Source organism: Aromatoleum aromaticum EbN1, from assembly GCF_000025965.1.
GTDB classification, from domain to species: domain Bacteria; phylum Pseudomonadota; class Gammaproteobacteria; order Burkholderiales; family Rhodocyclaceae; genus Aromatoleum; species Aromatoleum aromaticum.
Map to the genome: position 1 here is coordinate 1985357 of NC_006513.1, position 55381 is coordinate 2040737.

Here is a 55381-nt window from a genome sequence, read left to right on the forward strand (position 1 = left end):
GGCGAGTTGTCGGAATGGGCGGTCACGATGTCGGAATCAATGGTCACGATCAAATCGGAACGGGTTTGTGAGGCCAAGCGTGGCAACGTCGTTTGTCAGGCCGGCTACCCTCGCGCGCTTTGCGCGGAGACCGAGGATGCCGGCGGAGCGGATTGCCATGCACAAGATCAGGGAGTTGTTACGGCTCAAATACGACTGCGCGCTGTCGCATGAGCGCATTGCCCGCGCGCTGTCGATTTCCAAAGGCGTGGTCGCCAAGTATGTGAAGGCGGCCGAGGAGTGCGGCCGGCCGTGGGCCGAGTTGTCGGCGGCCGACGAGGCAGAGTTGCGCCGGGTGCTGGGGGTCGCCCGGCGTGGACGTGGCGCGAGCGTCGCGAATGTGCCGCCGGATCTGGCGGCGGTGCATCAGGGGCTCAAGCGAAAGAACGTTACGCTGGCGCTGCTGTGGGAAGAGTACGTGCAGACGGCCGACGGGCCGAGCTATCAGTACTCGCGCTTTTGCGACCTGTACCGCGCGTTCGCCCGCACGCTCAAGCGCTCGATGCGCCAGGTTCACCGCGCCGGCGAGAAGCTCTTCATCGACTACGCCGGCGACACGGTGCCGATTGTTGACGCCGACACGGGCGAGATTTCCCGCGCGCAGATCTTCGTCGCGGTCCTCGGGGCCTCGAGCTACACCTTCGCCTGTGCCACGGCGACGCAGTCGCAGGCGGATTGGCTGGGGTCGTTGGCGAAGGCGCTGACCTTCATCGGTGGCGTGCCCGAGCTCGTCGTGCCCGACAATACGCGCTCGCTCGTTGGCCAAGCCGACCGCTACGAGCCGCAACTGCAGCGCACCACCGCCGAGTTCGCCGCGCACTACGGCGTGGCGATCCTGCCCGCGCGCCCTTACAAGCCGCAGGACAAGGCCAAGGTCGAAGTCGGCGTGCAGATCGTGCAGCGCTGGATTCTGGCGCGGCTGCGTCACCGGCGCTTTTTCTCGCTGGGGGAGTTGAACGAGGCGATCGCCGCGTTACTCGAGCCGCTGAACACGCGTGCCTTCCGGCGCCTGCCAGGCTCGCGCCACGAAGCGTTCGAGACGCTCGATCGGCCGGCGCTGCGCCCGTTGCCCGCCACCGCGTTCCAGTTCGCCCAATGGAAACGGGCCAAGCCCAACATCGACTACCACGTCGAGTTCGACGGGCATTACTACAGCGTGCCGTATGCGCTCGCCGGCCAACCGGTGGAGTTACGCATCACCGCGAGCAGCATCGAATGCTTTGCCGCAGGCCGTCGCGTTGCGGTGCATGCGAGAAGCCACCGGCACGGGGCTTTCACCACGCTCACCGAGCACATGCCCGCATCGCATCAGGCGCACCGTCAGTGGTCCCCGGGCAAACTCATCGCCTGGGGCGCCACGGTCGGGCCTCACACCGAGCAGGTGGTCAGCCACCAACTCGAACGCATGCCGCACCCCGAGCAGGGCTACCGGGCGTGCCTCGGGCTGATGCGCCTCGGTCGTCAATACGGCAACGAACGCCTCGAAGCCGCGGCGACCCGCGCCGTCACCCTCGGGGCGATGCGTTACCGCAACGTCGCCTCGATCCTCAAGAGCGGGCTCGACCGCGCGCCGCTCCCCGCATCCACTGCGCAGCAAAGCGAGCTCGCGCTACCGGCCGCTCACGAGAACCTGCGCGGTGCGCGCTACTACCACTGATTCCACCCACCGGAGAACATCGATGCTGATGCAACACAGCCTGCAACAACTGCGCACCCTGCGCCTGGAAGGCATGGCCCGCGCCTTCGAGGAGCAGCTCACCCAGCCCGCCATCACCGCGCTCAGCTTCGAGGAGCGTTTCGCCCAGCTCATCGATCGCGAGATCCTGCTGCGCGACGGCAAACGCATCGATCGGCTGCTCAAGGCCGCCCGCATCAAAGCCGCTGCCGCCTGCCTGGAGGACGTCGACTACCGCGCCGGGCGCGGCCTCGAGCGCAGTCAGATCGCCGCGCTCGGAACCGGCCAGTGGATTCGCCACCACCAGAACTGCCTCATCACGGGCCCCACCGGCAGCGGCAAGACGTGGCTCGCCTGCGCGCTCGCCAACGCGGCGTGCCGGCAGGGCCTCGCGGCCTACTACGTGCGTCTGCCGCGGCTCTTCGAAGAGCTGCGCATCGCGCATGCCGATGGCAGCTTCAGCCGACGCCTGATGCAGCTCGCGCGCATGGATCTCATCGTCATCGACGATTGGGGCCTGGCCGCGCCGTCGGCGCAGGAGCGAAGCGACCTGCTGGAGCTGCTCGACGACCGCGTCGGCACGCGTTCGACCGTGATCACCAGCCAGCTGCCGATCGAGCACTGGCACACCTACCTGGGCGACCCGACCTTCGCCGATGCGATCCTCGATCGCGTCGTGCACGCCGCGCACAAGCTCGCCCTCAAGGGCGAGTCGATGAGAAGAAAGGAAAAGGCATGAGGCCGTGCGCGCGAGACGCCTTACCCACAGGCGCCCGCCCGCCAGCGTATGAGGCGCGCTGGCGGCCGCCTGTGGATAAGCCTGCGCCGTGCCCCGAATTGACCGTGATCGTGACCGACACGGTTAGAATCTGAACACCACGCTTCGCGCGCAGACCCCCCGGTCACGTTCGTCGGTGCAGGCGGTCACGTTCGTCGGAATGCGCATTCGGGGATCGCCGTGATCTTGTTGGACTTCTCCGCCGTCGCCGTCTGGCCCAGCACCACGCCCACCTTGGCCGCAAACGCACTGACCAGATGCAGTGGCGCAGCGGCCGCCTTGCTCGTGGTGCGTCGGCTCGACTTGCCATCGATGGCGATGACCTGGTCTTTGCCCACTGCCGGGATAATGCCTCCCACCCAAATGCGAAAGGCCTGCTCGAACTGCTTCGGATCGAGCAGCGCGAACACGCGCTCGAAGGTGTCGGGCGAGGCCACGCCGTAGTCGAGCTGCAGAAAGCCCCGCAGCCACGGCAGTTTGGCGCACCCCCACTGCGAGATCTCCTCGAAGTCGTCGGCGCCGCTGAGCACCGCACACACCGCCACCGTGAGCAGTTCGCTCAAGCGGTGCCGCGTCTGTTGCGCGTTGCGCCAGTCCTCGAGCCCCTCGAAAACCTCCACCATGTCGGCCAGCTTCCCTATGTCCATCGGTCACCCAAAAAGACAGGAAGCTACACAAAACAACGGCTTGTGAACAGGGGCGCGGCAAGTGCTTGATCGTGAACGTCATTCTTTGGTGGTCAACGACAAATGCGTAGCTGCGGCAGCCCTGCGGGTGCGTCGAAGCTGTTTTTCACGACTTTTGGATGGAGTAGAAAGACCCATGGGATTCCTTGAGTCGCTTTTCAGTGGTGTTCGCGCTTTTGTCCGAGAAATCGTTATCGCCGCCGCGGAGGCCCTCTGGGTCAAGATAGTTGTCGCCTCGATAGAATCCGAAACCCGAGGGCGATAACGGAAGAACGAAGTGGCCAGATACGGACAAGCATTCAAGGACAAGGCGGTAGCACGGTTGTTGCCACCGGAGAGCGCATCGGTGGAGACGGTTTCCCGCGAACTGAGCATTTCAACGGCCACGCTGGAGCGGTGGCGCGCGGATGCGCTGTCCAGGCCCGCTCGCGAGCGGGCCTGGACAGCGCCGGCCCGATTCGAGGCAGTGCTGGTCACCGCAGCGATGGACGAGGCGAGCAAGAGCGCCTGGTGCCGGGAGAACGGCGTGTATCCGCAGAGCTCGAGCAATGGCGCACGGCGGCCACACAGGCGCTGGCCGACCCCGAAGACGCGGCGCGCACCAGCCACCGGGAACAGAAGGCCGACCGGCGTCGCATCAAGGACCTCGAGCGCGACCTGCGCCGCAAGGAGAAGGCCTTGGCCGAAGCCGCCGCGCTGCTGGTGCTGTCAAAAAAGCTCGAGGTGATCTTTCCAACGGACAAGGACGAGGACGCATGATCGGCCTGGAAGATCGCCAAACGATGGTCCGCCACATCGAGACTGCTCACGCAGCCGGTGCGCGCTTGCGCCCGGCGTGTGAGCTCGCTGGCATCACCGTGCGTACCCTGCAACGCTGGAAGGCCGAGGACGGCCTGCAGGTCGGAGACCGCCGGCCTCTGGCCGAGCGCCCGACGCCCGCGCATGCGCTCACCGACGAGGAGCGCGCCCGCGTCCTGGCGGTGGCCAACGAGCCGCGTTTCGCCGATCAGCCGCCGGCGCGCATCGTGCCGGCGCTGGCCGACGAAGGCGTCTATATCGCCAGCGAATCGAGCTTCCAGCGCGTGCTGCGCGCCCACGGGCAAACTCGTCACCGGGGTCGCGCCCGGGCGCCCCAGCGCTCGCGCACGCCGACCACGCATGTGGCCACCGCGCCCGGCCAGGTCTGGTGCTGGGACATGACCTATCTGCCCACGCAGGTGCAGGGGCGCTGGTTCTATCTCTACCTGATCCAGGACCTCTACAGCCGCAAGATCGTCGGCTGGGAGATCCACGACGCCGATGACGCTGACCATGCGGTGAGCCTGCTCAAGCGCACCGCGCTCTCCGAAGGCGTCCACGCGATGATCGACAAACCCGTGCTTCACGGCGACAACGGCAGCACGCTCAAAGCCACCACGGTGCTCGCGATGCTGCACTGGCTGGGCGTCAAACCGTCGTACTCGCGCCCGCGCGTCTCCGACGACAACGCCTACGTGGAGTCGCTCTTCAAGACGGCGAAGTACCGCCCCGAATTCCCGGCGCGCGGCTTCGCCACCCTGGAAGACGCCCGCCTCTGGGGACACGACTTCGTGCGCTGGTACAACTTCGAGCACCGCCACAGCGGCATCCGCTACGTCACGCCGGCGCAGCGACACGCGCTGGAGGATCGGGCGATCCTGGCTGCACGCCATCAGACGTATCTCCAGGCCCGCGAGCGCCACCCCGCACGCTGGTCCCGTGGGACACGCGACTGGACCCCGATCGGCGCGGTCACGCTCAATCCGGAGCGCGACGCGGTCGTACGCGACCACTTGCATGCTGAAGACATAGGGCGGTTGGTTGCATGAATCAGGCGACAACTATCTTGACTTGTTCCGGAGGTGGTCAGGGTTGTACTCGGCGAGATTGACCGATCACAGTTTGGCCGTGCAACGACGCGTTTGATTGAGGGTGCTTCAAATAAATATTTTGGGGCTGCCGCTGATCTAGCAGGAGAAGAGCGGGAACTCGCGGAAAAATATGTTCGCGATGGAAAACGATCATCGAGGGATGCGGATCGGCTTCAAGAAATTCAGGCCGAACGCGACAAGTTGAAAGCGGAGTTGAATGCACTCAAAGTGCAACAGGCTGCAAAGGAGTTTCGTGAGAGCGCGGACTCAGTAATCTCTGCAACGCTCACTGACGATGAAACAAGCGCCTCCGTTGGCGTTATTTCATCTAAGGAATGCCCAGAATGCAAAGGGGTCATGCGTGTCCGTCAAGGAGGTTTGCGAGATAACGGGAGACGAACTTTTTACTGGCAATGTACTGATCGTCCGGGAGTTTGCCCGACTGTGAAGTTGGATCCTGAACGAGACAAGGCAACAGTCATCAGGCGCGAGGATCCGAATCTTGACCTTCCCACACAGGAACGAAGAGCCATTTGGGAACAAAAAGAAGTTTTGGTCGAAACTGCAACGCGACTGAGGAAGGGGCTGGGTGAGGATGACAAAGAAGTTATCTGCCCGCATCACCTAATGCCGTTAAAGTTGCTGCCTCGCCAAAATGCAGATGGTCGATTACTTTTGACCTACGAGTACGTTTGCCTTGGAGTGGATCCGGAAGGAAGAGCATGCAATTACAAGGTGCCGCTGGAAACCTTCCCCCAAGTATCCGAGGCGCTTCGTCGACGTGAAGGGCAAGGAATCATTCGAGAATGAATGAATCACGAGCAACAGGTCTTGCATGCAAGTTTCTGGCCATCGAGCTATCCGACAGGGTTTTCCGCGTAGATTTTTGCTCTGCAAGGCGACCGCTTCACTTGGCGATCCCCAGAAACACGGCCAGGCAACGCTCGACCTCCACCATCGCATCTGCATCAATGCGGCCGAAGGCTTGCCCTATCTTGGCGCGTTTCACGGTCATGGCCTTGTCCGCCATCACCTGCGAAGGCTTCTGCAGGCCGTTCTCCGGGCTGGGTTGGACAGTGATGCGAAACAGCGGCGCAGCGACCAGCGTGCTTGTTACCGGCAGCACCGTGACGGTGGCGTGCTCGCTGAACGAGTCGGCTTGAATCACCAGGGCGGGTCTTGGCTTGCCAAAGTCGCCTTGCATGACGATGGTCACGAAGTCGCCCCGCATCACTCCGTCCAGCCGTCAACGTCTGCCAGGGCTTCATCCATGAAGTGCTGCATGTCCGTGTCGGCCATGTCCGCTTCGGCAGCAAGGCGGCTCTGGCGGCGACATTCCTCTGCAAAGTCTGGCCGTCGCGTATCCGGCACCCAGATTTGCACCGGGCGAAGCCCGGCCCTGCGCCGCGCGTCACGGTGCTTTTGAACCCGTGCATTTACAGGCGTGTTTGCCATGTGAAGCATCCTTTGTCTGTTACATACGACAATATAGTCGCTGCCATCGTTACATGCAACATGCCTCGGGTAAATGGCGCCGAGACAGGCATGTGGCGGAAGGCGCCTGAAGCCTTTCCGCTCTACGCTCGCTCAAGGGAAGTCAGTCATGGGCTTGGTAATGCCACTTGCCAAATGCATTCAAATTGATACTGTGCATGCGTTGAATGCAAAGCGAGGTAGTGAAGATGGCCATGTTGACCGTCCGCAATCTTCCGGAGGAGGTGCACCGGGCCCTGCGCGTTCGTGCCGCCCAGCATGGCCGCAGCATGGAGGCCGAGGTGCGTGAGATTCTGGAGTCCGTCGTCAGCCCGCAAGGCCGCGTGAAGCTGGGCTCGCTGCTGGCCGACTTGGGCCGCCAGGCCAGGCTGAGCGATGAGGAGTTTGCCGTTTTCGAGCAGGTGCGTGACAAGACTCCTTCTCGCCCGGTGAGCTTCGAATGATCCTGCTGGACACCAATGTGGTGTCGGAGCCGCTTCGCCACGCGCCCGAAGTCCGCGTGATCGAGTGGATCGATGTCCAGCCGCTGGAAACGCTTTTTTTGTCCACCATCACCGTCGCGGAATTGCGCGCCGGGGTGGCGCTGCTGCCTGCTGGCAAGCGGCGCTCGGGCTTGCAGGAAAACCTGGAAAAGCGCGTGCTGCCGCTGTTCGCCGGCCGCGTGCTGCCCTTTGACCTGGCGTGTACGCGAGCCTATGCGGAGCTGATGGCCAAGGCACGAGCAGCCGGGCTCGCCATTGCCACCGCTGACGGCTATATCGCCGCAATCGCTGCCGCCAACGGTTTCACGGTCGCCACGCGGTACACCAGTCCCTTCGAGGCCGCCGGCGCAGCGGTCATCAACCCTTGGCAGGCATGAGAGTTTATGTCCCTCGGGGGCCGGCGTGGCTGCTACATTGGAAAGCGGGGGCTTTCGATACTCACAAGGAGGAAGACATGAAGACCCTGATCCGCCACGCCCTTTCCGCCAGTCTTTTCACCAGCCTCGGCCTGGCTGCCGCCGCCTTCGCGCAGGACGCGACGGTGACGATCAGTTCGCCGGCCGACGGCGCCAAGCTCGCCGCGACGGCGCCGATCGAGATCGTCTTTGACGTGGCGCCGGGGCCGCGCGGCGACCACACCCACCTCTATGTGGACGGCAACGAGGCGGCGGTGCTGCGTCAGCTGAAGGGCAGCCACAAGCTGGAGCCGCTCGCCAGCGGCACGCACGAGCTGTGCATCAAGGTGGTGAACAAGAACCACACGCCGATCGGTGTCGACAAGTGCGTCAAGGTCGACGTGCAGTGAGCCGCCGGGGTGGCGGTCGATCTGCAGAACCTCGCCTATGCGTTGGTGCAGCTGGTGCATAACTTCGGGGCGGTCGCCGTCACCGGCAGCGCGGCGGCAGCATGGTGGGCAGACGGGCCGCCGCCTGCGTTGCGCGGCCTTGCCTGGCTCGCGCTCGCCGGCTGGGCGCTGCAGGCGGCGAGCGGCGCCGGCTTCGGCGTCGTGAGTTATGCCTGGTACGGTCGCTTTCCGGAGCTGCACGGCATCGCGGTCGCGGCACTCGTCGTGAAGATGGTCTGCGCGGTGAGCGGCTTCCTGCTTGCCGCCGCCTATCTGCGCTTCGCCCACGGCTGGCAGGAGCGCCGTCGCCGGGGCGCATGGCGGGCGCTGTTCGCCCTCGCCGCCACCGCGCTGTCGGCGGCGGCCTTTCTGCGCTGGTTCGCCTGAGTGCGGCGCCCGCAGCTGGAGCGATCAGCGCTCGCGCCGCCTGCCGTCGCGCTCGCTATCGTGCTCGTTGTGGACCTAGCGGAAACACGGGGTCAGGTCGACGAGGGGGGCCGGCGGAGCAGGCATGCCGTGGAAGGCGCTGCGCTTTTCCGTCTACGATCCTACGGCACAAGCTCCGGCAGATAGACTTTTGCGACGAGGGCGGCAGCGGCCACCAGAATCGCGGCGGTGCAGGCGAGCGTGATGCCGACCATCGCCTTGAGCCGCTGCAGGTCGGACTTCGCGTCGGGGGCGTCGGCCTTCAGTCGCCGCAGGTCGGCCGTGACGTCCACCATGTCCGACTTTATCTCGCCCAAGTCAGACCTTACGCTCCTCGCAACGGCTGCGAGGTCGGCCTTGACGGCGCTCCCGTCAGCCTTGGAGGCAGTCACGCCAGCGTTCAGCTGGGCGAGGTCTTCCGCAATTCCCGAGACACGCATCCTCATCGCCTCGATGTCCGCCTTCACTTGCGACAGATCACCGGTAAGCACGGCGAAAGCGCCCTTGAAGCTTCCGAGGTCCGCCGCGAGGCGGGCGCCGCTGTCGGCGATGCCCGTTGCCTGCCGGGCCAGTTCGTCGAGCGACACCTCCCCGGTCCGCAGCTTCCCCGCCACCGCAGCGAGGTCGTCCCGCAGCGAGCCGAGGCCGCTTTTGACCTCGTCTGCGTCCTCCTTGAGCGCCTCGACGAGCGCCCGGAGACGCGGAAGGTCGGCGCGGAAATCGCCTGCTTGCGCCCGGAAATCATCGGCGCCGAGCCGCAGCCGCTCGGTGCCGGTTCTTACCTCGGACAGGGTCTGCGAGAGTGACTCGAGGCGCGTGCGCAGATCGCCGACGCCGGTTTCGCTGAGCGCGTCAGCGAGCGCCTCGGCCTGGGCGCGCGCCTGCGTCTCGGTGAGCCCGGCAGCCGTGAGGCTGCGAACGAATTTCAGGGTGTCGAAGTAGACGCCGCTCACGCTTGTCTCCTTTCTTGCGCGGACAATACACCATTTCCCCTTTCCGAGGGCTCGTCAGGGACGCGGCGTCGGCGACGCCTCATGGGTCGGCGAGAGCGGGTGCGGGCATGGCCCTCGACGGTGGGCAGCGCAGCAGCGAACAGCACCTGGCGAGGATGCAAACATTCTAGAGCGCGATGGGGAGCGACGATCCGGCGCAATGACAGCCTCCGGCCGCTTCCCGGGAAGTCGAAGGGGCGCCGAGGGGAGCTGAAGAACGGCATCCTGCGCCGCTGGCCGCGTCGCGGGCTATGGCGCGAACACGGTGCGGCGCAGGTTCTGGGCGCGTTACTTGCCGTATTGTGCCTTGGCCCTTTCCTGGCAAGCATCCTTGGCGTCGCCCGCCAAGGCATCGCATTTTTCCCTGGCGACCTTGTACTCGGCGTCCCGCTTGTCTTCGGCAGCGTCCTTGCGGGCTTCCGACGACTGCTCCCCGGCTTCGCCCCTCGCCTCGCCCGACTCCATTTGGGCTTTCGCGTCGGCCTTTGCCGCAGTCTCAGCGGCCTTTGCCTCTTTCATGCATACATCCTTGGCGTTGCCCGACATGTCGTCGCACCGTTCCTTCGCGACTTCGTAGTCTGCCTCCGCCCGCGCGACCCGCGCGTCGTGGCGATTTTCCCGGGTCGGCTTGTAGGCGGCCTCGAGTTCGGCCTTGTCGACCTTTTCCTTGCCCTTGGCATCGGCGCGGCAGATGTCCTTCTTGTTGCCCGATAGTGCGTCGCAGGCTTCCTTGGCGGCCTCGTAGTCGTTCTCGATCCTGTCCTTGGCGGCGTCGTAGTCGGTTTTCGACATGTTCTGGGCCATTCCGGCGGTACTGAACGCCAAGCCGAGTGCGATCGCAATCGCGTCAATCGTGCGTGTTCTCATTTCGTTTCTCCATATGCTGACGGGAAGAGGCGCGGGGGAATGTGCCGACGGCATTCTTCCCCGGACCCCGGTGGCGTTTCCCAGCAACATATGTTCCCGCCTCCGCGAGACGTCGTCGGCCCGCGACGCCCGCAAGCGGTGGCTACAGCAGCACCCGCTCGATGCCGCCGTTGTTTGCGCGCTGCACGTAGTCCGGCATCCAGTCCTCGCCGAGCAGGTGCTTGGCCATCTCGACGACGATGTAGTCGGCTTCGACGCCGCCGCCGTCGTTGGCGTAGCGGGACAGGCCCTGCAGGCACGACGGGCACGATGTCAGGATCTTCACCGGATCGGCCTCGCCGTCGCGCAGCGCCGCCGCGCCTTTCTCGATCTCTTCCTGCTTGCGGAAGCGCACCTGCGTCGAGATGTCCGGTCGCGCGACCGCGAGCGTGCCCGACTCGCCGCAGCAGCGGTCGTTGAGGTCGACGCGCGTGCCCATCAGCTGATTCGCGACCTTGATCCCCGAATGCACTTTCATCGGCGTGTGGCACGGCTCGTGGTACATGTATTTCGTGCCGGCCACGCCTTCGAGCGCGACGCCTTTTTCCATCAGGTACTCGTGGATGTCGAGCAGCCGGCAGCCGGGGAAGATCTGCTCGAACTGGTATTTCTGCAGCTGGTCCATGCACGTGCCGCAGGACACGATCACGGTCTTGATGTCGAGGTAGTTCAGCGTGTTGGCGACGCGGTGGAACAGCACGCGGTTGTCGGTCGTGATCTGCTGGCCCTTGTCCTCCTCGCCGGCGGCGGTCTGCGGGTAGCCGCAGCACAGATAGCCGGGCGGCAGCACGGTGGTCGCGCCGACCTGGTACAGCATCGCCTGCGTCGCGAGGCCGACCTGGCTGAACAGGCGCTCGGAGCCGCAGCCGGGGAAATAGAACACCGCTTCCGAGTCGTCGCGCTTCAGGTGCGGATCGCGGATCACCGGGATGACATTGGCGTCCTCGATGTCGAGCAGCGCGCGGCTGGTGCGCTTGGGCAGCTTGCCGGGCATCGGCTTGTTGATGAAGTGGATCACCTGCGCGCGCAGCGGCGCCTTGCCGAGGGTCGCCGGAGGGTGCTTCACCTGTTGCTGCACGAGGCCGAGCGACTTGCCGACCCGGTGCGCGAGCCGCTGCGCCTTGTAGCCCCATTCGATCATGCCGGTGCGGATCAGCTTGATCGTCGCCGGGTCCTTCGCGGTCAGGAAGGCCATCGCGGCGGCCTTGCCCGGGTTGAAGGACTTCTTGCCCTGCTTCCTCAGGAGGTTGCGCATCTTGATCGACACATCGCCGAAGTCGATGTCGACGGGGCAGGGTTTCTCGCATTTGTGGCAAACGGTGCAATGGTCGGCGACGTCCTCGAACTCGGCCCAGTGCGCGAGCGACACGCCGCGCCGCGTCTGCTCCTCGTACAGCATCGCCTCGATGAGCAGCGACGTGCTGAGGATCTTGTTCCTCGGGCTGTACAGGAGGTTCGCGCGCGGCACGTGGGTCGAGCACACGGGCTTGCACTTGCCGCAGCGCAGGCAGTCCTTGATGTCGTGCGCGATGTCGCCGATCTCGGTCTGCTCCATGATCAGCGACTCGTGGCCCATCAGGTTGAAGCTCGGCGTGTAGGCGTTGTCGAGGTTGCCGGTCATCGTGCCCAGCCCGCGCATCAGCTTGCCGCGGTTGAAGTGCCCTTGCGGGTCGACGCGGCGCTTGTACTCCCAGAAGTTCGCCATCTCGGCGTCGGTGAGGTAGTCGAGCTTCGTGATGCCGATGCCGTGCTCGCCGGAGATCACGCCGTCGAGCGAGCGGGCGAGCGCCATGATGCGATCGACGGCGCGGTTCGCGGTGGCGAGCATCTCGTAGTGGTCGGAGTTGACGGGGATGTTCGTATGCACGTTGCCGTCGCCGGCGTGCATGTGCAGCGCGACGAACACGCGTCCGCGCAGCACTTCCTTGTGCACTTCCTCGATGCGTGCGACGACCGGGCGGAACACTGCGCCGTCGAAGATCTTGTCGAGGCGCGGCTTCAACTCGGTCTTCCACGACGTGCGAACCGAATAGTCCTGCAGGCGGTGGAAGAGCTTCGGGTTGGCGGCGCGGTTGGTGAGCTCGCCGGGGTGGATGCCGAATTCGTCGAACTGCGCTTCGGCCTGCGCCAGCGGCAAGTCGAGGTTGTCGAGCAGCCACTGCCAACGGCGCCGCACGCTCGCGATGTAGTCGACTGCGGCCTGGCGACGGTCGCCGATCAGCTCGTCGCTCGGCAGGTTCGCGTCGCCCTGGTCGAGCGGCAGCTCGCCCTGCAGGAACTCGCTCAGCGCGTCGCACAGCGCGAGCTTGTTGCGCGTGGACAGCTCGATGTTGATGCGCTCGATGCCGTCGCAGTAGTCGCCCATGCGCGGCAGCGGGATGACGACGTCTTCGTTGACCTTGAACGCGTTGGTGTGGCGCGAGATCGCCGCGGTGCGCGAGCGGTCGAGCCAGAAGCGCTTCCTCTGCTCCGGGCTCACCGCGATGAAGCCTTCGGCGCCGCGCACGTTGCACAGGCGCACGACTTCCGACGCGGCCGTCATGACCGCCGCTTCGTCGTGGCCGACGATGTCGCCGATCAGCACCATTTTCGGCCGGCCGTGGCGCTTCGCCTTCGTCGTGTAGCCGACTGCGTTCACGTAGCGCTCGTCGAGGTGCTCGAGGCCGGCCAGCTGCACGCCGAGGCGCTCGCCTTCAAAGCCGGGCTTGAACCAGTCGGTGATCTCGACGATCGCCGGCACCGCTTCGCGCACCTGGCCGAAGAATTCCAGGCACACCGTGCGCGTCACCGGCGGCATCTTGTGCAGCACCCAGCGCGCGGCGACGATCAGCCCGTCGGTGCCTTCCTTCTGCACCCCCGGCACGCCGCCGAGGAACTTGTCGGTGACGTCCTTGCCGAGGCCGGTCTTGCGGCAGGACGCCCCCGGCAGGCTCAGCGTCTCCTCGGCGAGCAGCCGGTAGTGCTTCGGCTCGAAGCGCCGCAGCCGGAAATGCACGACTTCCTGCTCGTGGATCTTGCCGAAGTTGTGGTCGAGGCGCTCGACTTCGAGCCAGTCGCCGTCCGGCGTGACCATTCTCCACCACGCCAGGTTGTCGAGCGCAGTGCCCCACAGCACGGCTTTCTTGCCGCCGGCGTTCATCGCGATGTTGCCGCCGATGCACGACGCGCTCGCCGAAGTCGGGTCGACGGCGAAGACCCGGCCGGCGGCCGCCGCCGCTTCGGCGACGCGCTCGGTGACGACGCCGGCGCCGGTGCGGATCGTCGCGTAGCGCGTGCCTTCGCTGCCATCGGCGCCCGGCAGGGCGAGCTCCTCGACCGGGCCGATCGCGATCAGCTTTTCGGTGTTGATGACCGCCGAGCGCGCATCGAGCGGCACTGCGCCGCCGGTGTAGCCGGTGCCGCCGCCGCGCGGGATGATCGTCAGGCCGAGCTCGATGCAGCACTTCACGAGCGGCGCCATCTCTTCTTCGGTGTCGGGGTAGAGGACGACAAACGGGTATTCGACGCGCCAGTCGGTGGCGTCGGTGACGTGCGACACGCGGGCGTGGCCGTCGAAGCAGATGTTGTCGCGCGCGGTGTGGCGCGTCAGCGTCTTCAGCGTCTTCTTGCGCAGCCCTTCGGTATCGCTGAAGAACTGCGCGAAGCGATCGACGGCGTCGTGCGCCGACCCGATGAGGCGCGCGACCTTGTCGCTGCGTTCCGGGTCCTGCGCCGCGCTTTCCTCGCGGCGCTTCTCGACTTCGCGCAGCCGGTGGCGCAGCGCCTCGATCAGCGCGCGGCGCCGCTCCGGGTTCCCCAGCAGGTCGTCCTGGAGGTAGGGATTGCGCTGCACGACCCAGATGTCGCCGAGCACTTCGTAGAGCATCCGTGCCGAGCGTCCGGTGACGCGCTCCTCGCGCAGCGCATTGAGCGCGTGCCAGGCGTCGGCGCCGAGCAGGCGGATGACGATCTCGCGGTCGGAGAACGACGTGTAGTTATAGGGAATCTCGCGCAGGCGTTGAGTCATCAGATGTTCCGATACCAGGACGGCGGGGAAGCCGTAAATTGTAACTTACCGCGGTGCAATACGAACGCCGGTCAAGTCCATGCGTTGCGTAGGGGATTGATTTTCAAGCGGCTTGTATCGTGGCGTCATCGGTCCGGGGTGTCTGGCACAGTTCGGGCGACAGCCCCTCGGGAGACCGGCGTCGCGCACGAGGCGGGTTCACAGGACGGCGAATGCGACCAGCGCGTAGCGTAGCAGCTTGCCCGCTGCCATCCACAGCAGGCACGGCAGCCACGCGAGGCGCAGCCAGCCGGCCGCAGCGCACAAGGCATCGCCGATCACCGGCACCCACGACAGCAGCAGGATCGGCGCGCCGTGATGGCGCACCCAGGCGAGCCGGCCCGTGTCCGCTTTTCCGGGCAGCAGCCGGGCGAGCGCCCACGTGCTCATGCCGCCGAGCGTGTTGCCGAGCGTCGCGAGCGTCAGCGCAGCGACGAGCTGCTCGGGCCGCAGCGCGAGCACGCCGGCGAGCACGAGCTCGGAGCCGCCCGGCAGCAGTGTCGCGGAAAGAAAGCTCGACGCGAGCAGCGCCGCGAGGCCGGCTTCGGGGCCGGGGTCGAGCAGCGAAAGGAAGCTCATCGGCGGTTGCGGGCGCGGGCCGCCTAGACGATCTCGAAAAAAGCCAGGTCGCGCTCGATGTCGTTCGCCGAGAAACCGCAGCCGATGCGGCCCGGGCCGACCAGCGCCAGTTCACCGGCCTTGATGCACCGCTCGGCGCCGCCATTTTCGGCGACGTACGTGCCGTTGGTGCTGCGATCGATCAGGACGAAACCTTCGCGCCGGCGCTCGATGCGCGCGTGCTGGCGCGAGGTGCGTCGGTCAATAATGACGATGTCGTTGCCGATCTCGCGCCCCAGCAGCACCACCGGGCGGTTCTCCTCGACGAACAGCACGTCCTGCTGGTGGTGGATCCTCAGCCGTTGCGAGATTCGCTCCGCAGCCGGGATCGAGGTGATCGTGCCGGAATACCGCACGATCTCGAACACCGGCCAGCCCAGGCCGTCGAGCGCCGGGTCCTGCAGCGGCGTGTTGCAGGCGAGGTGGCGCACGCCGGGCGACAGCTGCATCACGACCGCATTGCTGGCGAGGATGTGGCCGGGTTTGGCGGTATCGGCGAGGCGCATCGCGAGCGCCTCGTCCGCGCCGACTGGCTGGCCGGGAGCGGCCGCGCCGTAGTGCACCCCGACCCGGGTCGTCATGCGCAGGCCGCGCAGCGGCGGCAGGCTCTCGACGCGCTCGAGCATTTCACAGGCGGCGAGGATCGCGGCGTCGCAGCGTTCGAACGCCGCGCACGCGCGGGCCGCGTCGCGGCGCAGCCGGGTCCCGCCGTTCGCCTCGGTCGCCCGCTCGATGCGGTGCATGCAGCGCTCGACCGCATGGTCGACTTCGTGCGCGCCGAGCGCCTCGGCAAAGCGCTGTCTCCCGGGTACTTCGGCAACGAGGACGCAGACGTTCTTCGGCTGGATCATGTGCGGGGGCAGTGACAGCGGCAGCCGGGCCCCGGTGCCGGGGCAGCGCGTGTCGCGGGGATGGGAGTCGGAGTGTCCGCGGGCGGGTCGGCGGCTACTTCCCGTCCGTGCGGTGATCGGTGAGTTGCATTACGGTGGGCATGACTGCGGCGGACGCGGGCGGCAGCTCGGCGCGGTCGAACGCGATGTCGCCCTCGGCGACGAGCGTGTCGCGCGTCAGGTTGCGGAAGTCGAACAGCGATGCGTCGGCGAGATGCGATGGCACGACCTGGCCGAGCGCGGTCGCGATCGACTCGATGCGTCCCGGATGCTCGCGCGCCCAGCCCTGCAGCATCGTCTTGATCTGCTTCCTCTGCGCGTTTTCCTGCGAACCGCACAGGTTGCACGGAATGATCGGGAACTCCATCGTGCGCGCGAACTTCGCGATGTCGGCTTCGGTGCAGTATGCGAGCGGGCGGATCACGACGTGCTCGCCATTGTCGCTGACGAGCTTCGGCGGCATCGCCTTGATCTTGCCGCCGAAGAAGAGGTTCAGGAACAGCGTCTCGAGCATGTCGTCGCGGTGATGGCCCAGCGCGATGCGCGTCGCGCCGAGCTCGCGTGCGACGCGGTAGATGATGCCGCGCCGCAGCCGCGAGCACAGCGAACAGGTCGTCTTGCCTTCAGGGATCTTGTCCTTGACGATCGAGTAGGTGTCCTCGGTGACGATGCGGTATTCGACGCCGATCGACTCGAAATACGCCGGCAGCACTTCGGCGGGGAAACCCGGCTGCTTCTGGTCGAGGTTCATCGCGATAATGCGGAAGTCCACCGGGGCGCGCTCGCGCAGCGCGAGCAGGCAGGACAGGAGCGTGTACGAGTCCTTGCCGCCGGACACGCAGACCATCACGGTGTCGCCGTCGCCGATCATGTTGAAGTCGGCGATCGCCTTGCCGACGCCGCGTTCGAGCTTTTTCTTCAGCCGCAGGAAAGTGTTCGAAAAACGGCTGTCGGCCGCTTCGGCGGGAGCTGGAGTCGGCGTGGCGACAGCGGAAAGGGGAGTCACGGTTGAGCGTCCTGCGGGGAAACGAACGGAATTATACCTTTGTGCAGTGCGCAAACAGTGCCGCCGCGCTCAGAGGTGCGCACTTCGCCCGCCGTCGACGGCGATGATCTGCCCGGTGACATAAGGGGCGTCGAACAGCAGGAAGCGGACCGTGCGGGCGATGTCGGCAGGGGTTCCGATCCGCCCGAGCAGCGTGTGGCGGACGATCTGGTCGCGCTGTTCGGGCGGAAACTGGCCGTCTTCCGGCCACTCGATGGCGCCGGGCGACACGCCGTTCACTCTCACGTCGGGCGCGAGCTCCAGCGCCAGCGCCCGGGTCAGGCCGAGCAGTCCCGCTTTCGCAGCGCAATACAGCGGGTAGTTGCGCAACGGGCGCTCGGCGTGGATATCGACGATGTTGACGATTGCGCCGCGCTGGCGCCGCAACGTCGGTGCCGCGGCCTGCGCGAGGAACAGCGGGCCTTTCAGATTCGAGCCGATCAGCTCGGTCCATGCCGCTGTGTCGATGCTGCCGATCGGGGTCGGGAAGAAGCTCGACGCGTTGTTCACGACGGCGTCGAGCCGGTCGTGCGTCGCGAGCAGCGCGTCGATCAAGGCCGCGGGAGCGCCGTCGTCCTTGAGGTCGCCGCAGACCAGCGATGTGGAGCCGGGACGCAGGTGGTCGAGCTCGTCGGCCAGCGCACGTGCCTCGGCTGCCGAGTTGCGGTAATGCAGCACGACATGCGCGCCGGTGGCGTGCAACGTGCGCGCGATTTCCGCGCCCACCCGCCGGGCGGCGCCGGTAACCAGGATGACTGGCGAGGCTGCGGTGCTCATCGTGCCGGATTCCTCGGTTCTGGCCACCCGCGCGTGGCCGCTGGAGACAGACGCTAGAATACGCGTTTTCCCGAGTGTCGCCGCCCATGTCCCTGCCTCGACCTTCCGCCGACGCGATCGAACAAAGCGCCCGCCTGGTGCGCTCGATCACCGCATCCATCGCCGCGGCCGGCGGCTGGATTCCCTTCTCGCGCTACATGGAGCTGGCGCTGTATTCGCCGGGGCTCGGCTATTACAGCGGCGGGGCGAGGAAATTCGGCCCGGGCGGAGACTTCATCACGGCCCCGGAGCTGACGCCGCTGTTCGGCCAGGCGCTCGCGGCGCAGGTGGAGCAGGTGATGCGCGCCTCCGCCGCGCACGTGATCGAAGCGGGAGCCGGCACGGGACTGCTCGCCGCCGATCTGCTGCTCGAACTCGAGCGGCGGGAATGTCTGCCCGAGACCTACGGCATCCTCGAACTGTCGGGCGAACTGCGCGAGCGCCAGTTCGACTTGCTGGCCGAGAAAGCGCCGCGTCTGGCGAGTCGCGTGCGCTGGCTCGACGCGCTGCCGGAGCGTTTCTCCGGCGCGCTGGTCGCGAACGAAGTCCTCGACGTGATGCCGGTGCACCTCGTCGTGTCGCGGCCCGAAGGGCTGTTCGAGCGCGGCGTCGCCGTCGATCCGGCCGGCACGCTGCGCTGGGCGGACTCGCCGGCGAGCGGAGCGGTGGCCGACGCGGCCCGCGCGCTAGACCTGCCGTTGCCCGAAAGCGGCGAATACGTTACCGAGCTGAACCTCGCCGCACGGGCGTGGGTCGGGGAATGGGCACAGCGGCTCGACTGCGGCGTGCTGCTGCTCGTCGATTACGGTTATCCGCGCGCCGAGTATTACCTGCCGTCGCGCTCGAACGGCACGCTGCTGTGCTATTACCGGCACCATGCGCACGCCGACCCTTTCCTGTGGCCGGGGCTGAACGACATCACCGCGTTCGTCGATTTCACGTCGGTGGCCGAGGCTGCGTTCGACGCCGGGCTCGATGTGCTCGGCTACACCAACCAGGCCGCGTTCCTGTTCAACTGCGGGCTGCTCGAATGCCTCGCACGGCGCGGGCCGGAAACGTCGGCGGACTACATCCGCGCGGCGCGCGCCGCCCAGCGGCTGACGACGCCGCAGGAGATGGGGGAGCTTTTCAAGGTGCTTGCGCTGGGCAAAGGCATTCCCGAACCCCTGCTCGGGTTCCAGCGCGGCGACAGGGTCCACGCGCTGTAGCCCGCAGCGCGCCGTCCGAGCGTGCGGCGAAGGCATCGGCCTGACGAACTGAACGAGTCAGCAGGCTCGGGAGCGCTGTTCCGGCTACGTCGCGCTTCCCGGGTCCGCCTCACGCGCGGCCTCCGCGGCCTCTATTCCTGGTAGCGGTAAACCGCCCGCAGGAAGTCGTCGACGTCGATCGGCGGCAGAGGCGCAGTTGCGGCCACCTCGACGCGTTCGGCGCGCTGCAACGGTAGCGCGGGTTCGGGTTGCGGCAACCAGCTGGCATTGAGCACTTCGTCGCCGTATTCATCGGGATTCCCGATCACATTGCCTGTGTGCATTTCCATGATGATCACCATGATGGCCTCCGCGACGTACCCCGTTGTCCCGCTTCCCGGTTTTGGTCCAACGGACCGGGAAATGCCGGAGGCACCGGGGTACCGCGATTGTCTGCAGCCGCCTGCTCCGGGTTCGAGCTCCAGAGGTGGCACGGCTGGCGGGGTTCCGGAATGGCCCCGCGTTCTCATCTTGGCGCCGAATGATTACAGTTTCCAGCACTAAACTTCGACAAGTTGTACCGTGAGCCAGTCAAGGAGCATTTCCGCAACACTTTGCCAGTCGCGCTCGAGCATGACTCCATGCCCCATGCCGGGGATGATCGTCGCCTCCAGTCCGTAGAGCGCCGCGGTCATCGCGACCTGCGCCGGCGGGATGAGGTGATCGTGTTCCGTGCCGACGATCAGCATCGGCGGACGATGCATGCGTGCAGGTTGCGGCAGGTTGAAGAGCGTCATGTCCCACACCGCGCGGTGGGATTCAGGCTGGCACAGATGGTAGTAGCGCATCAGCGCGTCGTCATCGACCGGCTGGTGGAACAGGGCTTCGCGCAGGCTTTCCGGGTCGGGCTGGCTGCCGGCGAGCATCTGGTTCAGGTTCCCCAGGAGATGCGGCTTGTTGAGCATCAGGCCCAGCGCCGAGCCCATCAGCCCTTGCGGCGGGACCGAGCACAGTAGCGCGACGGCGGGGACGTCGGCGTGCTCGAGGTACTTCTGTATCACCATTCCGCCCATCGAGTGGCCGATCAGCGCCGGCGTCCGCGGCAACGCGGCGACGACTTCGCTGACGTCGCGTACGTAGTCGTCGATCGAGAACGAATCGAGCCCTCCGCGCCTGCGGCTTGCGCCGTGGCCGGACAGCGACAGCGCATAACAGTCGAAGCCGGCAGCGGCGAAATACGGCAAAAAATATTCGTCCCAGCACCACGCGCCGGTGTAGGCGCCGTGGATGAACAGCAGCGGGACCGGCGAAACCGCCTTGCCCGCCGGGGCGCGCGCGATCACCTCGAGTTCGCCGAAATGCCGTGCGCTCATTGCGGCACCGCCATGCCGCGCTGCACTGCCGGCCGCGCCGCGATCGCATCGAACCATCGCCGCACCTCGGGGAAGCGGTCGAGGTCGATTCCCTGCCAGTCGTGGCTCGCGATCCACGGAAACGTCGCGATGTCGGCGACCGAATAGTCCGCGCCTGCGAGCCAGTCGCGGCCGGCGAGACGGGTATTTAGGACGCCGTAGAGGCGCTCGGCTTCCTTCGAGTAGCGTTCGACCGCGTACGGGATCACTTCCGGCGCGTAACGCAGGAAGTGGTGCGCCTGCCCGAGCATCGGGCCGACGCTGCCCATCTGGAACATCAGCCACTGGATCGCCTCGCAGCGGCCCCGCGCTCCGGGCGGCAACAGGCGTCCGGTCTTTTCCGCGAGGTACAGCAGGATCGCGCCGGATTCGATGACGGTGATCGGCTGGCCGTCCGGCCCTTCGTCATCGACGATCACCGGGATGCGATTGTTCGGGTTCAGCGCGAGGAACTCGGGCGTGAATTGATCGCCGCGTGAAATGTCGATCGGGCGCGTTTCGTAGCGCAGCCCGAGTTCCTCGAGGGCGATGGAGATCTTGCGGCCGTTGGGCGTGGTCCAGGTGTAAAGCGTGATCATCGGACAGGCTCCGTCGATGGCGGCGCGAAGGCCGCGTTGCGAGACGCACCCCTCGCGGGGTCTAATGCGAATTTGGGGCGGAGATGGGAATGCTCAAGTGGCTGGTCGTGGTGGCGGTGATCGTCCTCCTGACCGGCCTGCTCAGGCCGGACGTCATGCGCCGCCTGCGCTTCGGCCATCTGCCGGGCGATTTTCATTTCCGCCTGTGGGGCCGTGCCATTCATCTGCCATTCACCAGCACGATACTGCTGTGTGTTCTCGGGTGGGCGCTGCTGCGGGCATTGTGAATCGCTCCCTGCGAACGGGCGGCGAGCGGAGTCAGTCTTTCTCTTCCGCATGCCGAGCCTTGACGGCCGCAACCCGGGCCTCGTGCACGCGTTGCGGAATGCTTGCCTTGTCGGTGCAGCTGCGCGCAATCGCTCCCGCGTCGACCGAACGGACCGCGGCGAGCGCGGCCTGCCAGATCGCGGCCTGTACATAAGGGCGCTCGGCCATGCCGGGCCGCCCATGGAAATCACACGCCGCGGCTTCGAGCAACAGGCCGAAACGCTCCGGGCGGCGCAGCGCGTCAGTGCGCTCGAGCAGCTTCACGATCGTCACCGGACGCAATGCCCGTGCCTGATGCAGGATGCCGTGCTCGCGCGCCAGCAGCACGGCGAGGTCGCGGCACTCGAGCGGCGCCTTCAGGCGCTCCGACACGGCCCGCGCGCGATCGGCGCTCTTCGCCTCGTGGCCGTAGTGATGCGGCAATACGTGCACGGGCGTGTCGGCTTTGCCCAGGTCGTGCAGCAGGCAGGCCCAGCGGACGGCGAGCGGCTGCGCGGTGGCCGCGGCGTGGTCGACGACCGCCATCACGTGGATGCCGGTGTCGACTTCCGGGTGGTGCTGCGGCGGTTGCGGCACCCCGAACAGGCGATCGACTTCGGGCAGGATGCGCGCGAGCGCGCAGCATTCGCGCAGCACGGCAAACATCCGCGACGGGCGGGTTTCCATCAGGCCGCGGGCGAGCTCCTGCCACACGCGCTCCGCGACCAGATGGTCGACCTCGCCGTCATCGACCATCGTGCGCATCAGCGCAAGCGTTTCGCCTGCGACGGAAAACCCCTCGAAGCGCGCGGCAAAGCGTGCGACGCGCAGCACGCGCACCGGATCTTCGGCGAACGCTTCGCTGACATGGCGGAACACGCGGTTTTCGAGGTCCCGGCGACCGCCGTACGGGTCGATCAGCGTGCCGTCCTCGTCCTGCGCCATTGCGTTGATCGTCAGGTCGCGGCGGCGCAGGTCCTCTTCGAGCGTGACGTCCGGGGAGGCGTGCACGGTGAAACCGGTATAGCCGCGGCCGCTCTTGCGCTCGGTACGCGCGAGGGCGTATTCCTCGCCGGTGCGAGGATGGAGGAACACCGGGAAATCCTTGCCGACGGCGCGAAAGCCGCGCGCCAGCATCTCGTCGGGGGTCGCGCCGACGACCACCCAGTCATGATCCTGCACCGGCAGGCCGAGCAGGCGGTCGCGCACTGCGCCGCCGACGACATAAACGCGCATCAGCCGTAAAGATCTTCGGACGGGATCGATTCGCTTTCGGCATTCGCTGCCGCTGCCCACTCCTGCATCAGCGGGTGCGCGAGCATCGCGTCGAGGTACTCGCCCGCGGCTGCGGCGGGTCGCACGCCGTAGGTCTTGAAGCGGAAGCAGATTGGCGCGTACATCGCATCGGCTGCCGAGAACGCGCCGAACAGATATGGCCCGGCAGGATTCGCCTGCGTGCCGAAACGCTCGCGGCAATCGTTCCAGATCGCCTCGATGCGTGCGATGTTCGCATCGACCGCCGCGTTGTGTCCCTGGCCGGCGTAGTCCTTGCGGATGTTCATCGTCATGTGCTGGCGCAGGTCGGTGAAGCCGGAATGCATCTCGGCGCTGACCGAGCGGGCGATCGCGCGCGCCGCGGTGTTAGCCGGCCACAGCCCTGGTGCCTTCTCGGCGAGGTATTCGCAGATCGCGAGCGAGTCCCAGATCGCCAGGCCGTGATCGATCAGGCACGGCACTTTCCCGGACGGCGAATGCGACAGGATGCGTTCGCGGCTGCCGGGGATGAACAGCGCGATGCGGATCTCCTCGAACTGCTGGCCGCTGGCCTTCGCCGCGAGCCACGCACGCAACGACCAGGACGAGTAGTTCTTGTTGCCGATGATCAGTTTCATGCGCGAAGTCTCCGTCAGGTGGAAAATCGTCCGGCCGTTCAGCCGTGGAGTCGGCCGGAGTGGCTACGCATCGAATAGTAGCGGGCGCGTTGCGACCTGTCGCCGATATATGACGGCGCGACGGCCTCCAGCGGCGTCGGTGTCATGCCGAACGGCAGCGGCGCGCCGCTCGCGACGTTGTCGACGCGCATCGAGCGCAGGTTGTCGCGGCTCATTATCGGGTTCGGCAGCCATTCCATCAGCGCCGCCTGCATCATCGCGAGCCCGTTCGGCAGGGGGAGGATCGGGCGTGGTGCACTGGCCAGCTCGCTGATGTATTCGACCAGCTCGCGCAGCGTATAGACGCGCGGCCCGGCGAGTTCGAACGTCTCGCCGATGGCGGCCGGATCGCGCAGGCAGCGGCAGATGACCGCAGCCACGTCTTCGACGTGCACGGGCTGGAATCGCGCGCGCGCGCCGGCCAGCGGCAGGAGCGGAAAACGTGTTGCCAGCCTGGCGAAGAGGTTCGTGAAGTGGTCGCCGCGGCCGAACATCACCGCGGGACGCAGCACCGTCCAGGCCGGGGCGTCGCCGCTGGCGCGTATCGCCGCTTCGCCGGCGGCTTTCGAGCGCAGGTATTCGGACGGACCGTCGGGCGAGGCGCCGAGCGCGCTCACATGCACGAGATGGGGAACGCGCGCGGCGTGGCACGCAGCGACGATCTTTTGCGGCAATTCGACATGCGCGCGCGCGAAATCCCGGCCATACGGGGAGCCCGACCGGGAGTGCAGGATCCCGACGAGGTTGATGACCGCATCGACGCCGCTGACGAGGTGCGCGAGCGTCGCCGGATCATGCACGTCCGCCTCGACGACATCGACGGTCGGCAGCAGCAGCAGATGCCGCGCACGGCTCGCACGGCGAGTCGGAACGACGACCTCGACAGCGGCTCCGGCAAGTTGGTTGGCCACTGCGCTGCCGAGGAAGCCGGAGCCGCCGATGAGCGCGACGCGTTCGATTTTCATGTTGAGGCTCCCGTGCAGGCAACGTTGCGATGGTCACTGGTCCTCGGCGGGTCGGGGAGCGATCGTGCCGAGCCGCTGCTTCAGCGACTGGGGCCGGCCTTCGAGCATCGCCGCATAGATGACCGCGTTGGACATCACCTTCTTGACATAGTCGCGCGTCTCGTCGAAAGGAATCGTTTCGGCATAGATCGCGCCTTCGAGCGAGCGCTGGTCGCGCCAGCGTCGCGCCCGGCTCGGCCCTGCATTGTAGCCGGCCGATGCGAGCACCGGATGATTGTCGAGTCCGTCGAGGATCAGCCGCATGTAGCTCGTGCCCAGCAGCACGTTGGTGTTGGGGTCGGTGAGCATGCCTACGTGGTAGTCCGGCAGACCGATCTTGCCGGCGACCCATTTGCCGGTCGCAGGCATCACCTGCATCAGCCCCTGCGCGCCGGAACTCGAACGCGCCGGTGCGATGAAGCGGCTTTCCTGGCGCATCAGCCCGTATACCCAGCTGATGTCGAGCCCGCGCTCGCGTACCTGCGGCTCGATCAGTGGACGATACGGCGTGATGTAGCGCAGGTCGAAGTTGGCGTGCGCATCGGTGCGCTCGGCGGTGTTGATGGCGCGGTCGAAGATCTCGTGCCTGAGCGCGAGGCGTGCGGCCGCGATGAGGAAACCTTCATCCTGGCCGCGCAGGGCCCAGTTCCACTCGCGCGCCGCGTCGGTGCGCAGGTCGAGCCGGTACAGCGCGAGTGCCCGCTGCAGGCCGGGATTGGCTGCGGCTCGCGCGGTGTCGCCCGCCGTCACCGCGCCGTTGCCGGTCGGTGCGGAAAAAAGCTCGCCGTCTTCTTCGGCCGCTAGCAGGCCGTAAAAATGCGGTTCGCCAGCAATGCGCCGGTAAAGCGCCGCAGCTTCGTCCGCGCGGCCGAGGGCAGCGCGTGCGCGGCCCAGCCAGTAGATCCACTCCGCGTTGGCCTGCTCGGCCGCCGGCAGCGCCTCGATCGAGGACTCCACCATGCGCCAGTCCTCTACCCGCAGCGCCGCGCGCACTCGCCACGCGCGCTGCTCGCTGCTCATCGCCACGTCGCCGGCCGCGCGGTACCACTCGGAGGCCTGCGGCAGGCGCGCGAGCGCGCCGTAATGGCCGAGAACCGCGTGGGCGTAGGCCCGTTCGTCGTGATCGAGCCGATCGCTGATGCGCTGAAAACGGACCTGCGCGGCGCGCGGGTCGTCCTTGCGCGCGAGGCTGACCAGCGCCGTCAAGGCGAGCTCGCGGCCGGGCCGGGTCGCGGCGAAGTTCGCGGGCAGGCGGTCGAGGTACGCTTCGGGGGACTTCACTGCGTGGTCGAAACTGGCGAGCTTCGGCATTTCGCCGGCCGCGAGCCAGGCGAGCGTGCTGCGCGCCGCGGTGAAGCTGCGGCTCTCGATCTGCCGGCGGAATCGCCACCACAGCTCGTCCGCGCCGACAGCGCCGCCGGTCGCGAGTGCGCGCAGGACCGGCTCGCAGGCGACGTGGCTGTCGCTCAGTTCCATCCACTGGGCGCGCGTCTCGGCCAGCACTTTGGTGTCGCCGAGGTTGAGCCGGGCGGTGCGGTAATGGCAGCGCAGCTCGGCGTCCGGTTCGCGCAGGTCGACGTACAGGCGCAGGAATCCCGGCCAGTCCTCGTCGCGCACCGTGCGGCGCAGCCAGTCGGCGCGCAGGCGTTCCGCCAGCAGGCTGTCGGGATCCTGCAGCAGGAACTCGGTCAACTCGATGATCGGCGCCGGATCGGGGCGCGCAAGCTTGTTCGACAGCAGCCAGTACCTGACGTACGGATCGAGCGGATGTGAAGTGCGTTGCGTATCGAGCTGCTCGAGCGCGTCCCGGTCGCCGGTGCGCAGCGCCTCCCGCGCCGCCAGGATCCGTTCATCCCCGGGATCGCCGAGCACTCCCGCGCTCAGAACCATCAACCCCAGGGCCACGCCCGCCCACAATCCCTTGATCATCCCTTACCATCCTGTTTTTGATTCGACTCACCTTAGCACAGTGACGACCCCCGTTTCCCCTGCCGATGACGACGTGGACCGCATCCGGCGGGCACTGCGCGAGCGCGCGTGCGCCGAGCGCCTGGCGCTGCCGGACGAGCGCCGCGCGATGCTCACGGAGCAGCTCGAAGCGCATCTTGAGGGGGTGGTCACGCGACTTGCCCCGCGCGTGCTGGCGTTCTGCTGGCCGTATCGGGCCGAGCCCGACCTGCGTGCATGGATGTGCCGCTGGCTCGCCGGCGGACCCTCGCGCATCGCGGCGCTGCCGGTGGTACAGGCAAAGGCAACGCCGATGGTGTTCCGCAGGTGGATGCCGGGCATGGAAATGATCTTCGATCGTCACGGCATCCCGCATCCGCCCGCCGGCGCGGCGATCGTGCCCGACGCGGTGCTGGTGCCGTGCAACGCGTTCGACGCCGCCGGCTACCGGCTCGGCTACGGTGGCGGCTATTTCGATCGCACGCTGGCGCTGATCGACACGGTCGCGGTCGGTGTCGGCTTCGAGCTGGGGCGGGCCGAAACGGTGTATCCGCAGCGCCACGACCGCCCGATGCAGTGGATCGTGACCGAAACAGGGGCTTTCCCGGTCCGGCCGCACGCTGCCTGAAGCGGGGGTTCAGCCGAGGAACATGCGGTATGCCGGGTTCCCGGACTCATCGGCGGATTCATAGCCGAGCCGGTCGAGAAACGCGCTGAATGCCGTCTTGTCGCCGGGAGGCACCTGCATGCCGACCAGCACGCGACCCGAATCCGAGCCGTGGTTGCGGTAGTGGAACAGGCTGATGTTCCAGTCCGAGTGCAGATTCGTGAGGAAATTCATCAGGGCACCGGGGCGCTCGGGGAATTCGAAGCGGTACACCAGCTCGTTGTCGATGTGCGGCGCGTGTCCGCCGACCATGTAGCGGACGTGGCTCTTCGCCATTTCGTCGTCGGTGAGGTCGACTGCCGGCAGTTCGTGGCGCCCGAGCATCTCGATGAGGCGGGACGCCTCGGCGCGGTTGTGCACCGACACGCCGACGAAGATGTGCGCCTGTTCGGCGTCGGCGTAGCGATAGTTGAACTCGGTGATGTGGCGATCGCCGACGAGGCTGCAGAATTTGCGGAACGAGCCGGGGCGTTCCGGGATCGTCACGGCGAACACCGCCTCGCGTTGCTCGCCCACTTCGGCGCGTTCGGCAACGAAACGCAGGCGATCGAAATTCATGTTCGCGCCGGACGCCACCGCTACCAGGCACTTGCCATGCAGATTGTGGCGCTTCGCGTATTCCTTCGCCCCGGCGATCGCCAGCGCGCCGGAAGGCTCGAGGATCGAGCGCGTGTCCTCGAAGACGTCTTTCAGGGCGGCGCAGATCGCGTCGTTGTCGACGAGGACCATCTCGTCGACATACTCCCGGCACAGCCGGAAAGTCTCTTCGCCGATCTGCTTGACCGCGGTGCCGTCGGCGAACAGGCCGACCTGGTCGAGAACGACCCGTTCGCCCGCTGCGAGCGAGCGCGTCATCGCGTCGGCGTCCACCGTCTCGACGCCGACGATCCTGATTTCGGGCCGCAGCCGCTTCACGTAGGCGGCAACGCCGGCGATCAGTCCGCCGCCGCCAACGGCGCAGAAAATCGCGTGGATCGGATCGGGGTGCGCGCGCAGGATCTCCATGCCGATCGTGCCCTGTCCGGCGATGACGTCCGGGTCGTCATAAGGATGGACGAAAGTGAGCTTGTCCACCTTTTCCAGTTCCAGCGAGTGGGCGTAGGCGTCCGAGTAGGAGTCACCGGCGAGCACCACCTCGCCGCCCCGCGCCCTGACCGCGTCGACCTTGATCTGCGGCGTCGAAGTCGGCATCACGATCACCGCGCGCACCCCGAGCTTCTGCGCCGACAGCGCGACGCCTTGTGCATGATTGCCGGCCGAGGCGCAGATCACCCCCCGCTTGAGCGCCTGCGGCGGCAGGTGCGCCATCTTGTTGTAGGCCCCGCGCAGCTTGAAGCTGAATACCGGCTGCATGTCCTCGCGCTTGAGGTAGATGCGGTTGTGGATGCGTGCGGACAGGTTCGGGGCGAGGTCGAGCGGAGTTTCTTCCGCGACGTCATAGACGCGGGCGTTGAGGGTTTTTTCCAGATAATCCGGGATTGCGGCAGTCATCGGCGGTCCCTGAGCGGGAGAACAAAGGGAACGAGCGTAGCAGCCGGCGTGGCACGGCGGCAAGCGTGGGGTCAGTCCGGGCCCGGCTCGCCTTCGAGCATGCGTTGCTGCCGGTCGATGAATTCCTGCGTCGAGTCGATGCCGCGCAGCTGCAGGATCGTCGAGCGCACGGCCGCCTCGAGCAGCACCGCGATGTTGCGGCCGGCCGCGACCGGCAGGATCGCGCGGAGGACCGGCACGCCCAGCACCTCCTGGGTTTCGCGGTGCATCGGCAGCCGCGAAGGATCGGTCTGGCCGGGCAGACGCCGCTCGAGATGGACCACGAGACGCAGGCGCATCTTCCGGCGGCATGCGGTCTCGCCGAAGATGGTGCGGATATTGAGGATGCCCAGACCGCGCACTTCGATGAAATCCTTGAGCATTGCGGGGCAGCGGCCTTCGAGCACGGTCGGCGCGATGCGCGAGAATTCGACGATGTCGTCAGCCACCAGGCCATGGCCGCGCGAGATCAGCTCCAGCGCGAGTTCGGACTTTCCCGCGCCCGAATTGCCGGTGATGAACACGCCCAGTCCAAGCACGTCCATGAACACACCGTGCAGCGAGATTTTCTCGGAGAGCTCGCGCGACAGGTACAGACGGAGCTGATCGATGACGCTGGCGGCAGGATGAGGCGTGGTAAAGAGCGCTATATCGGCGTTCTCGCAGATCGTGCACAGGATCGGAGGGGGCTGACACCTGTCGGCGACGATGATCGCCGGGGGCCGGGCGTTGATGATCTCGGTGAGGTGATGGCCGATTTTCTCGCGGGACTGACGCTGTGCCCAGGACAGCTCGGCGGCCCCGAGGATCTGCAACCGGGCGGGGTGGATCAGGTTCAGGTGGCCGATCAGGTCTGCCGGCCAGATGCGGTCTTCAGTGACCGAAATCGTGCGGTCGAGCTGTCCGCTGACGTGCGTCAGCGCCAGCCTTTCGCGCTGGGCTTCATACAGCAGCGCGACGTTCGTCTGTCGCATGGGGTCCCCAGGAGGCGAACAGGGAGTGGATCGTGGCGGCATCGGGCGCATCGAGCAGGCGCTCGCGGAAGTCGCGGTCGCTGAACATCTGCGCGAGTTCGGAGAGCAACTGCAGGTGGCGCTCGTTCGCCTGCTCCGGCACCAGCAGCACGAACAGCATATTGACCGGTCGCCCGTCCGGCGCGTCGAACTGCACGGGCGTCGCGAGACGCAGAAATGCGCCCGCCGCGTCCTTCAGGCCCTTGATGCGGCCGTGGGGAATCGCGATCCCCTGACCGAGCCCGGTCGAACCGAGGCGTTCGCGTGAAAACAGGCTGTCGAACACCACGCTGTGGGCGATGCCGTGGTTGTTCTCGAACAGCAGGCCAGCCTGTTCAAAGACGCGCTTCTTGCTGCTCGCGTCGAGGTCGATGACCACGTTTGAAGGTGGCAGGAGTTCGGCAATGAGGCTCATGCTGCTCATGACGCGCGCGACGCCGGAAGAGGTGCCGCGCGCGAGAAAAGTCGTAGGGCGTGTCGCAGGCGTGGGACGGATGCCCACGCATTATAGACACCCCCCGGAGCGGGAAGAGAGAGGGACTCGATCAGAGTTCCGTGCTTTGGTGCTTCAGCGCGTCGTGGTTGTGGTCGAACGCTTTCTGCTTGTATTTCATGACTTGGCGGTCGAGCTTGTCGACCATCGCGTCGATCGCCGCATACAGGTCGACGTCGTCGCTCTCGACATAGATGTCCTTGCCGCGCACGTGCAGGGTCACTTCGGCTTTCTGCCGGAGCTTTTCCACCGAAAGAATCACGCCGACGCTCGTCACGTTGTCGAAGTGGCGGATCACGCGGTCGAGCTTGTTCGTGACATATTCGCGAATCGCGGGGCTGACTTCGACATGATGTCCGGTGATGTTGAGATTCATGATCATTCCTCTTTTCAAATCGTCTTGCGCAGGCTGACCGGCGGGATATTGAGTGATTCGCGGTATTTTGCAATGGTGCGCCGCGCCACCACGATACCCTGCTGGCCCAACAATTCGGCAATCTTTGCGTCGGACAGAGGTTTTTTTCCGTCTTCGGCTTCGACCAACTGGCGGATCAGCGCGCGAATCGCCGTTGAGGATGCCGCTCCACCCGTATCGGTGGCGACGTGACTGCCGAAAAAATACTTCAGTTCGAACACGCCTCGCGGGGTGGCCATGAATTTCTGTGTCGTGACCCGCGAAACGGTGGATTCGTGCAGTTCCAGTTGGTCCGCGATTTCCCTCAGCGTCAGCGGGCGCATCGCCACCTCGCCATAATCGAAGAACTGCCGCTGCTGGTCAACGATCGCCTGGGAGACGCGCAGGATCGTGTCGAAACGCTGCTGCACGTTCTTGATCAGCCAGCGCGCTTCCTGCAACTGACTCGTCAAGGCGCCGCCGGAGCCGCGATTCTGCTGCAGGATGCTGGCGTACAGCGAGTTGATGCGCAGTTTCGGCATCGCTTCGGGATTCAGCGTGACGACCCAGCGCCCGCGCTGCTTGCGCACGACGACGTCGGGCATGATGTAGCGCGTTTCCTGCACTGAATGCTGGGAGCCCGGGTGCGGGTCGAGGCTGCAGATCAGCAGGTGCGCGCAGCGCAGCGCATCGTCGTCGCAACCGAGCAGGCGCTTGAGGCGGACGAAGTTGCGTTCGGCAAGAAGCTCGAGGTGATGGTCGACGATCTTCAGCGCGAGCTCGCGCGCTGGAGTCGGGCGCATCGCGCGCAGCTGCAGGCTGAGGCATTCCTGCGGCGTGCGCGCCGCGACGCCTGCGGGGTCGAGGTTCTGCACATGGTGTAGTGCGATCGACAGGTCGTCGAGGTCGTATTCGAGTTCCGGCGGCAACAGCGGCAGCAGCTCTTCGAGCGACTGGTTCAGATAGCCGTCGTCGTCGAGCGCCTCGATGATGAAGCGCACCAGCGCGCGGTCGCGATCGGACAGCGGCGACAGGCTGACCTGCTGGTCGAGGTGATCGCGCAGGCTGGTTTCCGCCGCCTGGAACTCCTGGTAGTCGCTGTCGTCCTCGTCGTCGCGGTTCGACGAGCCGCTTCCCGCGCTCGACCACTCACCGGCTTCGTCGAGGTTCGCCGGTCCCGCGTCGGGGTGCTGTTCGCTCGCCGCGGGAGGATTTTCGTTTTCGCCGCCTGTAGCTGCGGCCGTGGCGGGCGGGGGGACAAAATCGCTGCCGTCGCCGTCCTCGCGTTCGAGCATCGGGTTCTCGAGCAGGAAGCGTTCGAGCTCCTGGTTCAGTTCGAGCGTCGATAACTGCAACAGCTTGATCGACTGCTGCAGTTGCGGTGTCAGCGTGAGGTGCTGGGAGAGTTTGAGCTGGAGGGTCGGCTTCATCGGGAGGTGCTCGATCTGGCTCAGAGGCGGAAATGCTCGCCGAGATAGACCTGACGGACTCTCTCGTTGGCGACGATTTCGCCCGGCCGTCCGCTGGCGAGCACGCGGCCTTCGCTGATGATGTAGGCGCGGTCGCAGATACCGAGCGTCTCGCGCACGTTGTGGTCGGTGATCAGCACCCCGATGCCGCGGTCCTTGAGGAAACGGATGATCTTCTGGATGTCGAGCACCGCGATCGGGTCGACGCCGGCGAACGGCTCGTCGAGCAGGATCAGGCGCGGGTCGGTCGCGAGGGCGCGGGCGATTTCGCAGCGCCGCCGCTCGCCGCCCGACAGCGAGATCGCGGTGTTGTCGCGCAGATGCGCGATGCCGAGCTCCTCGAGCAGTTGTTCGAGTCGCGTGGTGATCTCTTCTTCAGTGAGCGTCTGCAGTTCGAGCACTGCGCGGATGTTCTCGGCGACCGTGAGCTTGCGAAAGACGCTCATCTCCTGCGGCAGATAAGACAGCCCGAGGCGTGCGCGAGCGTGGATCGGCAGGTGCGTGAGAAGCGCCTCGTCGAGCGTGATGTCGCCGCCGTCGGCCCGCACGAGCCCGACGATCATGTAGAAACAGGTCGTTTTGCCGGCGCCGTTCGGCCCGAGCAGTCCGACGACTTCGCCGCTGCCGACTTCGAAGCCGACGTCGTGGACGACCGTGCGCGCCTTGTAGCGCTTCTGCAGCCCGGCAACCTTAAGCAGACTCATCGGGCGTCTCGTTCAGTACCTTGCGGATCACGTCGCCGCCGAAGCCGCGGCTTTGCAGGAAGCGCGCCTGCTTCGCCCATTCCCGGGCATCGGCCGGGGCAGCGCCGAACTTGCCCGTCCATACCTGGCGGGCGCGACCGAGTTCGTCACCGCCGCCTTCGCTCACCAGCGCCGCATCGACGGTCTCGCGCGCCACTCCGCGCTGCGCCAGGTCGTGGCGCAGGCGGGCAGTGCCGAAGCGGGCGGCCTTGCCGCGCACCCAGGCTTCGGCGAAGCGCCGGTCGGAGAGCAGTTCCAGTTCGTGCATGCGGTTCAGGACGTCGTCGATTTCCTCGGCCGTGCCGTAGGGCGCCAGCTTGCGGGCGAGTTCGGCGCGGGAATGGTCGCGTCGCGCGAGATGGCGTATCGCCCGTTCCCGCAAGCTGATTTCAGCCATCGTGCGCCGCTCAGGGCTCGACCGGAGCCACCCCGGCGGGTGCAGCCTCGACAGCCATCGCGTTCAGGCCGACCTGCGCGCGGACCTTGTTTTCGATCTCGCGCGCGAGAGCCGGGTTCGCGCGCAGGAATTCGCGTGAATTGTCCTTGCCCTGGCCGATCTTCTCGCCCTTGTACGCATACCATGCGCCGGACTTGTCGACGATCTTGTGCTGCACGCCGAGGTCGATGATCTCGCCTTCGCGCGAGATGCCTTCGCCGTAGAGGATGTCGAAATGCGCTTCCTTGAACGGCGGCGCGACCTTGTTCTTGACGACCTTGCAGCGCGTCTCGGAGCCGACCACTTCGTCGCCTTTCTTGATCGCGCCAGTGCGGCGGATGTCGAGCCGTACCGAGGCGTAGAACTTCAGCGCGTTGCCGCCGGTCGTGGTCTCCGGGCTACCGAACATCACGCCGATCTTCATGCGGATCTGGTTGATGAAGATCACCAGGGTGTTGGTGCGCTTGATGTTCGCGGTGAGCTTCCTGAGCGCCTGGCTCATCAGGCGGGCCTGCAGGCCGGGCAGCTGGTCGCCCATCTCGCCTTCGATCTCGGCTTTCGGAGTCAGCGCCGCGACCGAGTCGATGACGACGATCTCGACGCCTCCCGAACGCACCAGCATGTCGGCGATCTCGAGCGCCTGCTCACCGGTGTCCGGCTGCGAGATCAGGAGGTCCTGGATGTTCACGCCGAGCTTCTCGGCGTAGCCGACGTCGAGCGCATGCTCGGCATCGATGAATGCGGCGGTGCCGCCGAGCTTCTGCATTTCGGCGATGACCTGCAGCGTCAACGTCGTCTTGCCGGAGGATTCCGGGCCGTAGATTTCGACGACCCGGCCGCGCGGCAAACCGCCCAGACCGAGCGCGATGTCGAGACCGAGCGAGCCGGTCGACACCGTCTGGATGTCACGTTCGATGGTGCCGTCGCCCATCCGCATGATCGAGCCTTTGCCGAACTGCTTCTCGATCTGCGAGAGCGCGGCGGCGAGGGCCTTGGCCTTGTTGTCGTCCATGTCGTGTCCTTTCAAACTTTGCGAATTATGGCACAGAGATTGCTGGGACGCAGGGTGCTGCCTCAGCGGCCTGCCGGGAAATCATATGTCATTATCCCGCGCAACGCCCGGATCACCGCCTGGCGCCGCACCGCTTCCCGGTCCCCGGGAAAATGCCGCGTTTCGCTGCCGATTGCTGCGCCGCGTCGACCCCACGCGAAACACACCATGCCGACCGGCTTGGCCGAGGTGCCGCCGCCCGGGCCGGCGACGCCGGACACCGCCAGCGCAATGTCGGCCCGGCTGCGGGCGAGCGTGCCGGCGACCATCTCGCGCACCGTTTCCTCGCTGACCGCGCCGAAGTCCGCCAGCGTTGCCGCTGTCACCCCGAGAAGTTCCTGCTTGGCTTCGTTGGAGTAGGTCACGAACCCGCAGTCGAACCACCCCGAGCTGCCAGCTGTCGCCGTGACCACTTCGGCGATCCAGCCGCCGGTGCACGATTCGGCGCTCGCAAGCCGCATGCCCCGTGCACCGAGCCACGCCCCGGCTTCCGCCGACAGAGCAGCCAGTTCCCTGTCCATCATCTCATCCAGAAAAACGCACCAGCAAAGCCAGCGCGAGAATGGCGTAGCCGGCCGCGATCACGTCGTCGAGCATCACGCCCAGGCCACCCTTGATGCGACTGTCCGCCCACCGGATTGGTTGCGGCTTGACGATATCGAAAAAGCGGAACAGCACGAAAGCGACGCTCTGCCACAGCAGGCCCGCCGGAGTGAAGAATAGTACCAGCCAGAAAGCGACGATCTCGTCCCAGACGATCGCCCCGTGGTCGGGCACGCCGAGGGCCCGGCCGGTGCGCTCGGCGGCGATCACGCCGGCGACGAAGAAACTCGCCAGCAGCGCGAGGAACACGAAATCCGAGATCGGTGTCCGCAGCAGCGGGTACAGCAGCCAGGCGGCGAGCGTGCCGGCCGTGCCGGGAGCGTGCGGCGCGAGCCCCGTGCCGAAGCCGAGCGAGATGAAATGGGCCGGATGGCTCAGGAGCAGGCGGCACGTCGGGGGCAGCATCGTCGGCCCTTGTCGCACAGGGGTAGGTGGCAGCATCGGGAGCGCCAATGGAAATCAGATGAAATGATCGTAGCTGCGGCACTCGGGCGGGCGTTCGCTACCGTCCGGGTGGCGCAGCAGCAGGGAGCCGGCGTGGTCGGTGATCGTGCCGATGCGCGTGAACGGCAGATCCAGCCGCCGGGCGAGCGCGCCGAAGTGCTCGCGTTGCGCAGCGGCGGCGGTGAATAGCAGCTCGTAGTCGTCGCCGCCGCCGAGCACGCAGCGCAGGGCGAATTCGACGTCGGCGCCGGCCGCGAGCAACGCGCCGAGCGGCAGCGCGGCGAGGTCGAGGACCGCGCCGGTGCCGGAAGCCTCGAGGATGTGCGTGAGATCGCCGACCAGTCCGTCGGAGACGTCCAGCATCGCATGGGCGACACCGCGCAGCGCGAGGCCTGCAGCGACGCGCGGCTGCGGGCGATGCAGCGCGTCGATGCACGGCGTGACCGCAGCGGCATCGAGTGCCGTCTCGCCGCGCAGGAACGCGAGGCCGAGCGCCCCGCGGCCGGGTTCGCCGGTGATCCAGATATCGTCGCCCGGACGGGCGCCGGCGCGCGTGACCGCCGAGCCTGCCGGCACTTCACCGGTGATCGTCACGCACAGGTTCAGCGGGCCGCGCGTCGTGTCGCCGCCGGCGAGGTCGACGCCGAACTGCGCGGCGCACGCGAAGAGGCCGCGCGCGAACGCCTCGATCCACGCTTCGTCGGCCGCCGGCAGGGCGAGCGCGAGCAGCGCCCAGCGCGGTTCGGCTCCCATCGCCGCAAGATCGGAGATGTTGACCGCCAGCGCTTTCCAGCCGAGCGCCTCGGGCTCCGCGTCGGCGAAGAAATGCGTGCCGGCGACGAGCATGTCGGTCGAGGTTGCGAGCTGCATGCCCGGCCGCGGCGTGAACAGCGCCGCGTCATCGCCGACGGCGAGCTCGGTGTGACGGGCGGGGCGGGTGAAGTGGCGGCGGATCAGGTCGAATTCGGAAGGCATCGCGGCACGGCGCAGGCGGAATGGAGCGGCTCATCGGGTCGAAAAGCTTAACCCGGCCGCCCCTGACTGCCCGAACTATTTTCCGCGGCTGCGGGATTTCTCCGCAGGGTTCCCGCTCACTCGCACAGGCCGAGAATCTTTTCCTGCTGCGTGCACTGCTTCTGCTCGACTGCCGGCGACGTCGCCGTCAGCTCCGGGCAGGCGCGCAAGTGTTGCTCCATCGGCGGAAAGTAGGACCAGCCCTTGCCCAGCGCCGGCAGCGAAAGCTCGACTTCATTCCACTTCGGATGGCCTTCGGCACGCAAGCGCGGGAAATTGCGGCACAGCGATCCGGCGAACCTTGTCAGGTAGCGGATCGTCTCGGGACGGGTGTAATTGTAGGTCACGAGGAACGCCTTGACGGCGATGCCGGAGACGTCCTCGGTCAGCACGTTGGGATAGTTCGCGGCGCGCACGGTCGCCGGAAAATACGTGCGCAGCGCGGCTCGGGTCGTGCTGTGGTTCGGATCGAGCTTGAGCAGCTTGATGAACTGCCGCGCCTCGGGTTTCATGTCGGTCAGGAGCTTGGCCGGCTGCCCGGCGACGACGACGACGACGTCGAGCGTCTTTTCGGTCAGCAGCTTGACGAGCGCGTCCTCGTTCGAAAGGTAGCTGGTGTTTCCCTCGGCGATCGGTTTGCCGAACATCAGCCGGTACAGCGTCGTCGCCGACAGCGCAGTGCCGCTGCCCACCGGGCCGACGTTGATTTTCGCGTCCTTGATTTCGTGGATGAATTCAGCCGGAGTGTCGGCGCGCGTGATGAAGTAGATCTCCTCGTTGTACAGCGGCATGATCACGCGCAGCGGGTGCAGCATGCGGGCCGCAGCGACGTTGCCTTCCTGCGCCTGGTCGAGGAACGCCTGATAGACGTCCGACTGCACCATCGCGAACTTCACGCCGGGCTCGTAGCGCAGGCGCCGCACGTTTTCGGCCGAGCCGGCCGACGGCAGCACCTCGAGCGCGATGTTCGCTTCCGGGGCGACGAGTTTCGCGATGTCGCGGCCGATCTGGATGTAGGTGCCGCGTTCCGACGCAGTCACGATCTTGAATTCCGCCGCCGCCGATGCTGCCGGAACCTGCAGGGCGAGGAGGATTCCTGCAACGATGCCGATCGCCGATATCCGCATTTTGTTTCCCCTTTTAGCGTGAATGCTCAGTTGCACTCAGTTGCACTCAGTTGCATAGTCCGAGTGCGGCGACTGCAGGAGTGCAGGAGTACGGCGACACCCGGGCGTCATCGGCTGGTGCCGAAGGTTCTGTCGCGGCCGGCTGTGCCGCAAGCGCTTCCTCGTTCGCCGATGATTTCGCCGGCACCGGCGGAGGCGCGACCGACACCGCCTCGATGTCGTCGGCCGGCGCGGAAGAGGGCGGGACGACCCTGAGCGTGGCGTCGACCGCTGCGGTGGAAGGCGATGCGTCCTGCGCCACGCTCGCCGGCTCGCCGCCGGTCGAGTAGAGGCGGTAAAGGATCGCGGCGCCGATGACGAAAAACACTACCGCCAGCGCTCTCGTCCAGGAGCTGGAGAGCCGGCTGCCGGAAATGCCCGGCTTCGCGCTGCTCGACGCTTCCGGCCGGGCGGAGTCGTGAGGGAAACCCGGGTTCATCGTCGTATCGGCGGCTTCGTCGCCGGTCGCTCCGGGCGGCACGCTCGCCTCGTCGCCGGTCGCGAATGAAGCGCCGCACTTGTAGCAGGCTGTCGCCGAAGCGTGATCGATGGCACCGCAATGCGTGCACAACTGCAGGTTCAACAGGGAACCGCAGGCATTGCAGAATTTCGCGGCCGCCGGGTTCTCGTGACTACAGAATGAGCATTGGAGCGTGTCCATAGGGCTCAGAGTATGGAAGAGACTCGGTTACATTCAAGAGCCCATTACATTCGGATACTCAATCCCGCTTTGCCGGGAACGGCGCGTTTCAGACGAAGACGGGCTCGGGTTCGAGATCCACGCCGAAGCGTCGCGAAACGTCGTCCCGGATCGCCTGCGCGATGCGCCGGACGTCGGTGCCGGTCGCCCCGCCACGGTTGACGAGCACCAGCGCCTGCCTTTCATACACGCCGACCGGGCCGAGATCGCGTCCTTTCCAGCCGCAGCGGTCGATCAGCCAGCCGGCGGCGAGCTTCACGCTGCCGTCGGGCTGCAGGTAGTGCGGCAAGTCGGGGTGGCCGGCGACGAGGCGGCCGAGCGTGGCCGCATCGATGACGGGGTTCTTGAAGAAGCTGCCGACATTGCCGATCGCTGCCGGGTCAGGCAGCTTGCGCCGGCGGATCGCGATCACGGCGTCGGAAACGTCGATCGGACCCGGGGCGACGCTGCCGCGCGCGGCGAGCTCTTCCGCGACGTCCGCGTAGCGGATGACCGGCAGCCAGCGCTTGGGCAGGCGGAAAGTGACCGACGTGACGAGCGTGCGGCCCGCCAGCTCATGCTTGAAAATGCTGTCGCGATAGCCGAAGCGGCAGTCGGCGGCCTCCAGCCGGAAGCTCGCGCCGGTTTCCAGTGACACGACTGCGAGCGATGCGAAACGCTCGGCGACTTCGAGCCCGTACGCGCCGATGTTCTGGATCGGGGCCGCGCCGACGGTGCCGGGAATCAGCGACAGGTTTTCGAGCCCCGGCCAGCCTTGCGCGAGCGTCCAGCGCACGAAATCGTGCCAGTTCTCTCCGGCGCCGGCCTCGACGTACCACGCGTCGTCGTCATCGCCGACGAGCCGGCGTCCGCCGATCGCGACTTTCAGCACGAGCCCGTGGAAATCGCCGGTCAATACCAGGTTGCTGCCGCCTCCGAGCACGAGACGGGGCGCCCCGGCCCAGTCGGGTTGCGCGAGCAGCGCGGCGAGTTGCGCCGGATGCTCGACGATCGCGAGGCGGTCGGCTCGCGCCGGAAGTCCGAAAGTGTTGAGAGCCTGCAGGTCGGCGTGCGGTTCGAGCGCCGGCAGCGGCGCGGCGCCGCTGTTACCGGGCACCGGAAAGCGATCCGCAGCGCTGCGGTTCGATCGGGAACGCGCGGTCGTAGCCGAGGTTGAACGCGAAGGCGTACAGCACGTAGGCCGTCGCGAGCCCGAGGTCCGCGAGCAGCGCTTCGAACCAGCTCATGCCGGTCCAGGCCGTGATGATCGGCAGGCTCATCAGCAGCAGTCCGCTTTCGAAGCCGATCGCGTGCGCGATGCGCAGCGGGAGCGGTCGGCGATCGGCCGGCCGGCCGGCGAGCTTCGCCTCGATGCGGTCGAAACAGGTGTTGTACGCGGCATTCCATGCCGCCGCGAGCAGCGCGATCAGCGCCAGCAGGCCGACCGAATCGGACAGCGGCACGCCGCTCGCCCAGGCGAAAGGCGGAGTCACCAGCGCCAGCCCGCCCAGCTCGAACAGCGCGACCTGGCGGATCCGGTCGCGGACGGAACGCAGCGGGGGGCGAAGTTCGGAGGGGTGGGAGGACATGGGTGACGACTTTCGTGGAGCCGGCAAAGATAGAGCCTAGCTGCAGCCAGCGCAACCGGACCGGTCCGTCAATTGCCGGGCCTGCCCTCGTCGCCCGGGCGTCGCCGCTCACCGCGCGACGCATCGCCTTCATTTCCCGTTGCCCGTCGCTCGATCTGCCTGCGCTGCTCGCTCTGCTGCCGCTCCTGCATCTCGCGCTGCCGTTCCAGTTGCCGCTGCTGCCGTTGCAACTGGTCCTGTTGCTGACTCTGTTGGTGCCGCAGCTGGCGTTCGCGTTCCTGTGACTGGCGCTGCCGCAGTTCCTCCTGTCGCTCCATGGCCTGGCGACGCTGCTGTCCCAGTTCCTGTTGCTGCTGGATCCGCTGTTGCTCCAGGTCCCGTTGCTGCCGTTGCATCCGCTCCTGTTGCTGCCGCTGGAGCTGTTCCTGCTGCTGGCGCTCGCGCTGCTGCGACTGGCGCTGCCGCAGTTCCTCCTGCCGCTCCATCGTTTGGCGACGCTGCTGGTCCTGCTGCTCCAGCGCGCGCGGGCGCTGCGCCTGTTCGCGCGCGCGTTCCTGTTGCTGCCGGTGCTGGTCCCGTTGCTGTTGTATCCGCTGCTGGTCCTGTTCCTGCGGACGCTGTTGCAGTTCCCGCACGTTCTGCTGCGGGGCGTGCTGAGGCATTGCCGGGACTGGGGCGCGTGGCTGTGCTTCCTGGGCGGAAGGGAGTCGACGTTCACGCTCGACTCGCTGTTCGTCGCCCGTTCCGGGTCGCCTCGGCTCCCTGCTGTCGATGCGACGCGCAGGAGGTGTTTCGCGGGCGCGTCCGTCTTCGGGCATGGCGCGCAGGCGCCGTTCTTCCGGCCATGTGCGCTCCCGCTGCCGGCGCTCTTCGACCGCTTCGCGCAGGCGGGCGGCGCGCCGTGCCTGCTCGTCGCGTAGCCGCTCCTCGTCCCGCGGCCGCGTTGCGCGTTCGACGCGATCATGTTCGACGACGAGACGAGGGTCGAGTGGCGGGACATGGGTGGCCGGGCGCGGTGGACGTCCTTTGCGTTCGTCGTCGCGCAACGCGTGACGGAAGACCGGGCGGGAATGCCTGACGACTTCGCCGGGCACGACCGTCACCGCTTCGCGCCGGTCGCGATGCGCATAGCGGGCGTGTCGCGGTTCTCGTGCCGTCCGGTCGATATGGACGACGTTGGTGACATGAGTGATGTTGATCCGGCGCACGTAGGTCGTGCTGTGGCGGTAGCTGGGAACATAGACTTCGCGCGGGCCGAGGGGGAACCAGCCGATGTGCGGCAGCGAGCCGGACGAGAGACTGATGCTCACGCCCGGCAGGCCCATCCAGACGACGAGCGCAGGCGCGTACACCGGCCGCGCAACGTAGGTGCCCGGCACCCAGCCCCATGTTCCGCCGACCATCACCCAGCGGCCGTAATGGAACGGGGCGAAGCCCCACGGCGCGTCGTCGACCCACGTCCAGCCCCACGGCTGGACCAGCACCCAGCGCCCCGAACGATAGGGAGCCCAGCCGGACGGCACGCTGCGCGGGTACCACACCGGCCCGTAGTCGTCGACCGTTCGCCAGTCGCCGTATTCACGCAGAGCCTCGGCGCCGGTCATCTCGGGCGACACGTGGCGCGGCTCGCCGAGCCGGTCGTCATGCTCGTCGCGGGCCAGCGTCCAGTCGGAGAAATCGTCCCGCTCGGGGTCGCTCCAGCGCACTTCGGTGTGGTCGGAAAACAGGACGTGCGCGCGTCGCCCTTCGGTCACGACGACGTCGCTGTCCTCCGAGCGGAAATCGAGCTCGCCACCGCGGTAGTTCGTCAGGACAGTCGTGGCGTTCTGGTAATCGACGCGGTATTGACCCGGCTTGTCGGCGACGACGAGGCCGTCGCGGGTCTCGACCTCGATCGCAGCTGCCGCGTCGCGGCTTCGGATCCGGATCGCGACGCTGCCGCGTTCGAGTTCGATGCGTATACGTTCGTCATCGAGCTGGCGGATGTCGATGGACGTCGAGCCGTCGAGCCGCAGCACGCTCGATCCGATCCGGACTTCGGCGCGGCTCCCCGCTTCAGTGCCGAGGGCATCGCCCGAAGTCAGCGGCCAGTTCAGGCTGGCGCTTTCCCACTGTCGGCTGTCGGCCGGACGCAGCGACACCTCCCCGTCGAGCAGCGCCAGGCGTCCGACGCGGGCGGGCGGGTCGGCCAACGCGGGACCCGCCAGAAGCACGACCAGCGGCAGTGCGAACAGGAAGCGAAGAGCGCGGAACATCTTGTCGAGTCTCCCGGGAAATCCCTGCGAAAGGGGAAAGGGCGGTGAGTCGCGTGCCGGCCGAGGTTGCCAGGTTCATTCTCGGCAGACGTGACGTTTCGGCCGCCGTCGTACCGGATTCAACGTATGGACGGGTCGGGCGATGACGAGGCGCACAATTGTTTGCAATTGGGTCAGAGATTGAGCCAGAGGATTGCGAGCGTGGCGTGATGCGAAGGCATAAACCACTGTTACGGTTTGTCGACGATATTTACACTTTGCCCGCCGGCGTTCGGCTGCTGACCCGTAAAGTTTTGTAAAAAAAAGAAAAGCTGGCACGGGCGCGAAAAGTGCTTTGAGAACCCGGCAGGGGAGTCTGCGTATATTTCATCCGAAAAAATGCAGGGAAAATAACAATGACAATGCGAACACACATCGGGCTTGCCGGAATCGCCGTGGCGGCGATCGTGCCTTCCGTGGCCAATGCGCTGATGCTGACCGATCTGGAAAGCCTCGGCAGCTACGCCGGTCTGGCCACCGTCACGATCAGCCGGCAGGGGCCCACCGCGCAGGCGACGCAGTCGGGCACGGCCAGCGCGAGCGGGAATACGACGTTTGCGATGGGCTGGACGGACGGCGGCGCTACTCACGCCTATCCGCTCGCGGTGGTCTCCGGGGTGCCATTCTTTGCAGTCGATTTCGGGACGATGCTTGCGGGGAGTGCGCCGTCGAGCCTCGGAGTGCACGTCTTCAACCTCGGGCTCGCTCCGGCCGAGGTGGATCCCGGCGACCTGGACTTCACCGGGCCGTCGATCGGCGACATCGCGAGCGCCCTCGTACTCGCGCAGGAGGCTGAAGATCGCACGAGTTGGGTGGAGAGCGTGACCCAGGGAATCTTCCAGGCAACTTATCACCTGTTCCTGTTCGAGGCGGACGCTTTGCCGGAGGAACTCACGCAAGTGGAGCAGAACGCGGTACCGGAGCCGGGCGTGCTGGCCCTGCTCGGCATCGGGCTCGCCGGCCTCGCGGCGCGTGGCCGCAGAAGAAGGTCCTGAGCGGGTCACACCGCCTGAAGCACTTTCACGCGTCGCAACCCCCGGACCCTCTCCGGGGGTTGCGACGCGTCCGATTCACGGCGCCGGCAATGTTGCCGGCTCGCCGCTTTGAGCCGTCTGCGCGGGGCGCGCCGCCTGGTGCAGGGACGGCAGCAGGATCGGCGCCATCGATTTCAGGATCTGCACCGGCAGCCCCGACGTGAAGCGGTACGCGGCGGCGTCCGGACCCATGACATAGGCGGTCAGCGTGCCGAAATGCCGCGGGCCGAGATGGAACACGAACGTCGCGGTGCGGTTGAGCGCGATCCCGCCGCGCCCGCGCGACGTGACGATGCGGTTGTCGCCGGTGCCGGTCTTGCCACCGACTGCGAGCGGCGAACCGTCCGGCAGCGCGAACGCGCCTGCGAGGCGTCGCGCCGTGCCGCCTTCGACGACTTCCGACAGCGCGCTTCGGAGTGCCGCTGCGACTTCCGGCGCCATCACGCGTTCGCCTTCGCTGCGAGGCAGCGCGAGGATCGTTTCATACGGGGTTCCGGCGGCAAAGTGGAGCCGCTCGACGCGTGCGGTATGGTGACGCACCCCGTCATTGACGATGATTCCCATCAGCTCGGCGAGCGCGGCCGGGCGGTCGCCGGCGCTGCCCAGGGCGGTCGCCAAGGACGGCACGAGGTGATTGAACGGGTAGCCGAGGAGCGCCCAGCGACGGTGGATCTCGAGGAAGGCCTCGACTTCGAGGATCGTGTAGATGCGCTGGTCCTGCGCGCTTTTCGCCCGGGTGCGAAACAGCCAGCGGTACACGGCCTGGCGTTCTTCGCTGCTCGCTTCGACAGCGTCGCCGTAGCTCGCTTCGGGATGCGCCATCCGGTAGCTGGCGAGCCACAACTCGAGCGGGTGCACGCGGGCGATGTAGCCCTGGTCGGGCAGGTCGAAAGTGCCCGGGGCATAACGCCGGTAAAGGTTCGCGAGGTGTGCGTCGCCGAGTTCGGAACTGGGCAGGCGGCCGCGCATGAACGTGGCAAAGCGCTCGGCATCCGCGTCGGGGTTCAGATAGCGGAATACCGCGGCGAGACGGTCGGCGGTGGGGCGCAGCCCGTCGAGCAGCGTGGCCTGAATCTCGTTCGCGTTCTGGCCCTGGTATTTGCGCCAGAAGCGGCGCAGGAATACCTGGCCCTCGCGGTCGGCGAAACGCGACAGATACTGGCTGCGGCGCGGGTCGCTGTCGTCTTCGAGCAGCTTGGCAGTGCTGCCGGGCACCTGGTACATGGTGTGGCGAACGATATCGCGCATCAGGCGCACGAAAGGCAGGTTGATCGATGCCTGCAGCGCTTCGCGCAACGTCACCGTGCGGCCGTTGTCTTCGGGGCGGAAGTTGTTGAAAGTGTGCAGCCCGCCGCCGGTGAAAAACGATTCGCCGGGGCTGGCCGAATAGCGGCGTTCGAGAGCGGCCTGCAGCATCGTCGGCAGGTCGCGGTTCCCGGCCTCGATCAGATAGTCGAGCGCCCAGCGCGTGAGCCTGTCATGCCGGTCGACGGTGGCCTCGCGCAACACCTGCACCGGCTGGTCGGCGTAGCGCTGGTGCAGTTCGGCAACCAGTTCGAGATAGGTCGCGAGCACGCGCAGCTTGGCTGTCGAGCCCAGTTCGAGCTTGCTGCCCTCGTTGATGTCGAGCGGCTGGTCGGTGGTGTCCGTCTGCACTCGCACGCGGTTGCCGTCGGCGGTGCGCTCGAACAGCGTGAAGCTGTAGTTCACTGTCGGCACCTGGCCGGGCGTGAGCAGGCGCTCGCCGATCAGGCCGGTCTGGCGCGCGAAGTCGACGTCGCGCAGCCGCTCGAGGTAGTCGCTGACTTCCTGCTGGAGCTTCTGGTCGAGGGTTGCGGAAGCCTTGAGGTCGATCCGGTCGAGGTCGTAGAGCGAGACATCGAGCATCCCGGCAAGACGCGTACGGATCAGCGTCGCGCCCTTGTCCGCTTCGACCGGCGCGCGCGCCCGGGCGCGGTACGGATCACGGAATGCGAGACGCGCGGCAAGCGCAGCGTCGCGCAGCCCGGGGCCGATGACGCGCGCCTCGGCGAGGATGCGCAGGTGGGCGTCGGTGAGTCGCGCGAGGTCGTCGCGGCCGAGTCCGAGGTAGTGTGACGGGCGGCGGTGGGCGATCATCAGCGCGAGCACCTGGCGCAGCGCGAGCCCTTGTTCATCGAGGAGCGCACCTTCGGCCTCGGCCGCGGCGAGTAACCGGTTGGTGTGCGCGAAATCGGCGCCGAACCAGACCCACAGCCCGTCACCGAGTCCATGGACTTCGCCGTACAGCGGCGCGGCGGACAGCGGCACGGTGTTCAGGTAGTGAAGCACGAGCTCGCGTCGCACCGGGAGGGTTTCGCGCCCTTCACGGTAAGCACGCACCGTCGCCGATATCATCTGGCGCAGCTTTTCCTGCGGGGAATGCGTGATGCCGTCGGGCGAGTGACGGTATTTCTCGATCTGCGTCGCAAGCGTGCTGCCGCCCGGAGTGTTCAGGTCGTCATCGACGACTTTCATCAGCTGTGCCAGGGCGGCCTGGCCAAAGCGCATCCAGTCTATGGCCGGGTTCAGGTAGGGACGTGCCGGGTCGAGCAGGTTGCGGTTCTCGATGAAAAGCAGGCTTTGCACGACGCGCGGCGGGATCTGCTCGAACGCGGGATAGCTGCGCACCGGGTATGAGGAGCGGTAGACGGATTCGCCGTAGGCGCCTTCGATCTCGAGGCCGGCGCGGGTCTTCTCGCGATACGGCGGGAAATGGCCACGCTCGACGAAATCCACGAGCTGCGGCGAGAACTGCGCCTGGCTCACGATCGTCATGCCGCGCGCCTGCAGCCGCTCGATGAAGCGGGGCAGTTTCGCGTAGCCAAGGCGAAGGTCGAACGGGCCGTGCGCCGGAAAGCGGACTGAGTCGCTCGGCCCGGCTTCGACGTGGTACCGGAGGTTCTCGACGTAGCGCGAGACTTCGCGCGCCTGGAACCAGGAGCTGCGCATTTCGAAGACCAGGAATGCGGCTGACGCGATCAGCGCCAGGAAGAGGAGGACGAGAAACAGGCGCGTGATGATTTTCAGCCACGGGCGCCCGGGCATTTTCTTCGAAATCGTTTCGGACACGTTTCCGCCCGATTGTTGTAATGCATGCATTATCGGGCAGTTCTACGGCAGCCCGCACCGCAGTGGGTCGAAACAACACTCGGGTGCCAAAAGCCGTGATCGGGCGCCCGCGCGGCCGGCCGATCGCCGCACTGCATCCTACATGCGGATCCCCGAGCGCCGGATCAGCGCCGCCAGCTCGCCGACGATGCCGCGGCGGAACGCGAGCACGCAGATCACGAAGATCACACCGGTCAGCACGCTGACCCACTGGCCGAGCTCGGCGCCGTAGTTCTGCAGGCTGACGACAACCGTCGCCCCGACGACCGGGCCGAACACGGTGCCCATGCCGCCGAGCAGGGTCATCAGCACGATCTCGCCCGACATGTGCCAATGCACATCGGTCAGCGAGGCGAGCTGGAACACCAGCGTCTTGGTCGCGCCGGCCAGGCCGGAGAGTGCCGCGGACAGCACGAAGGCGAGCAGCTTGTAGCGGTCGACGTCGTAGCCGAGCGAGATCGCGCGCGGCTCGTTCTCGCGGATCGCCTTCAGCACCTGGCCGAACGGCGAGTGGATCGCGCGGTCGATGAGCCAGAACCCGCCGAGGAACACCGCCAGCACGAAGTAATACATGTTCATCGTCTGCGACAGATCGACGAGCCCGAACAGGTACCCGCGCGGCACGCCCTGCAGGCCGTCCTCGCCCCCGGTGAAGGGAAACTGCAGCGCGAGGAAATACATCAGCTGCGCGAGCGCGAGCGTCACCATCGCGAAATAGATGCCGGAGCGGCGGATCGCCAGGCTGCCGAAGACGAAGCCGAGCGCCGCGGCCGTGGCAGTCCCGGCGAGCAGGCCCAGTTCCGGCGACAGGCCCAGCTCCTTGATCGCGTAGCCGCAGGTGTAGCCCGCCCAGCCGAGGAAGGCGGCGTGGCCGAACGACAGCAGGCCGGTGTAGCCGAGCAGCAGGTTGAATGCGCAGGCGAACAGCGAGAAGCACAGGATCTTCATCACCAGCACCGGGTAGACGAGGAACGGCGCGACGAGCCCGAGAACGAGCAGGATGATCCAGCCGATGTGTTTGCCTTTCATTGCGCCGATCCTGGTCTGGATGATGGAGTGACGGGGGACGACAACGGGCCGCGCGGCCTAATGCTCGCGTCCGAACAGGCCGGCTGGCCGCAGCAGCAGCACGATTCCCATGATCACGAAGATCACCACCGCGGAGGCTTCCGGATAGAACACGCGCGTCAGTCCTTCGATGAGGCCGAGGCCGAGGCCGGTGACGATCGAGCCCATGATCGAGCCCATGCCGCCGATGACGACGACGGCGAACACGACGATGATGAGGTTCGAGCCCATCACCGGGTTCACCTGGAACACTGGCGCTGCGAGCACGCCGGCAAACGCGGCGAGCGCGACGCCGAAGCCGTAGGTCAGCGTGATCATCAGCGGCACGTTGATGCCGAAGGCCTGCAGCAGCTGGGGGTTCTCGGTGCCGGCACGCAGGTACGAGCCGAGCTTCGTGCGCTCGATGATGTACCAGCTGCCGAAGCACACGACGAGCGACACCGCGATGACCCACGCGCGGTATTTCGGCAGGAACATGAAGCCGAGGTTGAAGCCGCCCGAAAGCAGTTCGGGCACCGGGTAGCTTTCGCCCGAAATGCCGAAGCGATAGCGGAAGAGGCCTTCGATGATCAGCGCGAGGCCGAAAGTCAGCAGCAGCCCATACAGGTGATCGAGCCGGTACAGGTGCTTGAGCATCGTGCGCTCGATGATCATGCCGAAAATGCCGACGACCACCGGCACCGCGACCAGCGCGACCCAGTAGTTGATGCCGAGATAGGTCAGCCCGATCCACGCGACGAACGCGCCCATCATGTACAGCGCGCCGTGCGAGAAGTTGATGATGTTGAGCAGACCGAAAATGATCGCCAGCCCGAGGCTCAGGATCGCGTAGAACGAGCCGTTGATGAACCCGATCAGCAGCTGCCCCATCAGGGCCTGGATCGGAATGCCGAAAATGTCCATAGCGGGCGGCCTGGTTGCGGCCCCGGTCATCGGGCCTGGCGAGGCGCGTGTGCGCGCCGCAGGCTGGACGCCGGAAGCCGGGTCGGAAGACTATTTCTTCATCAGCGGGCAGGCGCTTTCGGCGGGCGGGATGAACGCCTCCGCGCCCGGAATGACCTGACGAATGTGGTAGTAGTCCCACGGATACTTCGACTCCGACGGTTTTTTCACCTGCGCCAGGTACATGTCATGGACCATGCGACCGTCGGCCCGGAGCTGGCCGTTTTTCGCGAAGAAGTCATTGACGGGGGTCGCGCGCATCTTCGCCATCACCGCTTTCGCCTCGTCGGTGCCTGCGCTCTTGACCGCCTTCAGGTAGTGATAGACGGCTGAATAGTCGCCCGCCTGCACCATCGTCGGCATGCGCTTCATCTTGTCGAAATAGCGCTTCGACCAGGCGCGCGTCTCGTCGTCACGGTCCCAGTAGAAGCCGGTCGTCAGGTACATCCCGCCGGTCGCGTCGAGCCCGAGGCTATGCACGTCCGATATGAACATCAGCAGTCCGGCGAGCGACTGCTTCGGCGTGATGCCGAACTCGCGCGCCTGCTTGATCGAATTGATCGTGTCGTTGCCGGCGTTGGCCAGGCCGATGACCTGCGCGCCGGAGGCCTGCGCGCTGAGCAGGAAGGACGAGAAATCGCTGCCGGGGAAGGGGTGACGCACGCTGCCGAGCACCTTGCCGCCGCTTTTCTTCACGACGTCGGCGGTGTTCTTCTCGAGGGAGTGGCCGAACGCGTAGTCGGCGGTGATGAAGTACCAGCTCTTGCCGCCCTGCTGCACGACTGCCTTCGCAGTGCCGACCGGCAGCGAATAGGTGTCGTACGCCCAGTGCACGGTCGTGTCGTTGCACTGCTCGTTGGTGATCGGCGTCGAGCCCGCGCCGGTCACGAGCGAAATGCGGTTCTTTTCGTTCGCGACCTTCATCACGGCGAGCGCGGTCGAAGTCGTGACGAGGTCGACGATCGCATCGACCTGCGCGGTGTCGATCCACTCGCGCGCCTTGTTCGCCGAGATGTCCGCCTTGTTCTGGTGGTCGGCGGAAATCATCTCGATCTTGAAGTCCGGTTTCTCGTTCGCGATGAAGTCCTCGATCGCCATCCTCGTCGCCTCGACTGCGCCCGGGCCGGCCAGGTCGGAATACGTGCCGGACATGTCGGTCAGCACGCCGAGCTTGACGACGCCGTCGCTGATCGTCGCCGACTGCGCGAGCACCGGTTGCGCGGCCAGCGCTGCCGCTGCGATCGCTGGTGCCAGAGTCCTGAGTTTCATTTTTCTCCTCCTTGTTGGTCCACCGTGCTCATACGCCCAGCAGTTTTTGCAGCCGCTGCATCTTCGAATCGAGTTCATCCTTCGTCACCGTCTCGACGATGCGGCCGTGCTCGATGACGTAATGCCGGTCGGCGAGCGGCGCGGCGAAGCGGAAGTTCTGCTCGACCATGATGATCGTGAATCCTTTCGCCTTGAGGCTCGTGATGACGCGGCCGAGCGTCTGCACGATCACCGGCGCGAGGCCTTCGGTGATCTCGTCGAGCAGCAGCAACTGCGCGCCGGTGCGCAGGATGCGCGCCATCGCCAGCATCTGCTGTTCGCCGCCGGAGAGCCGGCTGCCCGGGCTGTGCCGGCGCTCGCGCAGGTTCGGGAACATCTCGTATATCTCGTCGAGCGACATGCCGCGGCTGTTCACCGCGGGCGGCAGCAGCAGGTTCTCCTCGGCGGACAGGCTCGCGTAGATGCCGCGCTCCTCGGGGCAATAGCCGACGCCGAGGTGGGCGATGCGGTGGGTCGGCAGGTCGATGACCTGGCGGCCGTTGATCATGATCGAGCCGGTGCGCCGGCCGGTGAGCCCGAGGATGGCTTTCAGCGTCGTCGTGCGCCCGGCGCCGTTGCGCCCGAGCAGCGTCACGAGTTCGCCGCGGTTCACGCTGAAATCGATGCCGTGCAGGATGTGCGATTCGCCGTAGAACGCATGCAGGTCGCGGATCCGCAGTATTTCGACGGGGGGGTTGGTGCGGGGCCTGGCCTCAGGCATGTTCGGTACCCATGTAGGCTTCGAGCACGCGCGGGTCCCGCGACACCTGCTCGTACGGCCCTTCGGCGAGCACCGAGCCCCGTTGCAGCACCGTGATCGTGTCGCAGATGTGCGAGACGACGCTGAGGTTGTGTTCGACCATCAGCACCGTGCGGTTTGCCGACACACGCTTGATGGCGTTTGCGACGCGGCCGACATCCTCGTGGCCCATGCCCTGCGTCGGTTCGTCGAGCAGCATCATCTCGGGTTCGAGCGCGAGCGTGGTCGCGATTTCCAGCGCACGCTTGCGCCCGTAAGGCAGCTCGACAGTGGTCGCGTCGGCGAACGACTGCAGGTCGACCGTTTCGAGCAGTTCCATTGCGCGCCCGTTCAGGACGTCGAGACTTTTCTCCGAGCGCCAGAAATGGAAAGTCGTGCCGAGCTTGCGCTGCAGTGCGACGCGCACGTTGTCGCGGACGCTCAGGTGCGGGAACACTGCCGAGATCTGGAACGACCGCACGATCCCGCGCCGTGCGATCTGCGCCGATTTCTCGTGCGTGATGTCCTGCCCGTTGTAGTGGATCGTGCCGCGCGTCGGCGTGAGGAATTTCGTCAGGAGGTTGAAGACAGTCGTCTTGCCTGCTCCGTTCGGCCCGATCAGCGCGTGGATCGAGCCGCGTCGCACCTTGAGATTGACCTTGTCGACAGCGACGAAACCCTTGAACTCCTTCGTCAGGTCTCGTGTTTCGAGAATGAAGTCCGTGCTCATCGCGTCTGACAGATCCTGCCTCACTCGTGGGAAGCTGAACTGTGCCGGCGAGCCCGCGCCGACGCCAAACCGCCTCATCGCAGGCAGGGCGCAAAGTCCTGCCGGCGATGAATCCTGATGCTCAACGTATATGGGAATTCAATTTCAGGGCGGGACTAAGCTAACACCCGGGTAGGGGGGCGTCAACGTGACGAGGATAGGGGTGAACCCGCATCGTCGCGCGGAAAAACTCCATGCCAGCAAAATGCGCCGGACAGCTGTCCCGGCCCGGCCCGCGGAAAGGATTCCCGGCCCGGTTTCTCCGCCAGCTGCGGTCAGTCGATCGCCAGGGCTGATTTGGCCTGCTCGCGCAGCACGAATTTCTGGATCTTGCCGGTCGAGGTCTTCGGCAGCACGCAGAACTCGATATGCTTGGGCACCTTGTAGCGGGCGAGGTGCTCGCGGCAGTGGGCGATGATGTCGTCGACGGTGACCGCTGTGCCGTCCTTGACCTCGATGTACGCCGCCGGCACTTCGCCCCACTTCTCGTCGGGCTTCGCGACGACCGCGGCCGTCATCACTGCCGGGTGGCGGTACAGCGCTTCCTCGACTTCGAGGGACGAGATGTTCTCGCCGCCCGAGATGATGACGTCCTTGGAGCGGTCCTTGATCTTGACGTAGCCGTCCGGGTGCATCACCGCGAGGTCGCCGGTGTGGAACCAGCCTCCGGCGAAAGCTTCGTCGCTCGCCTTCTCGTTCTTCAGGTAGCCTTTCATGACGAGGTTGCCGCGGAACATGATCTCGCCCATCGTCTCGCCGTCGGCCGGCACCGGCACCATCGTTTCCGGGTCGAGCACCGCGATCGCTTCCTGCATGTGGTAACGCACGCCCTGGCGGCCGTTGCGCTCGGCGCGGCGGTCGATCGGCAACTCGTCCCACGACGGATGCTTCGCGCATACCGAGGCCGGGCCATAGGTCTCGGTCAGCCCATAGACGTGAGTGATGTCGAAGCCGATGCGCTCCATGCCTTCGATGATCGCGGCCGGTGGCGCAGCGCCGGCGATCAGCGCCGAGACCTTGTGCGTGATGCCGTCGCGCATGCCTTCGGGCGCGTTGATCAGCATGCCATGCACGATCGGTGCGCCGCAGAAATGGCTCACCTTGTGCGTGCGGATCAGCTCGTAGATCAGCGCGACATCGATCTTGCGCAGGCACACGTTGATGCCGGCGTTGGCGGCCATCGTCCACGGGAAGCACCAGCCGTTGCAGTGGAACATCGGCAGCGTCCACAGATACACCGCGTGCTGCGGCATGCCCCAGCTGATGATGTTCGATGCCGCGTTGAGGTACGCGCCGCGGTGGTGATAGACGACGCCCTTCGGGTTGCCGGTGGTGCCGGACGTGTAGTTCAGCGCGATCGCATCCCATTCGTCGGGCGGCAGGCTCCACGCGAACTCGGGGTCACCGGCGGCGAGGAATTCTTCGTACTCGATCGCGCCGAGCCGGTCGCTGCCCGGGTATTCGTCGTCGAGGGCATCGATGACGAGCGGCTTCGGCCCGTCGAGCCGCTCCAGCGCCGGTCCGACGAGCGACGCGAACTCGGGGTCGGTGATCAGCACTTTCGCTTCGCCGTGCGCGAGCATGAAGGCGATGGCTTCCGGGTCGAGGCGGGTGTTCAGGGTGTTGAGCACCGCGCCGATCATCGGCACGCCGAAGTGCGCTTCGAACATCGCCGGGACGTTCGGCAGCATCACCGCGACCGTATCGCCGCAGCCGACGCCGTGCTGCACCAGCGCGCTCGCGAGACGGCGGCAGCGCGCATAGGTTTCCTGCCAGGTGAAGCGACAGGCGCCGTGGATCACCGCGGTGCGCTGCGGGTACACCTGGGCCGTGCGTTCGATGAAGCTCAGCGGCGACAGCGGGACGTAGTTCGCGGTGTTCTTTGCCAGACCTTGGGCATACGGGCTATTCGACAATTCTTCCTCCTGGGCGATTGTTCCGACGGGCCCACGCGAGCGGCGAACGTGAGCGTGCACAATCAAGGATCGCAACAAACCTTGTCGCAAATTGCGCCCAAATGTACTCAATCTTGTCGTCGCTCCGGCGGCGCCGGGACGGGCGCTAGAATCGGGCGGAACTGGTATGAAGCGCCGCGCAGCACTCGCGGCGCGCGACGGGAAAAAGTATGGACATGGACGACAGGCCTTCGGCGCAGCCCGGGGACCGGACCGCCGAGAACCGGCGCCTGCGCGACATCATGGATGCAATTCCGGCGCATATCGCCTATTTCGACGACAGCTGGACGTATCGCTACGCGAACAAGGCATATGCGGCATGGTTCGGACGGGAAAGCGGCCAGGTCGTCGGGCGCCGGATCGTGGACGTCGTGCCCGCGGAGGTTTTCGACGCCGTGCGCGAGCCGCTCGGCCGCGCGCTGGAAGGCGAGCGGGTCATTTACGAATACACGATGAGCGACGCGGCAGGGCGCACGTTATACGCGCGCAGCACGCTGGTGCCCGACATCGGCGCCGCCGGCGAAGTGCTCGGCTGCTACGTGCACGCAGTCGACGTCACCGAGCAGCGCCGAACGCAGCATGTGCTTGCGCAAGCGCAGAAAATGGAGGCGATCGGCCAGCTGAGCGGCGGACTCGCGCACGACTTCAACAACATGCTGACCGTCGTCATGGGCAATCTCGCGGGCCTGCGCGAAGCGCGCCCGGACGACGGGGCGCTCCAGGAATTCGTCGCCCCGGCGATGCAGGCCGCGCAGGGCGGCGCGCAGTTGATCGAGCGGCTGCTGACGTTCTCGCGCCAGCAGCCGCTCGCGCCGCGCCCGGTCGAAGTCAACGAGCTGATTCTGGGCATGGCGAAGCTGATCCGGCGCTCGCTGCCCGAAACCATCGCGCTGCACACGGCGAGCCGCAATGCCGAACTGGTCGCGATGACCGACGCGCACCAGCTCGAGAGCGCGCTGCTCAACCTTGCCCTCAACGCACGCGACGCGATGCCCGAAGGCGGGGAGCTGCGCATCGAGTCCGCAGTCGAGACGCTCGATGCAGCCGCTGCCGCGGAGTTGGATATTCCGCCGGGCGACTACGTGCAGGTGACGGTCCGCGATACCGGTACCGGGATGGATGCGACCACCGTCGCGCACGTGTTCGAACCTTTCTTCACGACGAAACGCTTCGGCATGGGCAGCGGGCTGGGCCTGCCGATGGTATATGGCTTCGCGCGTCAGTCGGGCGGAGCGGTACGCATCCGCAGCCGTCAGGCCTGCGGCACCGCAGTCGCGCTGTTGCTGCCGCGCACCGTCGCGAGTCCTGCCGCAGCCGGGGAAGCGGGCACTGCGGCGCCCGCGACGCCTCTTTCGGGGCAGCTGGTGCTGCTCGTCGAGGACGACCCGGAGGTGCGTACCGTCGTGCGCAAGCAGCTCGCCGCGCTCGGCTGTTCGGTGCTGGAAGCTGAAAACGGCCAGGAAGCAGCCGACATCGTCGAGAACGTGGCGGCGATCTCGCTCGTGCTGTCGGACGTCGTGATGCCCGGCGGGCTCGACGGGTGCGGGCTGACGCGCTTCATTCGCCGCTTTCGGCCCGGCCTGCCGGTGATCCTGATGAGCGGCTACGTCGACAGGGCCGATGCGGTCACCAGGGATCTCGGCGTCCCGCTGCTCGCGAAGCCTTTCAGCAAGGAGAGACTGTCGGCTATGCTGGACGCAATCTGTCGCTGACCGAATTGCGGAGTCCGTGCCGTGCCGAACAAGCCGAAGGAAACGATCCATGTCGTCGAGGACGACCCTGCGGTCGCCCGGCTGATGGCCCAGACGCTCGAGAAATTCGGCTTCGAGGCGCAATTTTTCGCGACCGGCGCGGATTTCCTGCGGCGGCTCGATTCCGACCCTCCGCGGCTGTGCGTTCTCGATCTCGGCCTGCCCGACATGGACGGCCTCGACATCCTTAGTCATGTCCGCGCCCGCCACGGCTTCGGCCTGCTGATCGTCACCGGCCGCGGCGACATCCATGACCGCGTGACGGGGCTGGAACTGGGGGCCGACGACTACATGGTCAAGCCGTTCGAGCCGCGCGAATTCATCGCCCGGGTGCGCAGCATCCTGCGGCGCTATCGCGAACCGGCTGCCGGCAGTGCGGCGGCGAATGGCGTGCGCATCGCGGAATTCGCCGGCTGGCGCTTCGAGCCCGGCAACAACGCCCTCACTTCTCCCGGCGGCGAAACCGAGACGCTGAGCATGGCCGAAGCCCAACTGCTGGGGGCGTTGCTCCAGCGTCCCAACCAGATCCTCACCCGCGAGCAGCTCCTCGGCGGGCGCGACGTCGCGGCGCTCGACCGCAGCATCGACCTGCGCATCTCGCGGCTGCGCAAGCGACTCGAAGAAAACCCGCTTCACCCCAGGCTGATCAAGACCGTGTACGGCGCAGGCTACCTGTTTTCGTCGAGCGTGGACTGGCTGTAAAGACCGCCGCGGGTCTCCCGGCCCGGGTCGCGTTTCCCGCCCGTGGCAGCGGTGTAACGACATGTACGCGCCGGAACCTGGCTCTTTGCGTTCCGTCGAATTCGGACTGATCCCAGCAAGGAGCTCGCGATGGACACCGAACCGGCTCGACCCGAGACTCATCCCGGCGACCAGGCCCCTCCCGGAACTCCCGGAACCGGTGAGAACACTTGTCGCGCCTGCAAGGGAACCGGAGTCGTGGACGGCAAACCCTGCGCCGAGTGTGGCGGCACCGGTGTAGTCATTGAAGGAATCGGGGGAGCATAGACAGGAGGAAGCAGAAATGGCCGAACCTCACACGCGGAAGTCGGACACCGCCGACAATCCCCAGTCCTCCGCAGCGAACCCGCCGAAGCCCGGCACGCAGGGT

General features: G+C 66.4%; 54 protein-coding genes and 2 pseudogenes (2 of these 56 cut by a window edge). 16 read left to right on the forward strand and 40 right to left on the reverse strand.

Annotation, left to right across the window (positions count from 1 at the left end; genetic code table 11):
* The 3 genes in view from EBN1_RS09360 to istB are tightly spaced (at most 22 nt apart) and all read left to right on the forward strand, a layout consistent with a single transcriptional unit that may run on beyond the window.
* On the forward strand, positions 1–213 hold the 3' portion of the coding sequence (locus EBN1_RS09360) for a hypothetical protein (RefSeq protein ID WP_162014362.1). 57 nt of this gene lie to the left of the window's left edge; only the last 213 of its 270 coding nucleotides appear in the window; its start codon lies off the left edge, out of view; it ends in the stop codon at positions 211–213.
* Positions 137–1696 (forward strand): IS21-like element ISAzo4 family transposase, encoded by a 1560-nt coding sequence (gene istA, locus EBN1_RS09365; RefSeq protein WP_041646113.1) that lies wholly within the window; start codon positions 137–139, stop codon positions 1694–1696. The genes EBN1_RS09360 and istA overlap by 77 nt, the downstream gene beginning before the upstream one ends.
* 22 nt (positions 1697–1718) lie before the next feature.
* On the forward strand, positions 1719–2453 hold the full coding sequence (gene istB / locus EBN1_RS09370) for an IS21-like element ISAzo4 family helper ATPase IstB (protein ID WP_011236010.1): 735 nt from the start codon (positions 1719–1721) through the stop codon (positions 2451–2453).
* 206 nt (positions 2454–2659) lie between these two features.
* Here the strand turns inward: istB and EBN1_RS09375 are convergent.
* Positions 2660–3139: pseudogene (locus EBN1_RS09375) on the reverse strand (ISAs1-like element ISAzo29 family transposase); the annotation flags it as partial.
* 316 nt (positions 3140–3455) lie between these two features.
* Here EBN1_RS09375 and EBN1_RS09380 point away from each other — a divergent pair.
* Both EBN1_RS09380 and EBN1_RS09385 read left to right on the forward strand, forming a co-directional pair.
* Positions 3456–5025 (forward strand): annotated as a pseudogene (locus tag EBN1_RS09380) (IS3-like element ISAzo10 family transposase).
* Positions 5026–5118: 93 nt separating this feature from the next.
* Complete coding sequence (locus EBN1_RS09385; protein ID WP_157866604.1) at positions 5119–5877, forward strand: hypothetical protein; 759 nt, start codon at positions 5119–5121, stop codon at positions 5875–5877.
* A 97-nt stretch (positions 5878–5974) separates the two neighbouring features.
* On the opposite strand, the gene EBN1_RS09390 is transcribed toward EBN1_RS09385, so the two are convergent.
* Together EBN1_RS09390 and EBN1_RS09395 are read right to left on the reverse strand one after the other, a co-directional pair.
* Positions 5975–6283: a type II toxin-antitoxin system PemK/MazF family toxin gene (locus tag EBN1_RS09390; protein ID WP_241762838.1), complete on the reverse strand. Its 309-nt coding sequence runs from the start codon at positions 6281–6283 to the stop codon at positions 5975–5977.
* 14 nt (positions 6284–6297) lie between these two features.
* Positions 6298–6522, reverse strand: a complete 225-nt coding sequence (locus EBN1_RS09395; RefSeq protein ID WP_011237709.1) for an antitoxin MazE family protein — start codon at positions 6520–6522, stop codon at positions 6298–6300.
* Positions 6523–6755: 233 nt separating this feature from the next.
* On the opposite strand from EBN1_RS09395, the gene EBN1_RS09400 reads away from it, so the two are divergent.
* The 4 genes from EBN1_RS09400 to EBN1_RS09415 all read left to right on the forward strand — a co-directional run bounded on the left by EBN1_RS09400 (position 6756) and on the right by EBN1_RS09415 (position 8274).
* Complete coding sequence (locus tag EBN1_RS09400; protein WP_241762839.1) at positions 6756–7004, forward strand: FitA-like ribbon-helix-helix domain-containing protein; 249 nt, start codon at positions 6756–6758, stop codon at positions 7002–7004.
* Complete coding sequence (locus EBN1_RS09405) at positions 7001–7420, forward strand: type II toxin-antitoxin system VapC family toxin (RefSeq protein WP_011237711.1); 420 nt, start codon at positions 7001–7003, stop codon at positions 7418–7420. Before EBN1_RS09400 ends, EBN1_RS09405 begins: the two co-directional genes overlap by 4 nt.
* Before the next feature lie 77 nt (positions 7421–7497).
* Entirely contained in the window at positions 7498–7848 is a 351-nt protein-coding gene (locus tag EBN1_RS09410; protein ID WP_011237713.1) for a hypothetical protein, read from the forward strand.
* 9 nt (positions 7849–7857) lie between these two features.
* Positions 7858–8274, forward strand: a complete 417-nt coding sequence (locus EBN1_RS09415; RefSeq protein ID WP_011237714.1) for a hypothetical protein — start codon at positions 7858–7860, stop codon at positions 8272–8274.
* Between the two features lie 161 nt (positions 8275–8435).
* Here EBN1_RS09415 and EBN1_RS09420 read toward each other — a convergent pair whose 3' ends face one another.
* The 7 genes from EBN1_RS09420 to EBN1_RS09450 all read right to left on the reverse strand — a co-directional run bounded on the left by EBN1_RS09420 (position 8436) and on the right by EBN1_RS09450 (position 17586).
* On the reverse strand, positions 8436–9266 hold the full coding sequence (locus tag EBN1_RS09420) for a hypothetical protein (RefSeq protein WP_011237715.1): 831 nt from the start codon (positions 9264–9266) through the stop codon (positions 8436–8438).
* Positions 9267–9593: 327 nt separating this feature from the next.
* Positions 9594–10172 (reverse strand): hypothetical protein, encoded by a 579-nt coding sequence (locus EBN1_RS09425; protein ID WP_011237716.1) that lies wholly within the window; start codon positions 10170–10172, stop codon positions 9594–9596.
* A gap of 142 nt (positions 10173–10314) precedes the next feature.
* Complete coding sequence (locus tag EBN1_RS09430) at positions 10315–14217, reverse strand: DUF3683 domain-containing protein (RefSeq protein ID WP_011237717.1); 3903 nt, start codon at positions 14215–14217, stop codon at positions 10315–10317.
* Between the two features lie 198 nt (positions 14218–14415).
* Entirely contained in the window at positions 14416–14835 is a 420-nt protein-coding gene (locus EBN1_RS09435; protein WP_041646116.1) for a YqaA family protein, read from the reverse strand.
* Positions 14836–14858: 23 nt separating this feature from the next.
* Positions 14859–15725: an FHA domain-containing protein gene (locus tag EBN1_RS09440; protein ID WP_041646118.1), complete on the reverse strand. Its 867-nt coding sequence runs from the start codon at positions 15723–15725 to the stop codon at positions 14859–14861.
* A 94-nt stretch (positions 15726–15819) separates the two neighbouring features.
* Entirely contained in the window at positions 15820–16770 is a 951-nt protein-coding gene (ttcA, locus tag EBN1_RS09445; protein WP_011237720.1) for a tRNA 2-thiocytidine(32) synthetase TtcA, read from the reverse strand.
* Between the two features lie 69 nt (positions 16771–16839).
* Entirely contained in the window at positions 16840–17586 is a 747-nt protein-coding gene (locus EBN1_RS09450; RefSeq protein WP_011237721.1) for a pteridine reductase, read from the reverse strand.
* An 86-nt stretch (positions 17587–17672) separates the two neighbouring features.
* Here EBN1_RS09450 and EBN1_RS09455 point away from each other — a divergent pair, with 86 nt between their 5' ends.
* The gene (locus EBN1_RS09455) at positions 17673–18833 is read left to right on the forward strand and encodes a class I SAM-dependent methyltransferase (protein ID WP_011237722.1); all 1161 of its coding nucleotides are present in this window, start codon (positions 17673–17675) and stop codon (positions 18831–18833) included.
* A gap of 131 nt (positions 18834–18964) precedes the next feature.
* Here the strand turns inward: EBN1_RS09455 and EBN1_RS09460 are convergent, their stop codons facing one another.
* The 3 genes from EBN1_RS09460 to EBN1_RS09470 form a co-directional block, all read right to left on the reverse strand.
* Positions 18965–19174: a hypothetical protein gene (locus EBN1_RS09460; RefSeq protein ID WP_011237723.1), complete on the reverse strand. Its 210-nt coding sequence runs from the start codon at positions 19172–19174 to the stop codon at positions 18965–18967.
* A 198-nt stretch (positions 19175–19372) separates the two neighbouring features.
* The gene (locus EBN1_RS09465; RefSeq protein ID WP_041646122.1) at positions 19373–20185 is read right to left on the reverse strand and encodes an alpha/beta hydrolase; all 813 of its coding nucleotides are present in this window, start codon (positions 20183–20185) and stop codon (positions 19373–19375) included.
* Positions 20182–20802: a glutathione S-transferase family protein gene (locus EBN1_RS09470; RefSeq protein WP_011237725.1), complete on the reverse strand. Its 621-nt coding sequence runs from the start codon at positions 20800–20802 to the stop codon at positions 20182–20184. Before EBN1_RS09470 ends, EBN1_RS09465 begins: the two co-directional genes overlap by 4 nt.
* Before the next feature lie 89 nt (positions 20803–20891).
* On the opposite strand from EBN1_RS09470, the gene EBN1_RS09475 reads away from it, so the two are divergent.
* On the forward strand, positions 20892–21089 hold the full coding sequence (locus EBN1_RS09475; protein ID WP_011237726.1) for a DUF2905 domain-containing protein: 198 nt from the start codon (positions 20892–20894) through the stop codon (positions 21087–21089).
* 31 nt (positions 21090–21120) lie between these two features.
* Here EBN1_RS09475 and EBN1_RS09480 read toward each other — a convergent pair whose 3' ends face one another.
* From EBN1_RS09480 to EBN1_RS09495, 4 genes are read right to left on the reverse strand one after another with little or no spacing between them, the layout of a single operon-like run.
* Positions 21121–22344 carry a multifunctional CCA addition/repair protein gene (locus EBN1_RS09480; RefSeq protein WP_011237727.1) on the reverse strand — a complete coding sequence of 408 codons (1224 nt, stop codon included), beginning with the start codon at positions 22342–22344 and terminating at the stop codon, positions 21121–21123.
* On the reverse strand, positions 22344–23000 hold the full coding sequence (locus EBN1_RS09485; RefSeq protein WP_011237728.1) for a glutathione S-transferase family protein: 657 nt from the start codon (positions 22998–23000) through the stop codon (positions 22344–22346). Before EBN1_RS09485 ends, EBN1_RS09480 begins: the two co-directional genes overlap by 1 nt.
* Positions 23001–23038: 38 nt before the next feature.
* Complete coding sequence (locus EBN1_RS09490; protein WP_011237729.1) at positions 23039–24004, reverse strand: complex I NDUFA9 subunit family protein; 966 nt, start codon at positions 24002–24004, stop codon at positions 23039–23041.
* 33 nt (positions 24005–24037) lie between these two features.
* Entirely contained in the window at positions 24038–25972 is a 1935-nt protein-coding gene (locus tag EBN1_RS09495; protein WP_011237730.1) for a lytic transglycosylase domain-containing protein, read from the reverse strand.
* Between the two features lie 148 nt (positions 25973–26120).
* On the opposite strand from EBN1_RS09495, the gene EBN1_RS09500 reads away from it, so the two are divergent.
* The gene (locus EBN1_RS09500) at positions 26121–26618 is read left to right on the forward strand and encodes a 5-formyltetrahydrofolate cyclo-ligase (protein WP_011237731.1); all 498 of its coding nucleotides are present in this window, start codon (positions 26121–26123) and stop codon (positions 26616–26618) included.
* A gap of 9 nt (positions 26619–26627) precedes the next feature.
* Here the strand turns inward: EBN1_RS09500 and ilvA are convergent, their stop codons facing one another.
* From ilvA to EBN1_RS09580, 16 genes are all read right to left on the reverse strand, one after another.
* Positions 26628–28148 carry a threonine ammonia-lyase, biosynthetic gene (gene ilvA, locus EBN1_RS09505; protein WP_011237732.1) on the reverse strand — a complete coding sequence of 507 codons (1521 nt, stop codon included), beginning with the start codon at positions 28146–28148 and terminating at the stop codon, positions 26628–26630.
* Between the two features lie 71 nt (positions 28149–28219).
* On the reverse strand, positions 28220–29161 hold the full coding sequence (hprK, locus tag EBN1_RS09510; RefSeq protein WP_011237733.1) for an HPr(Ser) kinase/phosphatase: 942 nt from the start codon (positions 29159–29161) through the stop codon (positions 28220–28222).
* On the reverse strand, positions 29130–29615 hold the full coding sequence (ptsN, locus tag EBN1_RS09515) for a PTS IIA-like nitrogen regulatory protein PtsN (RefSeq protein ID WP_011237734.1): 486 nt from the start codon (positions 29613–29615) through the stop codon (positions 29130–29132). Before ptsN ends, hprK begins: the two co-directional genes overlap by 32 nt.
* A 130-nt stretch (positions 29616–29745) precedes the next feature.
* The gene (gene hpf / locus EBN1_RS09520) at positions 29746–30069 is read right to left on the reverse strand and encodes a ribosome hibernation-promoting factor, HPF/YfiA family (RefSeq protein ID WP_011237735.1); all 324 of its coding nucleotides are present in this window, start codon (positions 30067–30069) and stop codon (positions 29746–29748) included.
* 14 nt (positions 30070–30083) lie between these two features.
* On the reverse strand, positions 30084–31517 hold the full coding sequence (locus EBN1_RS09525; RefSeq protein ID WP_011237736.1) for an RNA polymerase factor sigma-54: 1434 nt from the start codon (positions 31515–31517) through the stop codon (positions 30084–30086).
* A gap of 20 nt (positions 31518–31537) precedes the next feature.
* Positions 31538–32260 carry an LPS export ABC transporter ATP-binding protein gene (gene lptB / locus EBN1_RS09530; protein ID WP_011237737.1) on the reverse strand — a complete coding sequence of 241 codons (723 nt, stop codon included), beginning with the start codon at positions 32258–32260 and terminating at the stop codon, positions 31538–31540.
* Positions 32247–32696 (reverse strand): recombination regulator RecX, encoded by a 450-nt coding sequence (gene recX, locus EBN1_RS09535; protein WP_041646128.1) that lies wholly within the window; start codon positions 32694–32696, stop codon positions 32247–32249. Before recX ends, lptB begins: the two co-directional genes overlap by 14 nt.
* 10 nt (positions 32697–32706) lie before the next feature.
* Positions 32707–33747: a recombinase RecA gene (gene recA, locus EBN1_RS09540; protein WP_011237739.1), complete on the reverse strand. Its 1041-nt coding sequence runs from the start codon at positions 33745–33747 to the stop codon at positions 32707–32709.
* Between the two features lie 62 nt (positions 33748–33809).
* Positions 33810–34310 (reverse strand): CinA family protein, encoded by a 501-nt coding sequence (locus EBN1_RS09545; RefSeq protein ID WP_011237740.1) that lies wholly within the window; start codon positions 34308–34310, stop codon positions 33810–33812.
* Between the two features lies 1 nt (position 34311).
* Positions 34312–34791, reverse strand: a complete 480-nt coding sequence (locus EBN1_RS09550; RefSeq protein WP_041647110.1) for a phosphatidylglycerophosphatase A family protein — start codon at positions 34789–34791, stop codon at positions 34312–34314.
* A gap of 57 nt (positions 34792–34848) precedes the next feature.
* On the reverse strand, positions 34849–35808 hold the full coding sequence (gene thiL / locus EBN1_RS09555) for a thiamine-phosphate kinase (RefSeq protein WP_011237742.1): 960 nt from the start codon (positions 35806–35808) through the stop codon (positions 34849–34851).
* 116 nt (positions 35809–35924) lie between these two features.
* The gene (locus tag EBN1_RS09560) at positions 35925–36974 is read right to left on the reverse strand and encodes a TAXI family TRAP transporter solute-binding subunit (protein ID WP_011237743.1); all 1050 of its coding nucleotides are present in this window, start codon (positions 36972–36974) and stop codon (positions 35925–35927) included.
* Between the two features lie 46 nt (positions 36975–37020).
* Entirely contained in the window at positions 37021–37674 is a 654-nt protein-coding gene (locus tag EBN1_RS09565) for a zinc ribbon domain-containing protein (RefSeq protein ID WP_011237744.1), read from the reverse strand.
* An 88-nt stretch (positions 37675–37762) separates the two neighbouring features.
* Positions 37763–38809: a UDP-N-acetylmuramate dehydrogenase gene (gene murB / locus EBN1_RS09570; RefSeq protein WP_011237745.1), complete on the reverse strand. Its 1047-nt coding sequence runs from the start codon at positions 38807–38809 to the stop codon at positions 37763–37765.
* Positions 38799–39281: a PACE efflux transporter gene (locus EBN1_RS09575; protein WP_011237746.1), complete on the reverse strand. Its 483-nt coding sequence runs from the start codon at positions 39279–39281 to the stop codon at positions 38799–38801. The genes murB and EBN1_RS09575 overlap by 11 nt, the downstream gene beginning before the upstream one ends.
* Positions 39282–39349: 68 nt before the next feature.
* Positions 39350–41536 carry a DUF6600 domain-containing protein gene (locus EBN1_RS09580; RefSeq protein WP_011237747.1) on the reverse strand — a complete coding sequence of 729 codons (2187 nt, stop codon included), beginning with the start codon at positions 41534–41536 and terminating at the stop codon, positions 39350–39352.
* A 395-nt stretch (positions 41537–41931) separates the two neighbouring features.
* Between EBN1_RS09580 and EBN1_RS09585 the strand changes: the two genes are divergently transcribed.
* The gene (locus EBN1_RS09585; protein ID WP_041646131.1) at positions 41932–42570 is read left to right on the forward strand and encodes a PEP-CTERM sorting domain-containing protein; all 639 of its coding nucleotides are present in this window, start codon (positions 41932–41934) and stop codon (positions 42568–42570) included.
* A gap of 75 nt (positions 42571–42645) precedes the next feature.
* Here the strand turns inward: EBN1_RS09585 and EBN1_RS09590 are convergent, their stop codons facing one another.
* The 7 genes from EBN1_RS09590 to EBN1_RS09620 form a co-directional block, all read right to left on the reverse strand.
* Positions 42646–45675, reverse strand: a complete 3030-nt coding sequence (locus tag EBN1_RS09590; RefSeq protein WP_157866712.1) for a transglycosylase domain-containing protein — start codon at positions 45673–45675, stop codon at positions 42646–42648.
* A 162-nt stretch (positions 45676–45837) separates the two neighbouring features.
* Positions 45838–46767 carry a branched-chain amino acid ABC transporter permease gene (locus EBN1_RS09595; protein ID WP_011237751.1) on the reverse strand — a complete coding sequence of 310 codons (930 nt, stop codon included), beginning with the start codon at positions 46765–46767 and terminating at the stop codon, positions 45838–45840.
* Between the two features lie 57 nt (positions 46768–46824).
* Entirely contained in the window at positions 46825–47709 is an 885-nt protein-coding gene (locus tag EBN1_RS09600; RefSeq protein WP_041646134.1) for a branched-chain amino acid ABC transporter permease, read from the reverse strand.
* 90 nt (positions 47710–47799) lie between these two features.
* On the reverse strand, positions 47800–49017 hold the full coding sequence (locus EBN1_RS09605; protein WP_011237753.1) for an ABC transporter substrate-binding protein: 1218 nt from the start codon (positions 49015–49017) through the stop codon (positions 47800–47802).
* A gap of 28 nt (positions 49018–49045) precedes the next feature.
* Complete coding sequence (locus EBN1_RS09610) at positions 49046–49777, reverse strand: ABC transporter ATP-binding protein (protein WP_011237754.1); 732 nt, start codon at positions 49775–49777, stop codon at positions 49046–49048.
* Positions 49770–50525 carry an ABC transporter ATP-binding protein gene (locus EBN1_RS09615; RefSeq protein WP_011237755.1) on the reverse strand — a complete coding sequence of 252 codons (756 nt, stop codon included), beginning with the start codon at positions 50523–50525 and terminating at the stop codon, positions 49770–49772. The genes EBN1_RS09610 and EBN1_RS09615 overlap by 8 nt, the downstream gene beginning before the upstream one ends.
* 314 nt (positions 50526–50839) lie before the next feature.
* Positions 50840–52480, reverse strand: coding sequence for an acyl-CoA synthetase (locus EBN1_RS09620; protein WP_011237756.1), 1641 nt, complete (start codon positions 52478–52480; stop codon positions 50840–50842).
* 215 nt (positions 52481–52695) lie between these two features.
* On the opposite strand from EBN1_RS09620, the gene EBN1_RS09625 reads away from it, so the two are divergent.
* The 3 genes from EBN1_RS09625 to EBN1_RS09635 all read left to right on the forward strand — a co-directional run.
* Entirely contained in the window at positions 52696–54231 is a 1536-nt protein-coding gene (locus EBN1_RS09625) for a PAS domain-containing sensor histidine kinase (RefSeq protein ID WP_241762840.1), read from the forward strand.
* 21 nt (positions 54232–54252) lie between these two features.
* Entirely contained in the window at positions 54253–54972 is a 720-nt protein-coding gene (locus EBN1_RS09630) for a response regulator transcription factor (RefSeq protein WP_011237758.1), read from the forward strand.
* Between the two features lie 322 nt (positions 54973–55294).
* Positions 55295–55381: the beginning of a hypothetical protein gene (locus tag EBN1_RS09635; protein WP_041646136.1), read on the forward strand. Its footprint extends 114 nt past the window's final position; the window shows 87 of its 201 coding nt (coding positions 1–87); the start codon lies at positions 55295–55297; its stop codon lies beyond the right edge, outside the window.

Excerpts from the sequence above, each read along its gene's own strand:
- istA (WP_041646113.1), top strand. The coding sequence starts at position 137 with ATGCCGGCGGAGCGGATTGCCATGCACAAGATCAGGGAGTTGTTACGG.
- istB (WP_011236010.1), top strand. The coding sequence starts at position 1,719 with ATGCTGATGCAACACAGCCTGCAACAACTGCGCACCCTGCGCCTGGAA.
- EBN1_RS09395 (WP_011237709.1), bottom strand. The coding sequence starts at position 6,522 with ATGGCAAACACGCCTGTAAATGCACGGGTTCAAAAGCACCGTGACGCG.
- EBN1_RS09400 (WP_241762839.1), top strand. The coding sequence starts at position 6,756 with ATGTTGACCGTCCGCAATCTTCCGGAGGAGGTGCACCGGGCCCTGCGC.
- EBN1_RS09405 (WP_011237711.1), top strand. The coding sequence starts at position 7,001 with ATGATCCTGCTGGACACCAATGTGGTGTCGGAGCCGCTTCGCCACGCG.
- EBN1_RS09410 (WP_011237713.1), top strand. The coding sequence starts at position 7,498 with ATGAAGACCCTGATCCGCCACGCCCTTTCCGCCAGTCTTTTCACCAGC.
- EBN1_RS09425 (WP_011237716.1), bottom strand. The coding sequence starts at position 10,172 with ATGAGAACACGCACGATTGACGCGATTGCGATCGCACTCGGCTTGGCG.
- EBN1_RS09430 (WP_011237717.1), bottom strand. The coding sequence starts at position 14,217 with ATGACTCAACGCCTGCGCGAGATTCCCTATAACTACACGTCGTTCTCC.
- EBN1_RS09435 (WP_041646116.1), bottom strand. The coding sequence starts at position 14,835 with ATGAGCTTCCTTTCGCTGCTCGACCCCGGCCCCGAAGCCGGCCTCGCG.
- EBN1_RS09440 (WP_041646118.1), bottom strand. The coding sequence starts at position 15,725 with ATGATCCAGCCGAAGAACGTCTGCGTCCTCGTTGCCGAAGTACCCGGG.
- EBN1_RS09450 (WP_011237721.1), bottom strand. The coding sequence starts at position 17,586 with ATGAGCACCGCAGCCTCGCCAGTCATCCTGGTTACCGGCGCCGCCCGG.
- EBN1_RS09455 (WP_011237722.1), top strand. The coding sequence starts at position 17,673 with ATGTCCCTGCCTCGACCTTCCGCCGACGCGATCGAACAAAGCGCCCGC.
- EBN1_RS09460 (WP_011237723.1), bottom strand. The coding sequence starts at position 19,174 with ATGGTGATCATCATGGAAATGCACACAGGCAATGTGATCGGGAATCCC.
- EBN1_RS09465 (WP_041646122.1), bottom strand. The coding sequence starts at position 20,185 with ATGAGCGCACGGCATTTCGGCGAACTCGAGGTGATCGCGCGCGCCCCG.
- EBN1_RS09470 (WP_011237725.1), bottom strand. The coding sequence starts at position 20,802 with ATGATCACGCTTTACACCTGGACCACGCCCAACGGCCGCAAGATCTCC.
- EBN1_RS09475 (WP_011237726.1), top strand. The coding sequence starts at position 20,892 with ATGCTCAAGTGGCTGGTCGTGGTGGCGGTGATCGTCCTCCTGACCGGC.
- EBN1_RS09480 (WP_011237727.1), bottom strand. The coding sequence starts at position 22,344 with ATGCGCGTTTATGTCGTCGGCGGCGCAGTGCGCGACCGCCTGCTCGGC.
- EBN1_RS09485 (WP_011237728.1), bottom strand. The coding sequence starts at position 23,000 with ATGAAACTGATCATCGGCAACAAGAACTACTCGTCCTGGTCGTTGCGT.
- EBN1_RS09490 (WP_011237729.1), bottom strand. The coding sequence starts at position 24,004 with ATGAAAATCGAACGCGTCGCGCTCATCGGCGGCTCCGGCTTCCTCGGC.
- EBN1_RS09495 (WP_011237730.1), bottom strand. The coding sequence starts at position 25,972 with ATGATCAAGGGATTGTGGGCGGGCGTGGCCCTGGGGTTGATGGTTCTG.
- EBN1_RS09500 (WP_011237731.1), top strand. The coding sequence starts at position 26,121 with ATGCTCACGGAGCAGCTCGAAGCGCATCTTGAGGGGGTGGTCACGCGA.
- ilvA (WP_011237732.1), bottom strand. The coding sequence starts at position 28,148 with ATGACTGCCGCAATCCCGGATTATCTGGAAAAAACCCTCAACGCCCGC.
- hprK (WP_011237733.1), bottom strand. The coding sequence starts at position 29,161 with ATGCGACAGACGAACGTCGCGCTGCTGTATGAAGCCCAGCGCGAAAGG.
- ptsN (WP_011237734.1), bottom strand. The coding sequence starts at position 29,615 with ATGAGCCTCATTGCCGAACTCCTGCCACCTTCAAACGTGGTCATCGAC.
- hpf (WP_011237735.1), bottom strand. The coding sequence starts at position 30,069 with ATGAATCTCAACATCACCGGACATCATGTCGAAGTCAGCCCCGCGATT.
- EBN1_RS09525 (WP_011237736.1), bottom strand. The coding sequence starts at position 31,517 with ATGAAGCCGACCCTCCAGCTCAAACTCTCCCAGCACCTCACGCTGACA.
- lptB (WP_011237737.1), bottom strand. The coding sequence starts at position 32,260 with ATGAGTCTGCTTAAGGTTGCCGGGCTGCAGAAGCGCTACAAGGCGCGC.
- recX (WP_041646128.1), bottom strand. The coding sequence starts at position 32,696 with ATGGCTGAAATCAGCTTGCGGGAACGGGCGATACGCCATCTCGCGCGA.
- recA (WP_011237739.1), bottom strand. The coding sequence starts at position 33,747 with ATGGACGACAACAAGGCCAAGGCCCTCGCCGCCGCGCTCTCGCAGATC.
- EBN1_RS09545 (WP_011237740.1), bottom strand. The coding sequence starts at position 34,310 with ATGATGGACAGGGAACTGGCTGCTCTGTCGGCGGAAGCCGGGGCGTGG.
- thiL (WP_011237742.1), bottom strand. The coding sequence starts at position 35,808 with ATGCCTTCCGAATTCGACCTGATCCGCCGCCACTTCACCCGCCCCGCC.
- EBN1_RS09560 (WP_011237743.1), bottom strand. The coding sequence starts at position 36,974 with ATGCGGATATCGGCGATCGGCATCGTTGCAGGAATCCTCCTCGCCCTG.
- EBN1_RS09565 (WP_011237744.1), bottom strand. The coding sequence starts at position 37,674 with ATGGACACGCTCCAATGCTCATTCTGTAGTCACGAGAACCCGGCGGCC.
- EBN1_RS09575 (WP_011237746.1), bottom strand. The coding sequence starts at position 39,281 with ATGTCCTCCCACCCCTCCGAACTTCGCCCCCCGCTGCGTTCCGTCCGC.
- EBN1_RS09580 (WP_011237747.1), bottom strand. The coding sequence starts at position 41,536 with ATGTTCCGCGCTCTTCGCTTCCTGTTCGCACTGCCGCTGGTCGTGCTT.
- EBN1_RS09585 (WP_041646131.1), top strand. The coding sequence starts at position 41,932 with ATGACAATGCGAACACACATCGGGCTTGCCGGAATCGCCGTGGCGGCG.
- EBN1_RS09590 (WP_157866712.1), bottom strand. The coding sequence starts at position 45,675 with ATGCCCGGGCGCCCGTGGCTGAAAATCATCACGCGCCTGTTTCTCGTC.
- EBN1_RS09595 (WP_011237751.1), bottom strand. The coding sequence starts at position 46,767 with ATGAAAGGCAAACACATCGGCTGGATCATCCTGCTCGTTCTCGGGCTC.
- EBN1_RS09600 (WP_041646134.1), bottom strand. The coding sequence starts at position 47,709 with ATGGACATTTTCGGCATTCCGATCCAGGCCCTGATGGGGCAGCTGCTG.
- EBN1_RS09605 (WP_011237753.1), bottom strand. The coding sequence starts at position 49,017 with ATGAAACTCAGGACTCTGGCACCAGCGATCGCAGCGGCAGCGCTGGCC.
- EBN1_RS09610 (WP_011237754.1), bottom strand. The coding sequence starts at position 49,777 with ATGCCTGAGGCCAGGCCCCGCACCAACCCCCCCGTCGAAATACTGCGG.
- EBN1_RS09615 (WP_011237755.1), bottom strand. The coding sequence starts at position 50,525 with ATGAGCACGGACTTCATTCTCGAAACACGAGACCTGACGAAGGAGTTC.
- EBN1_RS09625 (WP_241762840.1), top strand. The coding sequence starts at position 52,696 with ATGGACGACAGGCCTTCGGCGCAGCCCGGGGACCGGACCGCCGAGAAC.